Origin of the sequence: Parasphingopyxis sp. (genome assembly GCF_028279465.1) — a bacterium.
Classification (GTDB): Bacteria; Pseudomonadota; Alphaproteobacteria; order Sphingomonadales; family Sphingomonadaceae; genus Parasphingopyxis.
The window spans coordinates 1-53,751 of sequence record NZ_JANQNS010000003.1 but is presented as its reverse complement, the minus strand read 5'-3'; the positions used below and the strand labels follow the sequence as shown (position 1 = coordinate 53,751).

At 63.1% G+C, this 53,751-nt stretch carries 62 protein-coding genes and 2 tRNA genes (1 of these 64 only partly in view); 24 read left to right on the top strand and 40 right to left on the bottom strand.

The window, feature by feature from the left end; genetic code table 11:
* A protein-coding gene (locus Q0974_RS01230) for a cell division protein (protein WP_299321648.1) crosses the window boundary here: on the bottom strand, positions 1-229 show its start. Its footprint begins 665 nt before the window's first position; 229 of the gene's 894 nt are visible here — the first part of the coding sequence; its start codon is at positions 227-229; its stop codon lies off the left edge, out of view.
* The gene (gene ftsE, locus Q0974_RS01225) at positions 226-960 is read right to left on the bottom strand and encodes a cell division ATP-binding protein FtsE (protein ID WP_299321646.1); all 735 of its coding nucleotides are present in this window, start codon (positions 958-960) and stop codon (positions 226-228) included. Before ftsE ends, Q0974_RS01230 begins: the two co-directional genes overlap by 4 nt.
* Positions 961-1,088: 128 nt before the next feature.
* On the opposite strand from ftsE, the gene Q0974_RS01220 reads away from it, so the two are divergent.
* Complete coding sequence (locus tag Q0974_RS01220; protein ID WP_299321643.1) at positions 1,089-1,853, top strand: MJ0042-type zinc finger domain-containing protein; 765 nt, start codon at positions 1,089-1,091, stop codon at positions 1,851-1,853.
* A gap of 304 nt (positions 1,854-2,157) precedes the next feature.
* Positions 2,158-3,240, top strand: coding sequence for an ATP-dependent 6-phosphofructokinase (locus Q0974_RS01215; protein ID WP_299321640.1), 1,083 nt, complete (start codon positions 2,158-2,160; stop codon positions 3,238-3,240).
* Between the two features lie 8 nt (positions 3,241-3,248).
* On the opposite strand, the gene Q0974_RS01210 is transcribed toward Q0974_RS01215, so the two are convergent.
* Positions 3,249-3,479 (bottom strand): hypothetical protein, encoded by a 231-nt coding sequence (locus Q0974_RS01210; RefSeq protein ID WP_299321637.1) that lies wholly within the window; start codon positions 3,477-3,479, stop codon positions 3,249-3,251.
* A gap of 207 nt (positions 3,480-3,686) precedes the next feature.
* Here Q0974_RS01210 and Q0974_RS01205 point away from each other — a divergent pair.
* Positions 3,687-3,773 (top strand) — tRNA-Leu (locus tag Q0974_RS01205).
* A 199-nt stretch (positions 3,774-3,972) separates the two neighbouring features.
* Here Q0974_RS01205 and Q0974_RS01200 read toward each other — a convergent pair.
* The 4 genes from Q0974_RS01200 to Q0974_RS01185 all read right to left on the bottom strand — a co-directional run bounded on the left by Q0974_RS01200 (position 3,973) and on the right by Q0974_RS01185 (position 8,808).
* On the bottom strand, positions 3,973-6,651 hold the full coding sequence (locus tag Q0974_RS01200; RefSeq protein WP_299321635.1) for a carboxypeptidase regulatory-like domain-containing protein: 2,679 nt from the start codon (positions 6,649-6,651) through the stop codon (positions 3,973-3,975).
* A 24-nt stretch (positions 6,652-6,675) separates the two neighbouring features.
* Entirely contained in the window at positions 6,676-7,512 is an 837-nt protein-coding gene (locus Q0974_RS01195) for a molecular chaperone (RefSeq protein WP_299321633.1), read from the bottom strand.
* Positions 7,513-7,706: 194 nt separating this feature from the next.
* Complete coding sequence (locus Q0974_RS01190) at positions 7,707-8,201, bottom strand: DUF4402 domain-containing protein (RefSeq protein ID WP_299321631.1); 495 nt, start codon at positions 8,199-8,201, stop codon at positions 7,707-7,709.
* Between the two features lie 139 nt (positions 8,202-8,340).
* Entirely contained in the window at positions 8,341-8,808 is a 468-nt protein-coding gene (locus Q0974_RS01185; protein ID WP_299321629.1) for a DUF4402 domain-containing protein, read from the bottom strand.
* Between the two features lie 155 nt (positions 8,809-8,963).
* Between Q0974_RS01185 and Q0974_RS01180 the strand changes: the two genes are divergently transcribed.
* From Q0974_RS01180 to Q0974_RS01160, 5 genes are all read left to right on the top strand, one after another.
* On the top strand, positions 8,964-10,043 hold the full coding sequence (locus Q0974_RS01180; RefSeq protein ID WP_299321627.1) for a type III polyketide synthase: 1,080 nt from the start codon (positions 8,964-8,966) through the stop codon (positions 10,041-10,043).
* Entirely contained in the window at positions 10,043-10,735 is a 693-nt protein-coding gene (locus tag Q0974_RS01175) for a methyltransferase domain-containing protein (RefSeq protein WP_299321625.1), read from the top strand. Before Q0974_RS01180 ends, Q0974_RS01175 begins: the two co-directional genes overlap by 1 nt.
* Positions 10,714-11,811 (top strand): FAD-dependent monooxygenase, encoded by a 1,098-nt coding sequence (locus Q0974_RS01170; RefSeq protein WP_299321622.1) that lies wholly within the window; start codon positions 10,714-10,716, stop codon positions 11,809-11,811. The genes Q0974_RS01175 and Q0974_RS01170 overlap by 22 nt, the downstream gene beginning before the upstream one ends.
* Before the next feature lie 31 nt (positions 11,812-11,842).
* Complete coding sequence (gene msrB, locus Q0974_RS01165) at positions 11,843-12,244, top strand: peptide-methionine (R)-S-oxide reductase MsrB (RefSeq protein ID WP_299321620.1); 402 nt, start codon at positions 11,843-11,845, stop codon at positions 12,242-12,244.
* A gap of 111 nt (positions 12,245-12,355) precedes the next feature.
* Entirely contained in the window at positions 12,356-14,470 is a 2,115-nt protein-coding gene (locus Q0974_RS01160) for a transglycosylase domain-containing protein (protein WP_299321618.1), read from the top strand.
* Here Q0974_RS01160 and Q0974_RS01155 read toward each other — a convergent pair.
* The 3 genes from Q0974_RS01155 to Q0974_RS01145 are packed head-to-tail and all read right to left on the bottom strand — an operon-like array spanning position 14,446 to position 16,192.
* Positions 14,446-15,174, bottom strand: a complete 729-nt coding sequence (locus Q0974_RS01155; protein WP_366943562.1) for a SprT family zinc-dependent metalloprotease — start codon at positions 15,172-15,174, stop codon at positions 14,446-14,448. The two genes, Q0974_RS01160 and Q0974_RS01155, sit on opposite strands and share 25 nt — an antisense overlap.
* The gene (locus Q0974_RS01150; RefSeq protein ID WP_299322128.1) at positions 15,143-15,538 is read right to left on the bottom strand and encodes a YcgN family cysteine cluster protein; all 396 of its coding nucleotides are present in this window, start codon (positions 15,536-15,538) and stop codon (positions 15,143-15,145) included. The genes Q0974_RS01155 and Q0974_RS01150 overlap by 32 nt, the downstream gene beginning before the upstream one ends.
* 48 nt (positions 15,539-15,586) lie before the next feature.
* Positions 15,587-16,192 (bottom strand): SCO family protein, encoded by a 606-nt coding sequence (locus Q0974_RS01145; protein WP_299321616.1) that lies wholly within the window; start codon positions 16,190-16,192, stop codon positions 15,587-15,589.
* A gap of 149 nt (positions 16,193-16,341) precedes the next feature.
* On the opposite strand from Q0974_RS01145, the gene Q0974_RS01140 reads away from it, so the two are divergent.
* On the top strand, positions 16,342-16,899 hold the full coding sequence (locus tag Q0974_RS01140) for an ankyrin repeat domain-containing protein (protein WP_299321613.1): 558 nt from the start codon (positions 16,342-16,344) through the stop codon (positions 16,897-16,899).
* A 20-nt stretch (positions 16,900-16,919) separates the two neighbouring features.
* Here the strand turns inward: Q0974_RS01140 and Q0974_RS01135 are convergent, their stop codons facing one another.
* The 10 genes from Q0974_RS01135 to Q0974_RS01090 form a co-directional block, all read right to left on the bottom strand.
* A complete protein-coding gene (locus Q0974_RS01135; RefSeq protein WP_299321611.1) occupies positions 16,920-17,402 on the bottom strand; it encodes an MmcB family DNA repair protein in 483 nt (160 codons plus the stop codon).
* Positions 17,403-17,440: 38 nt separating this feature from the next.
* The gene (locus Q0974_RS01130) at positions 17,441-17,782 is read right to left on the bottom strand and encodes a DUF1491 family protein (RefSeq protein ID WP_299321608.1); all 342 of its coding nucleotides are present in this window, start codon (positions 17,780-17,782) and stop codon (positions 17,441-17,443) included.
* Positions 17,779-18,246, bottom strand: a complete 468-nt coding sequence (locus Q0974_RS01125) for a PaaI family thioesterase (protein WP_299322125.1) — start codon at positions 18,244-18,246, stop codon at positions 17,779-17,781. Before Q0974_RS01125 ends, Q0974_RS01130 begins: the two co-directional genes overlap by 4 nt.
* Positions 18,239-18,703 carry a PTS sugar transporter subunit IIA gene (locus tag Q0974_RS01120; protein ID WP_299321606.1) on the bottom strand — a complete coding sequence of 155 codons (465 nt, stop codon included), beginning with the start codon at positions 18,701-18,703 and terminating at the stop codon, positions 18,239-18,241. The genes Q0974_RS01125 and Q0974_RS01120 overlap by 8 nt, the downstream gene beginning before the upstream one ends.
* A gap of 62 nt (positions 18,704-18,765) precedes the next feature.
* The gene (gene raiA, locus Q0974_RS01115; protein ID WP_299321603.1) at positions 18,766-19,353 is read right to left on the bottom strand and encodes a ribosome-associated translation inhibitor RaiA; all 588 of its coding nucleotides are present in this window, start codon (positions 19,351-19,353) and stop codon (positions 18,766-18,768) included.
* Positions 19,354-19,406: 53 nt separating this feature from the next.
* Positions 19,407-20,117, bottom strand: a complete 711-nt coding sequence (dnaQ, locus tag Q0974_RS01110) for a DNA polymerase III subunit epsilon (RefSeq protein WP_299321601.1) — start codon at positions 20,115-20,117, stop codon at positions 19,407-19,409.
* Positions 20,105-20,719, bottom strand: a complete 615-nt coding sequence (gene coaE, locus Q0974_RS01105; RefSeq protein WP_299321599.1) for a dephospho-CoA kinase — start codon at positions 20,717-20,719, stop codon at positions 20,105-20,107. Before coaE ends, dnaQ begins: the two co-directional genes overlap by 13 nt.
* Complete coding sequence (aroE, locus tag Q0974_RS01100; RefSeq protein WP_299321598.1) at positions 20,716-21,552, bottom strand: shikimate dehydrogenase; 837 nt, start codon at positions 21,550-21,552, stop codon at positions 20,716-20,718. Before aroE ends, coaE begins: the two co-directional genes overlap by 4 nt.
* The gene (locus Q0974_RS01095; protein WP_299321595.1) at positions 21,549-22,100 is read right to left on the bottom strand and encodes a nucleoside triphosphate pyrophosphatase; all 552 of its coding nucleotides are present in this window, start codon (positions 22,098-22,100) and stop codon (positions 21,549-21,551) included. The genes aroE and Q0974_RS01095 overlap by 4 nt, the downstream gene beginning before the upstream one ends.
* A 32-nt stretch (positions 22,101-22,132) precedes the next feature.
* Complete coding sequence (locus Q0974_RS01090; RefSeq protein WP_299321593.1) at positions 22,133-22,984, bottom strand: pyruvate, water dikinase regulatory protein; 852 nt, start codon at positions 22,982-22,984, stop codon at positions 22,133-22,135.
* Between the two features lie 314 nt (positions 22,985-23,298).
* On the opposite strand from Q0974_RS01090, the gene hemE reads away from it, so the two are divergent.
* The 4 genes from hemE to Q0974_RS01070 all read left to right on the top strand — a co-directional run bounded on the left by hemE (position 23,299) and on the right by Q0974_RS01070 (position 26,958).
* Positions 23,299-24,354 carry a uroporphyrinogen decarboxylase gene (hemE, locus tag Q0974_RS01085; protein WP_299322123.1) on the top strand — a complete coding sequence of 352 codons (1,056 nt, stop codon included), beginning with the start codon at positions 23,299-23,301 and terminating at the stop codon, positions 24,352-24,354.
* A 3-nt stretch (positions 24,355-24,357) separates the two neighbouring features.
* Positions 24,358-24,801 (top strand): CopD family protein, encoded by a 444-nt coding sequence (locus Q0974_RS01080; protein WP_299321591.1) that lies wholly within the window; start codon positions 24,358-24,360, stop codon positions 24,799-24,801.
* A 162-nt stretch (positions 24,802-24,963) separates the two neighbouring features.
* Entirely contained in the window at positions 24,964-26,220 is a 1,257-nt protein-coding gene (gene rho / locus Q0974_RS01075; RefSeq protein ID WP_299321589.1) for a transcription termination factor Rho, read from the top strand.
* A gap of 15 nt (positions 26,221-26,235) precedes the next feature.
* A complete protein-coding gene (locus tag Q0974_RS01070) occupies positions 26,236-26,958 on the top strand; it encodes a TerC family protein (RefSeq protein ID WP_299321588.1) in 723 nt (240 codons plus the stop codon).
* On the opposite strand, the gene Q0974_RS01065 is transcribed toward Q0974_RS01070, so the two are convergent.
* From Q0974_RS01065 to Q0974_RS01050, 4 genes are all read right to left on the bottom strand, one after another.
* Positions 26,955-27,848 (bottom strand): aspartyl protease family protein, encoded by an 894-nt coding sequence (locus Q0974_RS01065; protein WP_299321586.1) that lies wholly within the window; start codon positions 27,846-27,848, stop codon positions 26,955-26,957. The genes Q0974_RS01070 and Q0974_RS01065 overlap by 4 nt on opposite strands.
* Before the next feature lie 64 nt (positions 27,849-27,912).
* Entirely contained in the window at positions 27,913-28,311 is a 399-nt protein-coding gene (locus Q0974_RS01060; RefSeq protein WP_299321583.1) for a nuclear transport factor 2 family protein, read from the bottom strand.
* The gene (locus Q0974_RS01055) at positions 28,308-29,015 is read right to left on the bottom strand and encodes a dienelactone hydrolase family protein (protein ID WP_299321581.1); all 708 of its coding nucleotides are present in this window, start codon (positions 29,013-29,015) and stop codon (positions 28,308-28,310) included. Before Q0974_RS01055 ends, Q0974_RS01060 begins: the two co-directional genes overlap by 4 nt.
* Entirely contained in the window at positions 29,003-29,479 is a 477-nt protein-coding gene (locus Q0974_RS01050; RefSeq protein WP_299321579.1) for a methylated-DNA--[protein]-cysteine S-methyltransferase, read from the bottom strand. Before Q0974_RS01050 ends, Q0974_RS01055 begins: the two co-directional genes overlap by 13 nt.
* A 55-nt stretch (positions 29,480-29,534) precedes the next feature.
* On the opposite strand from Q0974_RS01050, the gene Q0974_RS01045 reads away from it, so the two are divergent.
* From Q0974_RS01045 to Q0974_RS01020, 6 genes are all read left to right on the top strand, one after another.
* Positions 29,535-29,768: a DUF6489 family protein gene (locus tag Q0974_RS01045; protein WP_299321575.1), complete on the top strand. Its 234-nt coding sequence runs from the start codon at positions 29,535-29,537 to the stop codon at positions 29,766-29,768.
* Positions 29,769-29,778: 10 nt separating this feature from the next.
* Positions 29,779-31,083, top strand: coding sequence for a tRNA uridine-5-carboxymethylaminomethyl(34) synthesis GTPase MnmE (gene mnmE, locus Q0974_RS01040; protein ID WP_299321572.1), 1,305 nt, complete (start codon positions 29,779-29,781; stop codon positions 31,081-31,083).
* Positions 31,084-31,155: 72 nt separating this feature from the next.
* Positions 31,156-33,012: a tRNA uridine-5-carboxymethylaminomethyl(34) synthesis enzyme MnmG gene (gene mnmG / locus Q0974_RS01035; protein ID WP_299322121.1), complete on the top strand. Its 1,857-nt coding sequence runs from the start codon at positions 31,156-31,158 to the stop codon at positions 33,010-33,012.
* Positions 33,013-33,016: 4 nt separating this feature from the next.
* Positions 33,017-33,655 (top strand): 16S rRNA (guanine(527)-N(7))-methyltransferase RsmG, encoded by a 639-nt coding sequence (gene rsmG / locus Q0974_RS01030; RefSeq protein ID WP_299321570.1) that lies wholly within the window; start codon positions 33,017-33,019, stop codon positions 33,653-33,655.
* Positions 33,652-34,434: a ParA family protein gene (locus Q0974_RS01025; RefSeq protein ID WP_299321567.1), complete on the top strand. Its 783-nt coding sequence runs from the start codon at positions 33,652-33,654 to the stop codon at positions 34,432-34,434. Before rsmG ends, Q0974_RS01025 begins: the two co-directional genes overlap by 4 nt.
* A gap of 11 nt (positions 34,435-34,445) precedes the next feature.
* Positions 34,446-35,351 (top strand): ParB/RepB/Spo0J family partition protein, encoded by a 906-nt coding sequence (locus tag Q0974_RS01020; RefSeq protein ID WP_299321564.1) that lies wholly within the window; start codon positions 34,446-34,448, stop codon positions 35,349-35,351.
* An 11-nt stretch (positions 35,352-35,362) separates the two neighbouring features.
* Here the strand turns inward: Q0974_RS01020 and holA are convergent, their stop codons facing one another.
* Genes holA through Q0974_RS01000 form a run of 4 tightly spaced genes read right to left on the bottom strand, consistent with a single transcriptional unit; the run spans position 35,363 to position 39,917 of the window.
* The gene (holA, locus tag Q0974_RS01015; protein WP_299321563.1) at positions 35,363-36,388 is read right to left on the bottom strand and encodes a DNA polymerase III subunit delta; all 1,026 of its coding nucleotides are present in this window, start codon (positions 36,386-36,388) and stop codon (positions 35,363-35,365) included.
* Complete coding sequence (gene lptE / locus Q0974_RS01010; RefSeq protein WP_299321561.1) at positions 36,389-36,934, bottom strand: LPS assembly lipoprotein LptE; 546 nt, start codon at positions 36,932-36,934, stop codon at positions 36,389-36,391.
* Positions 36,931-39,450, bottom strand: a complete 2,520-nt coding sequence (gene leuS, locus Q0974_RS01005; protein ID WP_299321557.1) for a leucine--tRNA ligase — start codon at positions 39,448-39,450, stop codon at positions 36,931-36,933. The genes lptE and leuS overlap by 4 nt, the downstream gene beginning before the upstream one ends.
* Before the next feature lie 44 nt (positions 39,451-39,494).
* On the bottom strand, positions 39,495-39,917 hold the full coding sequence (locus Q0974_RS01000) for a DUF3576 domain-containing protein (protein WP_299322118.1): 423 nt from the start codon (positions 39,915-39,917) through the stop codon (positions 39,495-39,497).
* Positions 39,918-40,124: 207 nt separating this feature from the next.
* Between Q0974_RS01000 and Q0974_RS00995 the strand changes: the two genes are divergently transcribed.
* Positions 40,125-40,844 (top strand): porin, encoded by a 720-nt coding sequence (locus tag Q0974_RS00995; RefSeq protein ID WP_366943554.1) that lies wholly within the window; start codon positions 40,125-40,127, stop codon positions 40,842-40,844.
* Here the strand turns inward: Q0974_RS00995 and Q0974_RS00990 are convergent.
* Entirely contained in the window at positions 40,841-41,392 is a 552-nt protein-coding gene (locus Q0974_RS00990) for a thiamine phosphate synthase (RefSeq protein WP_299321551.1), read from the bottom strand. The two genes, Q0974_RS00995 and Q0974_RS00990, sit on opposite strands and share 4 nt — an antisense overlap.
* Positions 41,393-41,414: 22 nt before the next feature.
* On the opposite strand from Q0974_RS00990, the gene Q0974_RS00985 reads away from it, so the two are divergent.
* Both Q0974_RS00985 and Q0974_RS00980 read left to right on the top strand, forming a co-directional pair.
* A complete protein-coding gene (locus tag Q0974_RS00985; protein ID WP_299321549.1) occupies positions 41,415-42,095 on the top strand; it encodes a YggS family pyridoxal phosphate-dependent enzyme in 681 nt (226 codons plus the stop codon).
* 10 nt (positions 42,096-42,105) lie between these two features.
* Positions 42,106-42,774 (top strand): HAD family phosphatase, encoded by a 669-nt coding sequence (locus tag Q0974_RS00980; RefSeq protein ID WP_299321546.1) that lies wholly within the window; start codon positions 42,106-42,108, stop codon positions 42,772-42,774.
* A gap of 10 nt (positions 42,775-42,784) precedes the next feature.
* On the opposite strand, the gene ribA is transcribed toward Q0974_RS00980, so the two are convergent.
* The 6 genes from ribA to Q0974_RS00950 all read right to left on the bottom strand — a co-directional run bounded on the left by ribA (position 42,785) and on the right by Q0974_RS00950 (position 48,894).
* A complete protein-coding gene (gene ribA / locus Q0974_RS00975) occupies positions 42,785-43,783 on the bottom strand; it encodes a GTP cyclohydrolase II (protein WP_299322116.1) in 999 nt (332 codons plus the stop codon).
* A 73-nt stretch (positions 43,784-43,856) separates the two neighbouring features.
* Positions 43,857-44,651 carry an exodeoxyribonuclease III gene (locus Q0974_RS00970; protein WP_299321544.1) on the bottom strand — a complete coding sequence of 265 codons (795 nt, stop codon included), beginning with the start codon at positions 44,649-44,651 and terminating at the stop codon, positions 43,857-43,859.
* Between the two features lie 475 nt (positions 44,652-45,126).
* Positions 45,127-45,762, bottom strand: a complete 636-nt coding sequence (locus Q0974_RS00965; RefSeq protein WP_299321541.1) for an outer membrane lipoprotein carrier protein LolA — start codon at positions 45,760-45,762, stop codon at positions 45,127-45,129.
* Positions 45,763-45,839: 77 nt separating this feature from the next.
* A complete protein-coding gene (locus tag Q0974_RS00960) occupies positions 45,840-46,259 on the bottom strand; it encodes an aspartyl protease family protein (protein WP_299321539.1) in 420 nt (139 codons plus the stop codon).
* Positions 46,252-46,497 carry a hypothetical protein gene (locus Q0974_RS00955; protein WP_299321537.1) on the bottom strand — a complete coding sequence of 82 codons (246 nt, stop codon included), beginning with the start codon at positions 46,495-46,497 and terminating at the stop codon, positions 46,252-46,254. Before Q0974_RS00955 ends, Q0974_RS00960 begins: the two co-directional genes overlap by 8 nt.
* A 102-nt stretch (positions 46,498-46,599) precedes the next feature.
* Positions 46,600-48,894, bottom strand: coding sequence for a DNA translocase FtsK 4TM domain-containing protein (locus tag Q0974_RS00950; protein WP_299321534.1), 2,295 nt, complete (start codon positions 48,892-48,894; stop codon positions 46,600-46,602).
* A gap of 121 nt (positions 48,895-49,015) precedes the next feature.
* Between Q0974_RS00950 and Q0974_RS00945 the strand changes: the two genes are divergently transcribed.
* Complete coding sequence (locus Q0974_RS00945) at positions 49,016-50,248, top strand: UbiH/UbiF/VisC/COQ6 family ubiquinone biosynthesis hydroxylase (RefSeq protein ID WP_299321531.1); 1,233 nt, start codon at positions 49,016-49,018, stop codon at positions 50,246-50,248.
* Positions 50,249-50,320: 72 nt separating this feature from the next.
* Here Q0974_RS00945 and Q0974_RS00940 read toward each other — a convergent pair whose 3' ends face one another.
* The 5 genes from Q0974_RS00940 to Q0974_RS00920 all read right to left on the bottom strand — a co-directional run bounded on the left by Q0974_RS00940 (position 50,321) and on the right by Q0974_RS00920 (position 53,503).
* Complete coding sequence (locus Q0974_RS00940; protein ID WP_299321527.1) at positions 50,321-50,626, bottom strand: UrcA family protein; 306 nt, start codon at positions 50,624-50,626, stop codon at positions 50,321-50,323.
* Between the two features lie 202 nt (positions 50,627-50,828).
* A complete protein-coding gene (locus tag Q0974_RS00935) occupies positions 50,829-51,725 on the bottom strand; it encodes an aminoglycoside phosphotransferase family protein (RefSeq protein ID WP_299321525.1) in 897 nt (298 codons plus the stop codon).
* A gap of 18 nt (positions 51,726-51,743) precedes the next feature.
* Positions 51,744-51,944: a Trm112 family protein gene (locus tag Q0974_RS00930; protein ID WP_299321522.1), complete on the bottom strand. Its 201-nt coding sequence runs from the start codon at positions 51,942-51,944 to the stop codon at positions 51,744-51,746.
* A 9-nt stretch (positions 51,945-51,953) separates the two neighbouring features.
* Positions 51,954-52,589: an LON peptidase substrate-binding domain-containing protein gene (locus Q0974_RS00925; RefSeq protein WP_299321520.1), complete on the bottom strand. Its 636-nt coding sequence runs from the start codon at positions 52,587-52,589 to the stop codon at positions 51,954-51,956.
* Positions 52,589-53,503, bottom strand: a complete 915-nt coding sequence (locus tag Q0974_RS00920) for a tetratricopeptide repeat protein (protein WP_299321517.1) — start codon at positions 53,501-53,503, stop codon at positions 52,589-52,591. The genes Q0974_RS00925 and Q0974_RS00920 overlap by 1 nt, the downstream gene beginning before the upstream one ends.
* Before the next feature lie 173 nt (positions 53,504-53,676).
* Here Q0974_RS00920 and Q0974_RS00915 point away from each other — a divergent pair.
* Positions 53,677-53,751: transfer RNA gene (locus tag Q0974_RS00915), tRNA-Gly, on the top strand.

The following is a 53,751-nucleotide window of genomic DNA, read 5'->3' as shown; positions in this document are numbered from 1 at the left end:
GGGTTTGTGCTTCCCGCAGGTCTGGATTGGCTTCAACGATCTGGACCGTGATCCGTTGCGCGATGCTGCCGGTTACATTGCTGGCGGCATGATTGAGCGCGAGGCCGCCCGCCGCGGCAAGCACCGTCAGGAACATCATGATCGCGATGACCCAAGGCATCGGGCCCGACAGGCGGCCCTCGGTGAGCAGCCGGCGCTCGGCCGGACTGGCGGCAAAGGGCAGGCTCACTTGGCCGATTTCCCGGAACGCGTGCCACGCGGTTCGCGCGGCGGATTTTTGAGCGCGCCCGTCGGGTCCGAGAGGCGCCCGCCCTCGAGCCGCATCATCTGTGCCGCGGACACGCGACTGAGCAGATGAATGTCATGTGTGGCGACCACCAGAGTCGTGCCCAGCTTGTTCAGCGCATCGAACAGATGAAGCAGCCGGGCCGCCATTTCGGGATCGACATTACCGGTCGGCTCGTCGGCGATCAGGATCTCCGGCCGCCCGATCACCGCGCGCGCAATTGCGACGCGCTGTTGCTCGCCGCCCGACAGTGTCGCCGGCCGCGCGCTCGCACGGTCCGACAGGCCAACCCAGGCGAGCATCTCGTTGACCGGCGTTGCGAGCTCCGTCTCCTCGACACCCGCCACGCGCAGCGGCAGCGCGATATTGTCGAACGCCGACAGATGCGGGACGAGCCGGAAATCCTGAAACACGACGCCGATCCGCCGCCGGAAACCGGGCAGCCGGTCGCGCGGCAGGGTCACGACATCTTCGTCAAACAGCCGGATCAGCCCGCGGCTCGGCCGGAGCGCCAGATAGAGCAATTTGAGCAGCGAGGTCTTTCCCGCGCCCGACGGTCCGGTGAGAAAATAGAAGCCGCCGCCGTCTAACGAAAAACTGATATCCGAAAGCGTCTCTGCGCCCGTTCCGTAGCGCAGCCCGACATTTTCGAACTGGGCGATCGTCGTGGCCATCGGCGCAGCCATGGCACAGCGCGCTATCCGGCGTAAAGCACACAACACACATCGCGGCGACCTTGCCAGCCGGCCCCCTGCCCGCGTAGATCACGGCTTGATTTGCAACAAGTTGGCGTTCCTCGCGCATGATCCTCGTTTGTCCCGCCTGCTCGACCCGGTATCTGGTGCCCGATACGGCGATCGGCGTGGACGGGCGGCAGGTCCGCTGCGCCAATTGCAAGCATAGCTGGTTCGCCGAAGGACCGAGCACCGTGCCCGAGCCCGCGCCGGAGCCAACCGTTGAAACGCCCCCTGCTCCTGAACCGCCAGCCCCGCCTGCGCCCGTCCAGCATGAATTTTCCGAACCGCCCACGCCGGAGCCGCCGGTCGCCGAAGAGCCGGTCGAAAAGCCGCATTCGGACAAAGTGCCTCGAGAAAGCGGCGAAACCGACCCGTTCGCGCACGAACCCCCGTTCAAGCCGCGCCGCAATCCCGCAAAGATGTGGACGGCCATCGCCGCTGGGCTGTTTCTCCTGCTCGCCGCCGGGATCGGCGCGGTCGCCTGGTTCGGCCCGCCGGGCTTTATCGCCGGCATTGGCGGCAATGCGAGCGATGGCGCGCTCGATGTGCAGCTCGTTCGCAGTCCGGAACGGCGCACATTGGCCAGCGGACACGAACTGCTGTCGATTTCCGGTCGGATCGTGAACATGACCGACGAGGAACAGCGCGTGCCGGATATCCGCGCCGAACTGCGCAACGCCCAGGGCGCGGTGGTATATGACTGGACGATCCAGGCACCGCAGCGCACGCTGCCGCCGCGCGAGATGGTAGAGTTCAACTCGGCCGAAATAGATATCCCGCGCAATGCCGAAGAGCTAAATCTCAAATTCATACCCTTCGAAGGGGCGTAACTCGCCAGACCTTCGGCTTCGCCTCAGGCGTGACGGATTCTTGGTCAGAAACTTCCTGACGGAAGTTCGCGGCACCGGCCCGCGCCCCCTCCCGGCCTCCCATGAGTATACCCTGATTGGGCGGCCGGGAGGGGGCGCGGGCCGGTGCCGCGACATTGCGAGAGCATTGTTCTGATAAACAAATCCCCGTGCCGCGATTCTCCGTCAGGAAAATTCTGACCAACGACTCTCTTCCCTCGCTCGAAAACCGCCCTATGCTTCCCACTCCGCACGAAGCGAGGAGGCGATCATCCATATCGGGATATTGACGGGCGGCGGCGATGTGCCGGGTTTGAACGCCTGTATTCGCGCGATCACGCTCGGTGCACTCGAACGGGGCTGGCGGGTCACCGGTTTTCGGCGCGGCTGGAAAGGCTGCCTGCTGATCGATCCGGATGATCCTGCCACCATAGCCGCGCAAACCTGGAATCTGGATCGCGATCGGGTGCGCGGCATCGATCGGGTCGGTGGCACGATTTTGCACACCTCGCGCACCGACCCCCGTACACAAAGCGAGGGCGACCGAACCGACCATGTCCTTCACGTGCTCGACAGGCTCGGTATCGACGCGATGATCACGCTGGGCGGCGACGGCACGCTGCGCTTCTCCGCGCATCTTTCGGAGCGAGGCGTAGACGTTATTTCCGTCCCCAAGACGATGGATAATGACGTTCACGGCACCGATTATTGCATCGGATTCTCGACCGCCATCACCCGCTCGGTCGCCGCAATCAACGCCTTGCGCACGACGACCCGCAGCCACGAGCGGATCGGCATTATCGAGCTGTTCGGCAGGCGTTCGGGCGAAACCGCACTCCTCTCAGGCTTTCTGGCGCAGGTTGCGCGCACGGTAATCGCCGAAGTCCCGGCCGATCCCGCCACGCTTGTGCCGCTGCTGGTCGAGGACCGGCGGCGCAGCGGTGAAAATTACGCCATGTGTGTGATATCCGAGGGCGCACACATTCTGGGTGAAGGCGGAAATGCCGATCTGGCGAAATCCGCCTCGCAACGCGCGGACGGCGGCATCGGCCAGCGCCTTGCGCATATCGTCGAAGCCGAAGCCGGAATCGGTACTGTCGTGCAGGAGCTTGCCTATCTGATGCGCTCCGGCGAACCCGACGCGATGGACCGGATGGTCGGATTCGCCTTTGGCGGCCTGGCGATTCAGTTGCTGCGCGATGGCCGGGCCGGCCGGATGGTTGCGCTGACCGATGGCAATTACTGCCATGTCCCGATCGCGACGCTCCTCGAACAACAGAAGTCGGTGGACGTCGCGAATCTCTATGATCGCGATGCGTATCGCCCGAAATTCCCGCGCATCGAGGGTATGCCGATGTTCCTCTATTGAGGTCTGCTCTAGCGAAATTCGATCAGCCGATAGTCGCGGCGGACCATTTGGCCGGTCTCCGGGTCAATCTCGCTACGTTCGAAGCGACGGATCGGCGCCGGCCATTGCTGGGCCGATGCATCCAGCTGCGAGAAATCAATGGTTTCAGCATGAACGATGCGCGCGGTGGCGCGCGCCTGAACGACCGCGCCGGGGTCCTGCGCGCCCGCAGTTAGAAACAGAGCGGAAAGCAAAGCCATGCCCGCGCGCTACGCGCTGGAATCACGACCGAACAGGTAAACAAATGGTTAAAGCGACCGGAAAAGAGCGTTAATGCGGCACGCGGCGCGATTATTCGCGATTGCCGCCGGATTCGGTGCCTTTGGGGCATTGCGCCTATCCGCGCGCTTTGCTAGAGGCTCGCGCCTGCCAGATGCCGGGCGATGGTCCGGCCTACTTGAAAATGTGCGGTCGTGGCGGAACTGGTAGACGCGCAACGTTGAGGTCGTTGTGGGCTAACGCCCGTGGAAGTTCGAGTCTTCTCGACCGCACCATTTTCCCATATTTCAATGCTTTAGCGTGGCGAAAAGTCGCGCGGCGCGACTTTTTGTCAGACCTTCGGCTTCGCCTCTGGCGCGGCACCGGCCCTCTCCCCCTCCCGGCCTCCCACAGGGTACACTTGTGGGAGGCCGGGAGGGGGAGAGGGCCGGTGCCGCGCTCGACCGCTAGGTCGAGTCTGACAATCAAAAACCCTTATTCAGAAAGGGCAGCCGCGTTCCCGCCGACCGCGATCGTGCCTAGCCTTATGCTGTCACTCTCGTCGGTCACGAAAGCGCGGCGGCCGAGTGCCGCGGGCGCGCCGACGGCCTGGGCGGAGAGTTCGGCCATGCGGATCGAATATTCGCCATAGGGCACACCTTCAAAGACGAAGAAGCCGTCGAAATCGGTGCGGATGGTTTTCACGACCCGGCCCTCGATATCGACGAGCTCGAGATCCACGCCCTCCAGCGCCCCGCCCCCCGCGCGCACCAGCACGCCGTCGATCTCGCCGGCACTGACCAGCGGCAGTTCGACCATCGCGGCAACGCCGGGGCGGGGCGTCACGACCACGCCCGGCCCGCGCGGCTGAACGAACGGATCGGCGAGCGAGGAGGTGTCGATACCTACGAGAATCGGGCGATAGGGTGTGAGGCCAGTGACGACGGCCGTGCCATTCTCGTCGGTCGGCTCGTTCGCAGGCGCGCGGCCGGTCGTAATCTGCACGCCTTCTTCATAGGGCTCGTTCGGCTGGCGTACGCCGTCATTGTTGAGATCGCGGAAGACGCGAGCGACCGTTTGGCCGGTGCTCGCAAGCTTGTCCGCCGTCATATGGATGCCGCCGCGCGGATTGGGACCGATGCTGAACGCAAGATTGAGCCCGGCCGCCACCGAACCGTCGGTCGCGGCTTCGGCGGAGGCCGTCAGCGCGAACCGATTGAAGCGCCGGACATAGCCGACACTCGCCCGGACGCGGTTCAGCGTCGCCTGATAGCCAAGTTCGGCCCGCCAGGCGCTGTTTTCGCCGCTCGCCCAGTCCGCGGTTAGCGATGCGCTTTCGAAACGGCTGTTCGGCGAGAGCCGCCAACGCGCTTCCCCGCGCAAACGGACGCGCCCGATCCGGCCATTGGCCAGGATCCCAGCATTCGTATCGGACGGCGGGCCAATGAGATCGGCAAAATCATTGGCGACGCCTTGACGCCGGTAACCAACCTCGCCGGTTAGGGCGAAACGACGGAAATTGGCGGAAATCCGCGCCGCAACGTCGATCTGATCCGCCCCGTTCCGGCGCGTTTGATAGCTCGCCTGCACGCGCACCGGCATCACGATGCGCCCGATATTCAAGCTATGGTCGACGGCCAGCGTATGCCGGCCGGTCGTATCGATGCTGTAGCGTTCGGTCTGGAAATCCCTGGCGATAACCGATTCCGCACTGACATAGGCGCGGCCGAACCGGCCCAATAATTGCGCACGGGCGGCATAACCCCCGTTATCCGCCCAAGCTGCCGTGATTTCGACCAAGGCCGGGCCAATCGCCCGGCGAACCGATCCTTCGAGAACCGTCACCCTCTCGTCCGCGATGACGAGATTGTTGAGCTGAAACGCCAGCGATGTGCGCGGATCGAGCCCGCGTTCGAGGCCGAAACCCGCCCGCCAATGGCCGCCGCGCCGCAAATTGTCGCTATCGAGGTTGACCAGATCGCGATCGTCCTGGCTCGCGCCGGCCCAATACCAGGTTTGCCGCGGCGGAATGCTCGCCGCGCCAACATTGATGACCTCGGTTTCCCGCCGGATCTGCCCCTGCGGGCCATACAGCACGATTTCGAACCGGTTGATGCCGTAGCGCAGCTCGACATCGATAAATTCATAGCGGCCATCGCCGCGATCTAGCGAAAAGGCCAGCAATTGACCGTTGCGGTACAGCTCGGCCTCCCAGCCTTCGGGCAATTCGCCACGAAAAGTGCGCCGATCGAAGCTATCCGGCCGATCCAGCGGCCGGTTGGTGACGACGAACCCGCGGCCGGGCGTCGGCTGGGCGGCAATCGGCGAGGTCTGGCTCGACACATCGCCGATTGCGAAATGCGTCGCGCCGAGCGGACCCAAGAGATTGGGCTCGTTCGAGCTGCGAAACGCGCGCATGCGCAGCGATTGCGGGATTCCGCGATTATCCGAGGCGAGCCGGGCGTCGAAAGACGCGGTCAGTATCTCGCCGGCGGCGTAAATCTCGTAGCGCCGCTCGAAGCCGTTGTCGCCCCGCTGCCGATCACGCAATCCGCCAATGGAAACAACGACATCGACCGCCGGCGTCCGCCACATGCGATAGGGCGTATTGGCCTGGGGTAGGTCCGAAAGATCGAATTCGAGACGCGGCCGCAGCGAGGCAGCGCGGGCGCGGCGCTGCAGCGCGCGTTCGACCGGCAGAGGCTGCTCCGAACTCAACAAAAGCACGGCATTGCGCAGATCGGCCTCCATCGTGACGCCAAGCCAGGTGGCCAGCGCCTGGGTCGCGACGCACCAGCCTTCGGGCGTGTCGAACACGATCCCGGAAGGCAGGCGTTCGGAGTTCTCACCGAACCGCACACGCTGCCGTTGGCGATCGATAACAATCTGATTTTCTTCGTTAAATGCCCAGCCCTGAGCGCGGTTGGCATCTTCATCGATAGAGATGGGCGCATCGAGGGCCGCGATCGTATCGGCCAGGTCAAGGCACACGCTGCCCGGCGTCTGATAGCCGCGAACCCCGTCTCCGAGCCGATACTCGCCCAGTCTGACGTCAAACAGCAGGGAATCGTCGGGATGCGCCTCCCATTCGGCCTGCGCGGATGCGCTCGCCGCCCCGAACAGAGCGGCGAGGCCCGTCAGGAAGAGTTTTGCGTGATGCCCCCAGCGAAGCATGATGCCCCGCTCCCCGATGCCGCGTTACCGCAGCACCGCTTCGGTTTCGGCGATCAGACCGCCGCCGCTGCTATCCGGTTCGCGATACTGGATGCGCACCGGACCGGCGAGCGCGCCCTGAAACTCCTCGGAAACCGGCAGAATGACGGTCCGTCCAGTGATTTCGGGGTAGACGGCGACGCCGCGCGCCCGCGCGATCGGCACGTCGACACCCGGGCGAGTTACGGTGACTTCGCCATAGACCGAGCGTTCGCCCTGCCGGCTCATATCGAAGGCCACGGCGCGTACACCGTCTTCCTCGACGATACGGGGATTGGCAATCGCAGCGGTAGCGGTGAGGTTGCCGTGCCGCACGATGATCGGAATTGTGACGCCATAGACCGGAATCAGCCGGATCTGGAAACCTTCGCCAGCCGATTCAGCCTCTGACGCGGCCGGCCGCGGGCGCGGAATGGCGCGGAACAGCATATGGACGCGATATTCGCCATCGACCAAACCCTCGGGCGCGCGCACGCCGATGCGGATCGCCTGGGGCTGGTTAGGCGGCAGCACGACCCGGCGCGGCGCATAGCGGATCATGGCCAGCGCCGATTCTTCGATTTCGTTAGGTATTTCAACCTCTTCTAGCCCGCCATCGGGCGTCATACGGCGCAGCTCCAGGGAAATCCGATAGGTCGCTTCTTCGGTCCCGATATTGTTGAGGATGACCTCCGTACCGCGCGAGCCGTTGAGCACGACCCGGGTCGGCGCAACCAGCAGGTCATTGGCATGAACCGGCGCAGGCGCCGCGACCGTAGCGGTAGCGAGCGCTAGCGCGGCGACGCCGGTGCGGACGCGGGACGACAAATTTTCGAGGATCATAACCTTCTCCGTCTGAGCACAGACCGAGGGTGTCGCAGCGATGCGAAGTCCCCCCGGAAATCCTCAGCGAATCTTGCAAAAACTGGTTACTTTTCCGTCAAGGATTGGCGGTTTTCCAAAGAAAAACCCGGCAGCGCAGAAGCGCTGCCGGGCGAGGTTCAGATCGATGCCCGCCTGGCGCGGGCTATTCGATTTTACTGATAGTCGGCGGTCACCGTGAAGGTACCGTCATAGGTGCCGGCCGGCTGGTTCGCCGCAACCGTCAGATCGCCACCCACATAGAGAGCAACAGCCGAACCGGTCATCGCCAGCGTCGTCGACGAGGCGTTGAGCGAAATCGGCATGCTGTTCGAACCGCTGGTCAGCGACGTCAGGCCGCTCAGCGCGACATCGACATTGAGGCCGTTGGCACCGGTTACGTCGAACGCAGCCGACGACACGGAAGCGGCACCAGCACAGGTCAGACCGCCGCAGTTGCGCGTACCAGCCGAGTTAGCCGCCACCGAAACCGTCGCAGCGTTCGTATCGTCCGGAACGATCGTGCCAAAGTTGAGGTCAGCGGTTTTGCTGATCTGCACCTGCTGCAGGATTTCAGCGGTCGCATCGGCCGTAGCGGTCGCGGCGTTAGCGGCCGAACCGAACGAAGCCATCGCGGCGCCAGCCGCGAAAACGGTGATAAGCTTTTTCATTAGATAGTCCCTTTTCCACTTTCCGAAATGTCTTGAACGGAACGTGTCCCCCGCGCCATTCAGCATCCCTTTTGGCGAGACATGTTTCAGATAAGGCAAAGGCTTATGGTTAAAGGCGCTTTAACGCTTTGCGCGCCGATCACTCATATTCGGCACTGATCCGCATGCGGCCGCGGAAACGGCCGACATCCGTGCCATCGACATCGATCCGGCCGCCAAAGGAAAAGCGCAGATATCCGTCGCTGCCGATGCGCGGCTGCGCCGGCAGATCGCTGTGCATATCGCGCAACTCCACCCGGCGCCCGCCCGGTGCGCGCAAAATGACCTCTTCGGGCAAGTCGACGCGAATCGCCCGGCCCGGCTCGCCGCGGATCGTTACGGTGCCGCGCATCGCCATGCCGCCCAGATCGAGCAGGCGCGTCAGCCGCCGCTGACCTGTCTGCGGATCGATCTCGGCCTGGCCGCCCCGATAATCGATCAGCGCCATGCGATCGAAATCGAGCCCCGTATCGATATCAATGTGGAGCGGGCGCGACGGCCTGTCGCGCGCCATGATAGGGTCGGCATCGTCGCAGAGCCGGCAAACGCCTTGCGCTGCAGCGTCCATCGGCGCCGCGAAAACCCCTATTCCGCCCAAAAGCAGCGGCAAAATGAAATATGGGCGAGCCATACCCCTTTTTCGCCGTTAACCAATCAATATATCGTTAACATTCAAATCGCCCGGTCATGGCTTCCCCATCGGCGCGGCGTCGATTACGAGGGATGGACCCTGTGCCGATACCCACGCCCCATATCAACGCCATCGGCGCGGCAACGCCCGATCATGACATCCATGAAGCCTTTATCGGATGGGCCGGGGAGCAATTGTCCGATCCGCGCGAACAGGCGGTTTTCTCGCGAATGGTGGAGCGCTCGGGCATCGATCATCGCTGGTCCGTGCTGCCGCGCGGCGCGAATGGCGGCTCACCGGTCAGTCCGGAAGGGTTTTACGCCCAAGGCATGCCGCCAACATCGGCGCGAATGCAGCATTATGCGCAGGCCGCGCCTGAACTCGCCCTGAAAGCCGTTGGAAACCTGCCTGAAACGCTCGATCCGGCTTCTATCTCGCATCTCGTCGTCGCAAGCTGCACCGGTTTTACCGCCCCGGGGCTGGATCAGCTCGTCGCCCGGAAACTGGGCCTTTCCGGCGCGGTCGAACGAGTTTTGGTCGGTTTCATGGGCTGTTATGGCGCGGTCACGGCCTTGCGCACCGCCTATCATATCGTGCGCTCCGAGCCCGAAGCCCGGGTTCTCGTGATCGCCACGGAGCTCTCGACACTCCATCTCCAGCCCGAGGATTCGCTCGAGCCGCTCCTCGCAATGCTGCTCTTTGGCGATGGCGCCGCTGCGGCAATCGTCAGCGCCGATGCACAAGGCCTAGCCATAGACGGCCAATTTGCGGCGACGCTCCCCGATTCCGAAGCCCTGATTCAATGGCATGTCGGCGATACCGGTTTCGCCATGCATCTTTCCGGCGAAGTGCCGGGCCGGCTCGGCGACGCGCTGGCGCAGTCCGATCTACGATCTGCGATCTGCAATGGCGCCGGTCTCGATGGCATCGATAGCTGGGCGGTGCATGGCGGCGGGCGTTCGATCCTCGACGCGGTCGAGAAGGGGCTGGATATCGGCCCGGATGCGCTGAATCATTCACGCACCATTTTGCGCGAGAAAGGCAATATGTCGTCAGCGACGCTGATGTTCGCGCTCCAGCGGGTCATGCAGGGGCCGCCCGTCGATAATGGGATAGCCATCGCCTTCGGACCCGGGCTTGCGGCCGAGGGCTTCCGCTACAGCAGCGCGTGATGGCGAATCTGGCACAACGCGCGATTGCCGAAGAGCAAATGGATGCGCCTGGCCTGGCGCCGGACATTTACGCCGCAGTGCTCACAGACCTCGAAAAAGCGAATTACTGGACCTTGTCGGCGCGCCCGACCCTCGCCTTTCTGAAACGCGCGATACGCGGCCGCGACCGCTTCACCCTGCTCGATGTCGGCTATGGCGGCGGCGGCATGTTGCGCGCTATCGCGCGATGGGCGGCGAAGACCGGGCGCGAGGCGCGGCTCACAGGCATCGATCTCAACCCCAAGAGCAAGGCCGCGGCCGAGGCGCTGACGCCCGCGGAATTGGATATCGAGTATCGCACGGGAGACTATGCGGATTGCGAACCCGCGGATTTCGTTATTTCCAATCTCGTCGCGCATCATATGACGCATGACGAGCTGATCGCCTTTCTCTACTATATGGAAACGCATGCGCGGACCGGCTGGCTGGTAAACGATCTGCATCGTCATCCACTCTCCCATTTCGGTTATCCACTGCTCGCACGGCTGATGGGCTGGCATCCGATCGTCCGCGCCGACGGCCAGCTTTCCATCGCGCGCAGCTATCGCCCGGGCGAATGGGCACCCATCCTCGAAGAAGCCGGAATCGCGGATGGCGCTGCCAGCGTCGTACGTCGCTTTCCGTTCAGGCTATGCGTCGAACGGCTGCATTGATCGCAGGTGGCGGCCCGGCGGGACTGACCGCCGCGCTGACGCTGGCGCGCGGCGGCGGCGAGCCGATTCTCATCGAGCGCCATGCAGAGACGCCGGACCTATTGTGCGGCGGTTTTCTGAGCTGGCAGACGCTGGATACGCTCGATGCCATCGGAATCGATCGGGATCGTCTGGGCGGCCATCCGATCAACCGGGTCGGACTCTATGCCGGTGGGCAATCCCGCATCGTGCGCCTGCCGCGCTCCGGCATCGGCCTCTCCCGGTACCGGCTAGACAGCGTGTTGCTGAGCGCTGCGGAAGCGGCGGGAGCCGATATCCGGCGCGGCGTGGCGCTCAGAAGCGCCGATGCGGCTGGCACAGTCAAACTTGCCAATGGCGAAGACATGGCCTCCGACGCCCTGTTTCTTGCCACAGGCAAATATGAGCTGCGCGGATTGAAGCGTCCGGTTGCGAAGCGTGACGCCGACCCATGGATGGGTCTGCGTTATCGGATCGTTCCGTCCGAGCGCTTGTCCGCAACAATCAACGGCATCATCGAAATGCATCTGTTCCGGCACGGCTATGCCGGCCTTTTGCTGCAAGAGGATGGCAGCGCCAATTTGTGCGTGGCGGTGCGCCGCTCGCGGCTGCGCGATGCGGACGGTGATCCAATGCAGTTGCTGAAAGAAATTGGCTTGGAATCGCCGTTTTTGGGGAGGCGACTGGACGGCGAAGCTCTGCCGGATACGGCCGATGCCATCAGCCGCGTGCCCTATGGTTGGCGGATGCGCGAGGGGATGGCGGGCGTGTTCCGGATCGGCGATCAGGCCGCCGTCATCCCGTCGCTGGCCGGCGAAGGCATCGGCATTGCGCTGGCCAGCGGAAGAGCTGCGGCCGACGCCTATCTCGAAAAAGGCCCAAAGGGTGCAATTGCGTTCCAGCGGGATTTCGCACGCACCGCGAAACGGCCGATCGCGTTCGCCTCGGCTCTCAAGACGCTGGCCGACCGACCGCGCCTTGCCCGTCATGCACTCCGGCTGGGCGCGGTGCCCGGTTTTGTCGATATGCTCGGCGCGGCGACCCGTATTCGCGCTTGATCGGGCACAGTCCGCCGCCCATATCTGGCCCATGGAAAAGCTCGAACTTAGCGACGCCGAATGGCGCGACCGTCTGACGCCCGAACGCTATCATGTGTTGCGTGAGGGCGGCACGGAACCCGCCTTTGCCGGCGATCTCTACGATAATCACGAGGCCGGCGATTATCTGTGCGCGGGCTGCGGTCTCAAATTGTTCGAGAGCAAAACCAAGTATGACAGCGGATCGGGCTGGCCGAGCTTTACCCAGCCGGTGAACGACGAGGTTGTTACCGACCATCGCGATATGAGCCACGGCATGGTGCGGACCGAATGCCGCTGCGCGCGCTGCGGCGGCCATCTCGGCCATGTCTTCCCGGACGGCCCACCGCCGACCGGACTGCGTTACTGCATGAACAGCCTGGCGCTCGAGTTCCGTCCGTCCGATACGGATTGACGCTTTAGCAGCCTGAGTAGCGACCGGCTAGAATCCGGCTGATTCAGCCCACATTCAGCCGCATTGGGCGCTTGTGACGGGCTGGGTTCGCGCATAGGGCTGACAATCGACATGGCGGCATCTCGAGCAAAGACGCGCGGGCCAGTCTGGCGCATCACGATCGGGCTGATCAAGTTCGGCCTGTATGCGACATTTCTGGGCATTGTCGCGCTCGCGGTGGCGGTCGGCATCGCCATGTCCTCGCTGCCCGATTTCGAGACTTTGCAATCATCGCCCAACGGGCAAACCGTGCGTGTGCATGCCGCTGACGGCACGGTAATTTTCGCGATGGGTCCGAGCTACGGCCAATGGCTGCGTCACGACGAGATTCCGGAGATCATGCGCGATGCGATGATCTCGGTCGAGGACCGGCGCTTCGAAAGCCATATCGGCGTCGATCCGATCGGGATTGCGCGCTCCGTACGCGTGCGGATCGAGCGTGGCAGTTGGGTGCAGGGCGGCTCGACCATCACGCAGCAGCTCGCGCGTAACCTGTTCCTCACCAATACGCGCACCTTCGGCCGCAAGATACGCGAGATCATCCTCGCGCTCGCGATGGAGCGCACTTTTACGAAGGACCAGATACTCGAACTCTATCTGAACCGCGTCTATTTCGGCGGCGGCGCCTATGGCATCGACGCGGCCTCGCGGCGCTTTTTCGGCCATACGGCGCGCGACCTCGATCTGTCGGAAGCCGCCGTGATCGCGGGCCTGGTGAAAGCGCCGTCTCGCTATTCGCCGACCGCCGATGCGCAGGCGGCGATCGGCCGGGCCGGCGTCGTGCTCGATCTGATGGTCGAAACCGGCCGGATCGGGGCGAGCGAAGCCGCCGCAGCCGCACCGAACGATGTCGCCCTCGCGCCGCAGCCACGCCGCAATTCGGTACGCTATTTCACCGACTGGACGCTCAACCAGCTCGACCTGTTGATCGACGAGACGCGTGCGCCGATCGATGTCTGGACGACGCTCGATCTCGATATGCAGGCGCAGGCGGTAAACTCAGTGCGCGCCCATACGCCCGAAGGCGCGCAGGCCGCTCTTGTGTCGCTGGATCGCGACGGCGCGGTGCGCGCCATGGTCGGCGGGACGGATTACGTCACCTCCAACTATAATCGGGCCGTTACGGCCGTACGCCAGCCAGGCTCGGCCTGGAAGCTGTTCGTCTATCTGGCCGCGCTCGAAAATGGCTATACGCCGAGCGATCGGGTGGTGGACGAGCCGATCGACTGGAACGGCTGGCAGCCGCGTAACAGCTCCGGGCGCTTTTCCGGGGAAATGGATGTCCGCTCGGCCTTCGCCTATTCGGTCAATACGGTCGCGGCGCAACTCGGCGCGGAAGTCGGGCTGCATACGGTCGCGAATATGGCGCAGCGTTTCGGGATAACGACGCCGATCAACACGCACCCCTCCATGGTGCTCGGCACGTCCGACGTGCGCGTCATCGACATGGCGCGCGCCTTCGCGTCCGTGCATGCGGGCGGCACGGCAGTCGAACCCTATGGCATCGTTCGGGTAACGATGGAGGATCCCGACACGCGCGAAGAGGTGGAGCTGTACCGCGCCGAAATCGATCAATCGCGCGTGCTCGTCGCACCCTATGTCGCGGCCGAGATGACAGACCTTCTGCAAACGGCGGTTGCAACGGGCACGGGCCGCGCCGCGCAAATCGGCCGGCCGGTTGCCGGCAAGACAGGGACGACAAGCTCCAATCGCGATGGCTGGTTCGTCGGCTTTTCATCAGGCCTCACCACGGCCGTCTGGATGGGGCGCGACGATGCCCGCCGCGTCGCCGGGCTGCAGGGTGGACGCGCGCCGGCCCGCGCTTTTGCCGATTTCATGCGCTATGCGGTATCCAACCGGCCGGTCGAGGAATTCGACACCGAGGTCACGCTCCCCGAATGGCGGCTCGAAGGCGAGGATGACGCCTATTTCGGCGATCCCTATGCCGACGAGATATTTGTCGATGAGAATGGCATGCCGATCCCGGCGCCCGACATTTACGGCGAGGACCGGCGCTATGAAGACGGCAGCGGGCCCGGCAATATGGACGAGGAATGGCTCGACGAGGTGCTACGCCGCAGCGAGGGCGACCGGCGTGCGGAGCGGGAGCGCGACAACGCACCGTCGCGTGACGATCGCGAACCCGCGCCGGCCATCCGGTCTCAGGAAGAGCAGCCGACCCAATAAAGCGCCGTGCCATGATCGCGCAGCCAGGCGCGTTCGGGCGCCGGATCGCGGCCGAAAAGCTCCGCAACCAATGCATGAAACTGTGGACTGTGGTCCATATGGACGCGATGCGCGACCTCATGCGCGACCGTCGCGGAAAGCACCGCCTCGGGCGCCATGACAAGCCGCCAGCTGTAGCGGATATTGCCGGATGACGCGCAGCTGCCCCAGCGGCTGCGCGGATCGCCGATGCTGATACGCGCAACATCGACCCCGGCCCGCTTTGCATAAAGATTGGTTTCCTCGGTCAGGATGCGGCGCGCCTCATCCTTAAGCCAGTTCAGTGTGCGCCGCGTAATCGCCTCTTGCGACCCACCGAGCTGCAACCGATCCTCATCGAGCACCGGTTTACGCGGATAGTCGTGCGACCAATCGACATGGACATCGCGGCCGCGATAGGGGAGCCGTGCATTGGCTTCGATCGGGCGCGGGCGCGGCAGCTGCGCCAGCCGTTCTTCGATCCAGTCGCGCTGGCTTTCGGCCCATCGACGCGCCTTGGCCATGCTGCCGCGTTGCGGCATGCTGAGCAGCACCCGCCCGTCGCGCGGATCGACTCGCAGCCGGAAGGATCGCGCGCGCGGATAACGTTTGACGGTCAGCGCGCGGCGATGCCCACCGCCTTCAAACAGCAGCTCAGAGCGCGCGGTCGACACAATGATGCTCAAGGTCTCCGGCCTCGGTCTCCGAAACCGTCCACCCGCGGATGGATTCGCCCGCCGCGTGCACGGCCTCACGGTCGCCGCAGACCAGATAGTGCCATTCGGGCAGCGGCTCGCCGCGCGCCAGCAGGCGATAGGCGCAGGTGCTCGGTAGCCAGGGAAAGTCTTTCATCTTGCGTGCCGACAACCGCAGACAATCGGGCACATGAATCCGGCGATGTTTGTAATCGGTGCAGCGCGCGGTTTCGAGATCGAGCAATTTGCACGCGACATTGGTCGGTTGCAGCGCGCCGGTTTCCTCATCCTGCAATTTGTGGAGGCAGCATTTCCCGCACCCATCGCACAGCGCTTCCCATTCGGTCCGCGTCATCTGATCGAGCGTTTTGGTCTCCCAGAAATTGCCTGCCAACGGACCGGCCTATCGCGCCCAGGCCGCCAGGGAATCGGCGATCGCCTCGGGGCTGTCCTGAATCGGCAGGATCACCAGCGGCTCGCCTTCCGGCCCGAACAGGATCGCATTGTTGCTATGGTCGACGAGATAGTTGCCTGACCCGTCATCCTCACCGAGCTGATAATAGACGCCATAGCGCTCGACCGCGGAGTCAATCGCTTCGCGCGACCCGGACAGGCCGACCATGCGCGGATGGAAGCTGTTGGTGAATTCTTCAAGCACCTCCGGCGTATCGCGCGCGGGGTCGACGCTTATGAAGATCGGCGTGATGGTTTCCGCAAGCTCCGCATCGCGCTCTTCAAGTACGCGCATCGCCTGACCGAGTTTCTGCATATCGACCGGGCAGACGTCCGGGCAGAAGGCATAGCCGAAATAGATCACGCGATTCTGCCCGGCGAAATCGGTGTCGCGCACGGTTTCGCCATTTTCGTCGACAAGCTCGAAGGCCCCGCCGATCGCCGCGCCTTCGAGTGGCGGTGGGGCAGAACCCTCGGAACCAGCTGCACAGGCGGCCAAAAGGCCGGTCAGAAGCAATGTCGAAAAAACGGTTTTCACGGGTTTGCGATCGTTCATGGCGGGCCCATTCATGCTTTGCTAAGGGGCGAGAGACAAGTAGGTTCGAGACCCTGTTTAAAGGTAGGAACTCCATGCACCGGATCAATGCATCCCGACCATCCGCCAAAGCGATTGCGGTTCTCGTTGCCGCGCTAGGCGCGATTCTCATGCCCATCCCCGCCTCGGCCCAGTTTTCCGATACCTATAATTTCCTGCGCGGCGTGCGTGATCGCGATTTCGCAACCGTCCGCGATCTCGTCGAAGCGCCGAGCTCAACGGTCATCAACGTCCGCGACCGGTCTTCGGGCGAGGCGGCCTTGCACATCGTGACCCGCGAGCGCGATCCGCAATGGGTTCTCTATTTGCTGCAGCAGAACGCCAATCCGAATATCCGCGACCGGGAAGGCAATACGCCGCTCCATATCGCCGCGCAGATCGGTTTCCCCGACGCCGTCAACTGGCTGCGGATCGTCAATGCCGATCTCAATGCGCGGAACAACCGGGGCGAAACGCCGCTGATCCTGGCCGTCCACCAGCGTAACGGCGCGATAGTCCGGCAGCTCGTCGATGCGGGCGCGAATCCCGATATCGCGGACAGCGTCGTCGGATTGTCGGCACGCGATTATGCCGCCCGCGATCCGCGCGCTTCGGCCATATTGGAGATTCTCGATTCAGCCGAAGAGCAGCCGGAAGATAGCGCGGTTTTCGGACCCAGCCCCAACTAGGGGCCGAACCCTAAGGTCGGTCAGTCAAGGCCGTCGATATGCGGGTCTTCGACCGCCAATAGGCGCGCCGCCGCGCGCCGCGCAAAGCGCAAGGTTTCGGCGCGCCGGCGCGGCGCGGCCAATGGCGTCTCGGCCGCCTCGCGCACGATTGCCGCATCATAGGCATCGGCGACGATGAGGCCCGAGACCTCCGGCTGCAATTCCTTCCGTTCGCACAGGCTGAGATCGAATCCGGCAGGCACCGCCCAGAAAAAGCGATCACAATAGTCGAGATAGTCCGGCCATTTTCGATCGCCGAGCAGATCGGCACGGCTGATTTTGATTTCGACGATAACGATCTGCCCCTTGGTGTCGACCGCCATCATGTCGGCCCGGCGGCCATTGCCCAGCGTCACCTCCGGCACGGCGATCAGTCCATGTCGGAACAACAACCGCGCCGCGCCGCGCACGACATCGCCGGCGCTCAGCGCGGTATCGGACGGGATCGACTGCATATCGGCCATGGGTTTTGGTAGAACAAAGACCGAACGAATGAAAGCGGCTATTCCGCGCCGATAAAGTCCGCGAGCCAGGCCTCAGGCTCATCGAGATCGATCTCGACGACCCAGATATCGGGATCGAACTTGCGCCGCCGTTCGAGATAGGCGCTCAATGCCTGCGGATCGGACGCATCCTCCGGACCCGCCGCGACCCAGCGATAACTGCCATCGGGCGCCATGCCGCGCTCCCGCAGGCCGCTCACGACACCGCGATTGGCGAGCGCGAGCAGGACGGCGCCGGATATCTCGTCGCCCTTGGTCAGGACCATGGCATGGCCGCCCGCCGCCTCGACTCGCCGCCGCAATGCCGACACCAATGTCTTGCTGGTAATCCGGGCACTCATCCGGGCAGGCGATATCCGTCGAGCGAGGAAAGCGGGATGCGCGATTTCATGAAGGTGCCGGTGCCGCGCGCGGCCTCCTCGCCCTCGGCATCGATCAGCCGCGCCTCGGCCACGAACACGCGGCGCTGCCCGCTGACCCATCGCCCTTCGGCCGTCACCGTGCCGCCCGTCATCGGGCGCGTGAACAGCAGGTTGAACCCGGTGGTCAGCAGGAAGCGATCGGATACGAGGCTGTTTGCCGCGTAAAACGCCGCATCGTCGAGCATCTTGAAATAGCTGGTGCCGTGAATCGCGCCTGCCGCATGATTATAGCGCTCGTCGAGATCGAAACGGATGCGCGCCAAGCCGCTTTCGACGATCTCGAGCTTGGATTGCCAGATTTCGTTGATCGGCGCGGAATCGTATAGCGATTCCAGCGCGCGGAAATGCGCCTCCGCGCCGGCGAGCGGCGCTTCCTCAGGCAGCGTCCGCCGCCTCGAAACTGGTCATGAGCGCAAATACCGCATCGGTAGAGCGCGCACCGCGCAATTTCGCGACGAAATTACCGTCGCGCAGCCGCCGGCTGATCCGGGCCAGCGCGCGCAGATGGGCCGCGCCATCGGCTTCCGGCGAGAAGAGCGCGAACACACAATCGACAGGCAGATCGTCGACCGAATCATAGTCGACCGACTTTTCGAGACGGAAGAAAATGCCGAACGGCTTTTCGAGGCTCTCGATCCTCCCGTGCGGGATTGCGACGCCATCGCCAAAACCCGTCGATCCCAGCTTTTCGCGCGCGATGAGCTGGCGTTCGAGCGCCGGCGCGTCCGCATCGGCGATTTCGGCCGCATGCTGCGCAATCAGGCGGAATAGCGCCGATTTACTGTCCACCGCATCGACAAACACGACGAAAGCGGGGCTCGGAAACTCAAACTCTGACATGGAACACCTTGGTTGCACAGTGAAGACCGGGCGAACGCCACGGTCGGAGGGGACAATATGCTCTAGGCCGTACGCTCGGGTTCTACCCAGCCGATGGAACCATCGCGGCGTCGGTAGACCATATTATATACCCCGGTATCGCTGTTTTTGAAGAGCAATGCGTTGGTATTGCGCAGATCCAGCATCCATACGGCGTTCGAAACGCTCGCGTCAGGGATATCCACACTGGTTTCCGCGATGATCGGCGGATTGTCCGGCACGTCTTCCGATTCTTCGCCGCCATGAAACACCGTATATCCGGCATTCGCTTCGGGCATGACCGGCGGCATTTCGCCGTTGGAATGTTTGTGATGGTCTTTCAGCCGATCCATATGGCGGCGCAGCTGCTTCTCGACATGGCCGGCCGCTTCTTCAAAGGCCGCATGCGCATCGCCCGGATTGTCGGCCTCGCCTTTCAGGATCACGCCCTGCATGACATGGGCGACGATCGAGCAGCGGAAGCCGTGATCGCGCGGTCCCTTGCCGAACGTCACATTGGCCGAAATGGCGCGGGCAAAATATTTGTCCGCAATGGCCGTCATCCGCTCTTCGACATGGTCCTTCAGCGCATCGCCGGTTTCGACCTGATGACCCGATACACGAATATCCATTGCTTCATTCCTTCACCAACTTGCGGATTCCCAAACGGAAATCCGCGCTGTCTTCAAGTCCCGAACCGGTCGGCCGGCCATAACGGATCGGTCAGATCGGCGATAAAGGCCGCGTGGCGCTGTTGTTCCTCGGGCGAAGCGCTATGCGGCCGCGGCTCGCGCACCGGCCGGCGCGGCGCCCGGGCCGCTCTTTCCGTCGGCGCGCGTTCGCGGGATGCCGATTCCGTTTCCGCGCCCAGAGTCAGGCCGATCTGCCGACCGCCGGTCAGTTCGACATAAACCTGGGAAAGCAATTGCGCGTCGAGCAGGGCACCGTGCAGCACGCGCTGACTGCGGTCGATACCATAGCGCGTGCATAACGCGTCGAGACTATGTTTCGCGCCGGGATGTTTGGTCCGCGCTATGGCCAGCGTATCGATCATCCGCTCCATCGCGACAGCGGCACGGCCGGCGCGTTCCAGTTCAGCATTCAGAAAACCGAAATCGAATTGCGCATTATGGGCGACGAGCGGGCTGTCCTCGATAAAGTCGAGAAAATTCTGCGCCTCGACCGAAAAAAGCGGTTTGTTCGCGAGAAATGCATCCGACAGGCCGTGCACGGCAAAGGCGTCGCTCGGCATCTCCCGTTCCGGATTGCAATAGACATGGAAGCTGCGCCCGGTTTCGACCCGGTTGACCAATTCGAGCGCACCGATTTCCACCAGCCTGTGCCCGTCTGACGGGCTGAGTCCGGTGGTTTCTGTATCGAAAACTATTTCACGCATTGCTGACAATATCGGACGTCATGATCGCTTAGGCAAGTGACGAGCGCGTCAACCTGCGCACGGGTCTCGTCCAGCGGCCCGCCCGTGTCGATCACGAAATCGGCGCGGTCGCGCTTTTCGGCATCGGGCATCTGAAGGCCCAATATATGCTCGAATTTCTCGACCGTCATACCGGGCCGCTTCAGCACGCGCTCGCGCTGGGCTTCGGCCGGCGCGGAAACGACGATCACCGCGTCGAGCCCCGCATCGCCGGTTTTCTCATACAGCAGCGGAATATCGAACAACACCATCGGCGCATCGCGGTTCGCCTCCAGAAAAGCCGCGCGATTGCGGCCGACCACGGGGTGAATAATCGCTTCGAGCGCCTGCAGCTCTTCGGGGTTGCCAAGCACCGCCTGGGACAGCTTCGCCCGATCGACGCCGTCCGGACCCGTCGTACCCGGAAACCGTTTTTCGATTTCCGGCACCAATTCGCCGCCCGGACCTTGCAGCCGGTGCACCTCGGCATCGGCATCGAAGACGGGCACGCCCCGGTCCGCGAACATCCGCGCGACAGTCGACTTTCCCATGCCGATGGAACCGGTAAGTCCGAGCGTCTTCATGCGATGAGCAGCTCCCGCAGTTCGTCGTCATCCTCGCGCGGCGCCGGTTCGCCGAAAAACAGCTCAAACGCAATGGCCGCCTGACCGATCAGCATTTCGAGACCATCGATCGTCGCAAGGTTCCGATCGCGCGCTGCGGCGAGCAGTTCGGTTTCGAGCGGCGCATAGACAAGATCATAGACCACCGCCGCTTCGGGGAGACTCTCGAGATCAGGCACATATGCGTCCTGCCCGACCATCCCCAACGGGCTCGCATTGACGAGCAGCGAAGCCGGCGGCAGTGGCGCGTCGAGCGGCAATGCCTCGCCTTTCAGCCCAAATGCGGCCAACAGCGCGGCACCTTTCATCGGCGTGCGATTGAACAGCATGACCGAGCCAACATCGGCGCGCTTCAATGCGAACAACACCGCCCGGGCGGCCCCGCCCGCACCGATCACCGCGACTGATACGTCCTGCAAATCCATGGCCGAGATCGGCGCATAGAAGCCCGCGGCGTCGGTATTGGTTCCGATCAACACCCCGTCTTCGTCGCGCAACACGGTGTTGATTGCACCGATACTCTCGCGCAGGCCGCCGCGATCCGCGACATGGTCGAGCGCCTTTTCCTTGTGCGGGATAGTGATGTTGCAGCCGCGCCAGTCGGGATCAGCCTTCCGGCGGGTGAAATAGTCGGCGAGCGCATCCTGTTCGATATGCGTCGCCCGATAGTCGGCGTCGATGCCGAGCTTTCCGAGCCAGAAACCATGGATCAGCGGCGATTTGCTGTGCGCGATCGGATCGCCGATCACTTCGGCATAGCCTGTCCTGAGCGCAGTCGAAGGAGGAATGCTCATGCCGGCATGACTCCACGCACGCGCAGATAGTCGAGCAGCGGAAGCAGCGGCAGACCCAAGATGGTGAAATGGCTGCCATCGATACGCGCGAAGAGCTGCGCGCCGCGCCCTTCCAGCCGGTACCCGCCCGCGCAACCGCCGATGGCTGGCCATTCGGCATCGAGATAGGATTCGAGAAACGCATCCGAAAAATCGCGAATAGCCAGTTTCGCGACATCGATATGCCGCCACACGGGTTTGCCCGCTTCGCAGATTACGGCCGCACTCGTCTGGCTGTGCGTTTCGCCGCGCAGCGCCTCGAGATGCGCCCGCGCTTCGTCCCGCGAACCGGCCTTGTCGAATATCCGGGCGCCGAGCGACGCGACCTGGTCGCAACCGAGAACCAGCGCATCGGGAAAACGGCGCGAGAGTTTGACCGCCTTGAGTTCGGCCAACGCGTCAGCGAGATTGCGCGGCGAGATTCCATCCGCGCGCAGCGATTGTTTGGCCGCCTCCTCGTCGACGCCGGCCGCCATCGCCTCGAACGGTACGCCCGCGGCTCCAAGCATGGCGCGCCGCGTGCTGCTTTGCGAGGCAAGGATCAGGCTGGCGATGTCGTTTCGTCCGGCTGGATATGGCCATCCTTGTTGGACCGGTCGCTGACGATGTTGAGGATCGCCGCTGCGCTCTCCTCGATCGATCTGCGGGTGACATCGATGACCGGCCAGTCATTGTCCGCGAAGATCCGCCGCGCGAAACCGACTTCGGCCTTGACCCGATCCCGGTCGACATAATCGGTTTCGGGCGTTTGATTGAGACTGAGCAGCCGGTTGCGGCGGACCTGGACGAGCCGGTCGGGGCTGGTCGTCAGACCGACTATAACCGGATGTTTGAGTCGGTAGAGCGTATCGGGTGGCGGTGATTCCGGCACGAGCGGAACATTCGCGACCTTATAACCGCGATTGGCAAGATAGATGCTCGTTGGCGTTTTCGATGTCCGCGACACGCCGGCAAGCACGATATCAGCACGATCCCAATCGTCGGGCCCCACCCCGTCATCATGCGCGATCGTATATTGAATGGCTTCGACCCGCTGGAAATAAGCCGCATCCAGCGCATGCTGCCGCCCGGGCCGTTCCTTGGCTTCCATGCCGAGCAGCCGGGAGAGTGCGTCGATCACGGGATCGAGCGCGGAGACGGCGGGCAGGCCCATCGCCCGACAGCGCGTTTCGAGTTTGCGCCGCACATGATGATCGACCAATGTGTAGAGCACGAGGCCCGGCTGCTTACCGATATCGTCGAGCACGCGATCGACATGGCCTTCGCTGCGCACCATCGGCCAGAAATGCTTGATCGTCTCGACATCGTCGAATTGGGCGAGCCCCGCCTTGGCGATATTTTCGAGCGTCTCTCCGGTCGAGTCCGAAATCAGATGAAGATGGAGCCGGATCATGCAGCACCTGTGTAGCGCAGTCCGTATCGGACAACCATGTGGAAAAGCCTGACGATGGCGCTAGCGGAAATGCCGGGATAGAGGCAAGCGATGAAACCGTCACCGCACAGCGCGTTTTCATGCCATAGTCTATCAACAGGGAATGGAATCCGCACACAGGATGTGAGTTGCCGGGATAAGGGAATCGACTCCGGCCACTTTCGGGACTCTGTTCCGCGTCAAGCTGTTGGCATTATCGACAGTGCCGACTAAACCCCGTTGCCAAGCCTGCAACTGACTCCATCAATTTTATAATTATATAAGTATATATAGTGATAGACGAACCTTCCGAGACGCCGGACACCCAACAGACTGACCGTCCCCTACTCGCCGTTTTGCGGGGCGAGCGGCGCGACCCACCACCCGTTTGGCTCATGCGCCAGGCCGGACGCTACCTTCCCGAATATCGCGCGCTACGAGCGGAAAAGGGCGGCTTTCTCGATCTCGTGCATGACAGCGAAGCCGCAGCTGAGGTTACGCTGCAACCGATTCACCGGTTCGGTTTTGACGGGGCGATCCTCTTTTCCGATATTCTCGTGATCCCGCACGCGCTGGGTCAGGACTTGCGCTTTGTCGCCGGAGAAGGACCGCGCCTCTCGCCGCCGCTTGTCGATAGCGCGCTGGATGCACTCGAACCGGTGCCGGAGCGCCTGGACCCGGTCTACAGGACGGTTGCGTTAGTCGCAGAGGCCTTGCCGCCGGAGACGACCTTTCTCGGCTTTGCGGGTAGTCCATGGACCGTGGCGACCTATATGGTTGCCGGGCAAGGCAGCCGGGACCAGGCCGAGACGCGGCGCATGGCCTATGGCGATCCGCAAGCGTTCGGCGCGATCATCGATGCGATTGCGAACAGCACCATCGAGTATCTCGGGAAGCAGATCGAAGCGGGCGTCGATGCCGTGCAGTTGTTCGACAGCTGGTCGGGCAGCCTGTCGCCGGCGCAGTTCGAGCAATGGGTCATCGCGCCCAATGCGAAAATCGTCGCCGAACTGCGGGACCGGTATCCCGACACGCCGATCATCGGCTTTCCGAAAGGCGCGGGCGAGAAGCTGCCCGCCTATGCGCGCGAAACGATGGTGGATGCGCTCGGCATCGATGAAACGATCAATCCCGAATGGGCCGCCGATGCGTTGCCGGACACACTGCCGGTGCAGGGGAATCTCGATCCGCTGGCGCTGATCGCGGGCGGCGACCGGCTCGATCATGCGATGGACCGGATCCTCAGGGCTTTCGCCGGGCGGCCACATGTGTTCAATCTCGGCCATGGCATTCTGCCCGATACGCCGATCGCCCATGTCGAGCATCTGCTCGCGCGGCTGCGCGGAGGCTGAGCGATGATGGAAGTTCTTGCTCTCGCCTATCCCTGGCTCAAGGCCGCGCATATCATCTTCGTCATCTTCTGGATGGCCGGGCTGTTCATGCTGCCGCGCTTTTTCGTTTATCATCAGGAGGCGCCGGAAGGATCGGCCGAGGCGACGGCTTGGGTCGAGCGCGAGGATAAATTATCGACGATCATCATGAATCCGTCGATGCTGATCGTATGGGTTCTCGGCCTCGCGCTCGCCTATTATCTCAATATCTGGGCGCAGCCCTGGTTTCACGCCAAGCTGCTCTTCGTCGTCGCCTTATCGGGATATCAGGGCTGGCTGATGGCCTATCGCAAGAAACTCGCCCGGGGCGAGCGGCCCTTGTCGGGCAAGCGATTGCGTATGCTGAACGAGATACCGGGGATCGCCGCGGCCGTGATCGTCATATTGGTCATTGTCCGGCCATTTTAGCTAGGCGTCGCACATCGCGTTGCGCTTGACTTGATCCGCCGCGCCACCTAATTCGCAAGCCAAGCAACCGCCGCCTCTCCTTGTGCGGCGCGATATGTTTCCGGCGCATCTTTCTCAGGCACCGACGCTTCTCCACATTCTATTTTCCGCCAGGAATCCATTATGCATCTCAAAGACTTGAAACAGAAAAAGCCGGCCGAGCTCGTCAAGATGGCCGAAGATCTCGGCGTCGAAGGCGCGTCCACGCTGCGCAAGCAGGATCTGCTCTTCGGCATCCTCAAAGCCGAGAGCGAAAATGGCGAACAGATTATGGGCATGGGCACGATCGAAGTGCTGCCCGACGGGTTCGGCTTCCTGCGCAGTCCCGAAGCCAATTATCTCGCTGGCCCCGACGATATCTATGTCTCGCCCAATCAGGTCCGTAAGTTCGGCCTGCGCACGGGCGATACGGTCGAGGGCGAAATCCGCGGGCCGAAGGATGGCGAACGCTATTTCGCGCTGACCAAGGTCACCGAGATCAATTTCGATGATCCTGAATATCTGCGTACGCGCGTCAATTTCGACAATCTCACGCCGCTCTATCCGGACGAGAAGCTGACGCTCGACAGCGCCGATCCGACGGTGAAGGACAAATCGGCGCGGGTCATCGATGTCGTCAGTCCGCAGGGCAAGGGCCAGCGCGCCTTGATCGTTGCGCCGCCGCGCACGGGTAAGACGGTGCTGCTGCAGAATATCGCCAAGGCGATCACCGACAATCATCCCGAAGTCTATCTGCTCGTCCTGCTGATCGACGAGCGGCCGGAAGAAGTGACCGATATGCAGCGCTCGGTGAATGGCGAGGTCATCTCCTCGACCTTCGACGAACCTGCCCAGCGCCACGTGCAGGTCGCCGAGATGGTGATCGAAAAGGCCAAGCGCCTCGTCGAGCACAAGAAGGACGTCGTGATCCTGCTCGACTCGATTACGCGCCTCGGCCGCGCTTATAACACGGTCGTGCCGAGCTCGGGTAAAGTGCTGACGGGCGGTGTCGATGCCAATGCGCTGCAGCGCCCGAAGCGGTTCTTCGGCGCCGCGCGCAATATCGAGGAAGGCGGCAGCCTCTCGATCATCGCGACCGCGCTGATCGATACGGGCAGCCGCATGGACGAGGTGATCTTCGAAGAGTTCAAGGGCACGGGCAACTCGGAAATCGTGCTCGACCGCAAGGTGTCCGACAAGCGCATCTTCCCGGCGCTCGATGTCGGCAAATCGGGCACACGTAAGGAAGAGCTGCTCGTCGAAGCCGATACGCTCTCGAAAATGTATGTGCTACGCCGTATCCTCATGCAGATGGGCACCGTCGATGCGATGGAGTTCCTGCTCGACAAGATGAAGGATTCGAAGACCAACGAGGATTTCTTCGATTCGATGAATCAGTAAGACGGCGCACATTCGATGATCGACCTGCTCTCTTTGGTTTCCGCAGCCGAGCCGGGTCTCGGTTCGCTGTCGGATATCTGGCAGGCGATCGTCCATGATTTCAGCAATCTGAATTCGCCGTCGGCGATGGCGGCCTTCGGTCAGGTCGTGCTGATCGATCTCGTCTTCGCCGCCGATAACGCAATCGTCGTCGGCGCGCTGGCGGGCGGACTGCCGGCCGATCAGCGCCGCAAGGTGATCATCATCGGCATTACCGCCGCGCTGGTCATGCGTATCTTCTTCGCGCTGATCGTTAGCGTGTTGCTTGGGATCGTCGGCCTGATCCTCGCGGGCGGGCTGCTGCTTCTCTGGGTCGCGTGGAAATTCTGGCGCGAATTGCGACATGAGGGAGAATCGCCGGGGTCAGCGGAGATTGCCGGCGACGAGCATTCCGGCCTGAAACCCGCGCGCAGCTTCTGGGGCGCCGTCTGGGCCGTGACGGCGGCCGATGTCTCGATGAGCCTCGACAATGTGCTCGGCGTCGCGGGCGCGGCGCGCGATCATCCAGGCATTCTCGTCATCGGGCTGTTGCTTTCGGTCGCCCTGATGGGCCTCGCGGCGAATATCATCGCCCGCTATATCGAGCGCTACAAATGGATCGCCTATATCGGCCTGCTTGTCATTCTCTGGGTCGCGGTACGGATGATCTATGAGGGCACGATCGATCCCGAAGTCGGGTTGATGACTCTCTTCGCCTAATCCGAGGCGCGTTCGACAAGCAATCGATCGCGCGGATAATCGACGATGAAGCGGCGGTCCGAGAGCATTGCCGCGCTCAGCAGCATCGCCGGACCATCGCCGATACCGAGCGCATCGAAGATCGCGAGATCGGTCACGCCAATCCGCGTCCAGCCGAAAGCGAGATCGCCGATCGACAGGCGGCTGATATCGATCTGATGCATCTCCTGGACATGGCCGGACGCGCCGCCGATGGCCGAGCGGGACGCACTGTCCGGAAACAGCCGCAATCCGATCGCGCGGGCAGCTGCCGGGTTGACGATATTCTGCGCCGCGCCGGTATCGAACAGCGCCGGCATGCGCGCCCGCCCGATCGTCACCTCGAGAATCAGCAAGCCATCATCCCGTTCGTGAAACGGGATGATGGCCCATCGGTCCTCGCCGTGCGCAGGATCGAGTCTCGGGTCGAGCAGCCGAAATCGGCCATGGCGGTTGTCGAATTCCAGGACGTGATCGCGCAAAATGTCCGCGCCGACCAAGCCATCCACTGGCCCGATATCGGCACTGCGCGGGAATTCGAACGCCGTAAGCTGGCGATAGTCGCGCGTACCGAGGCGTAAGCTGGCAAGCCTGTGATAGTGCGTTGCGGTCCGGCCGGTCGAACCGCTGAGGCGGGCCGGCGCGCCGCGACCGGCGAGGCCGAGCCTGCGGACTGTTTCGCGGGAGAGCATCGTTTTGCTCGCCGCCGTATCGACGATGAAACGCCCCTCGACCGCGTCGTTAAGCGTGACCGGGATTTGCGGCAATCCGTGCCACGGCGCCTCAAGCGCAAGACTTGCGCCGCGTTGCGCATGGGTCGCTGTGCCAAGCGCAAGCAGCAGGATGAAGAGGAATCTGCGGAGCGATGCCATCGCCGCACCGTAGCGCAGGCGGCGCCCTTACGGTAAAATTCGTTTCAAGAAAGAGGGTTAATGCCTAGCCGGCCTGTTTTTCGAGCTGCGCACCCATCATCTTCCAGAGCATGTTGATCGCCTTCAATGGCCGCACCATGACCTTGAAATCGTCGATCTGGCCGTTCGCATTCCAATGGATAAGGTCGATGCCATTGATGTGAATACCGTCGATCTCGGCGGTGAACTCCAGCATCGCATTGTCGCCATCGACGAGCGTCCGGACATATTCGAAACTGCCATTACCGAACACGGTGTCGGCGGCCGTCAGATAGGCGAGCGTAAGATCGATGCCGCGTTGCGGCGTGTGGACGACGGGCGAGTGGAAGGTCGCATTGTCGGCAAGTAGCGGGCGGAGGCTTTCCGCGCTCCGGTCGCCCTCCATATGATCGAACCAGCGCTGCAGTCGCGGATCGCTTGTCATCCGAGATGCTCGGCAAAAAAGGCTTCGGTCCGGCTATCCGCCAGTTTGGCCGCTTCGTCATCCCGGCGATCGCCAAACTCGGTCGCAAAGCCATGATCTAGCCCGTCATAGTCATGCAGCGTAACCTTCGGGTGTTCATCCAGGCCTTCGTGCATGGCGGCCTGGGCCTCGGCGGGGACGAAGCCGTCGGCGGTCGGGATGTGCAGCAAGACGGGATGCGCAATCGCGTTTTTCTCGCCGAGCAGCCCGTCGATGCCCACACCATAATAGCCGACGCTGGCGTCGATATCCGTGCGCGCGGCGGTCATGAAAGCGAGCCGGCCGCCCAGGCAATAGCCGACGCATCCGACCTTGGCGCGGCTCTCGCCACCAATCTCTTCGCGCGCCGCATGGATCGTCGCTTCGATATCGCGGACGCCCTGATCCTGATCGAACTTACCCATGAGGTCGAGCGCTTCCTGGAATTCGGCTTCGACATCGGGGTCGAGATCCGTATCGCTGTTGATCCGCCAGAAGAGATCGGGCGCCAGCGCGAGATAGCCATGCGCGGCCCAATGGTCGCATTTCGCGCGAATGCCCGGATTTACGCCGAAAATCTCCTGAATGACGATAATCGCCGCCTTGGCGTCGCCGTTCGGCGCTGCGCGATAGACGGGAAAGCTTTCGTCTCCGCTTAGCGTCGGAATGGTAATCATGCTGCCCATTGGCCGGCCTCCTGCTTGTTCTCATGCGTCAAAAGGAATCGCTTGGTCGGTATACCGTCCCCGCCCGAATAATACCCGATTTTACCGCCTGCGGCGACGACCCGATGGCAGGGAACGATCAACGGCAGCGGATTGTGGCTGCACACGCGGCCGATGGCGCGCGGCCCCGAACCGGTGCGCCGCGCCACCTCGCCATAGCTTTGCGTTTCGCCATAGGGGATCGCCATGACGGCCTGGCGCAACTCATTGCCGCGCGCCGTCGATGCCGGTTCCAGCGGCAGATCGAACTGCCGGAGCGCGCCGGCGAAATAGGCGTCGATTTGCTTGCGTGCTTCCCGCAGCAGCGGATGATCGCTGGTATCGGGTTTTGCCGAGGCGCCGAGCATATCGACCGAAACCAGCGCATCGCCGCTGGCGGAAATCGAGATCGCCCCGATCGGGCTTGCGATAATATGACAGGTCATGGACGCGGTTTCGCGCATTGCCTATGGAAAGGCCAGCATTTTGAGGAGTCCGCGCATGAAAGTCACCGTCGATGTCGATTGTTCGCCCGAAGAAGCCCGCCGCTTTCTCGGGCTTCCCGACCTGACTCCGGTCCACGATCTCTATCTCGACAGGATGAAGGAGACGATGGAGGAGGGGATTACACCGGACACGATCGAAAAGCTCATGCGCAGCTGGGGGCCGATGAGCGAGGCCGGACTCTCGATGTGGACACGCTTCTTCGATCAGATCAGCGGGACGAAAAAGTGATCCGGCCGCCATGGCGGTAGCCGGGGACGACAGCGCGACGATCTTTGCGCTGTCGACGGCCGGGCTGCCGAGCGCGATAGCCGTTATCCGGGTTAGCGGCCCGAAGAGCGGACCGGCGCTCGAAACGCTTAGCGGGCGTTTGCCGGAGCCGCGCCGGGCGTCGCTGACACTCTTGCGCGATCCGGCGGATGGCGAACCGATCGACCGCGGTCTTGTTTTGTGGTTTCCCGGACCGGACAGCGCGACCGGCGAAGATCTGGCCGAATTTCACGTTCATGGTAGCAAGGCGGTTGCCGCTAAATTACTGAATGTTTTGGGAAATATGCCGGGTTTGCGCGTCGCCGAAGCCGGGGAATTCACGCGCAGAGCTTTTTTGAATCAGCGGATGGACCTCTCCGCGGTCGAAGGTCTGGGCGATTTGCTCGCGGCCGAGACCGAGAGCCAGCGGCGCCAGGCACTGGCGATGGCCGAGGGCGGATTGGCGCGACATATTGCCGCTTGGCGCGAGGCATTGCTGATGGCGGAGGCGCGGCTCGAGGCCGTCCTCAACTTCTCGGACGAAGGGGATGTCGAAGAGGGTGACGAGCGTTTTGCGCTGGAGCAGGCGCAGAGCGTTCACAATGAAATTTTGGAGCTACTGGAACGGCCGCCGGCCGAGCGAATACGGGATGGCGTGCGGGTTGCGCTAGCCGGCCCACCCAATGCCGGCAAGTCGACTTTGTTCAACGCGCTGATCGCGCGCGAGGCGGCGATTGTCTCGGCGACGGCGGGGACCACGCGCGACGTGATCGAGGCGCCGGTCGAGATTGACGGTATCGCGTTTCTGTTCAGCGATACGGCCGGGTTGCGGGACAGCGGGGACGCCATCGAAGACGAGGGTGTCAAACGGGCGATATCGACCTCGGAGCAGGCCGATATCATCCTGTGGCTTGGCGATGCGGGTGAGGCGCCTTCCCAGGGCAATGTGCTGAAGCTTCACCCGCGTGTAGACGAGCAGGGGCGGTCGGAAAGCAGCGATCCCGGGATAATCACGATCTCCGCGAAAACCGGCGAGGGCATGGATCAATTGCGGAGCGAGTTGTTGCAAAGGGCGCGGGCGCTATTGCCGCAGCAAGGCCAGATTGCGCTTTACCAGCGGCAACGACAGGCGCTTCGGGAGGCGGCGGGGCTTTTGGCGACCGCTGCGCCGGGCGATTGGGTTGTTCTGGTAGAGACGCTCCGCCAGGCGCGCGCTGTGCTTGATCGATTGACGGGCCGTGGCGGCGTCGAGGATATGCTCGATGCGCTGTTCGGGCGGTTCTGCATTGGCAAGTGAGTCCTGTTTCACGTGAAACATCTTGGAGTCCGTGCGACGCGCTGATACAGGCGCGCCATGGCGAAAAACGCGATTCCTGAGCGCTATGACGTGATTGTCGTGGGCGGCGGCCATGCCGGCTGTGAGGCGGCTGCCGCTGCGGCGCGGGTTGGCGCGCGCACGGCACTCGTTTCGATGCGCAAGGATATGATCGGCGCCATGTCCTGCAATCCCGCAATTGGAGGATTGGGCAAGGGCCATCTCGTACGCGAAGTCGATGCGTTTGACGGCCTGATCGGCCGCGCATCTGATGCGGCCGCCATCCATTATCGGATGCTCAACCGCAGCAAGGGCGCGGCAGTGCGCGGGCCGCGCATTCAGGCGGACCGCAAACTCTACCGGGCCGCGATCCATGAGATGCTGAATGAGACACCGCTGCTCGATATCGTCGAAGCGGAAGCCACGGCACTCGATCTGGCGGAAAACGGACGGACCGTGCGTGGGCTTGTCGTAGACGGTCATCAGACTCTCGCGGGCACATCCGTCATTCTCGCGACCGGTACCTTTTTGGGCGCGAAACTGCATTTCGGCCTCGAAAACGAAGCGGGCGGGCGCGTTGGTGAGCGGGCAGCGACGGCGCTGGCGGAACAGCTTTATGCGGCGAAACTGCCAATGGCGCGGTTGAAGACCGGGACGCCGCCGCGGCTCGACGGGCGCACGATCGATTGGGCGGCTCTCGATGTTCAACCATCGGATGAGGATGGCTGGACGATGGCGCTGCGGACCGAGGAGCGGCGGAATCCGGCGCTATTCTGTGCGATTACGCGGACCAACCGGCGAACCCATGACATCATCCGGAACGCGCTCGACAGGTCGCCGCTTTTCTCTGGCGAGATCCAGGGCGAAGGTCCGCGCTACTGCCCGTCTATCGAGGATAAAATCCATCGCTTCGGCGATCGCGACGGGCATCAGATTTTTCTCGAGCCCGAGGGCTTGGACGACCCGGCGGTCTATCCCAACGGCATCTCGACATCCTTGCCGGCCGATGTGCAGCGCGATTTTCTGCGCACGATCGCGGGTCTCGAAAAGGTCGAGATCGCGCAGCTCGGCTATGCGGTGGAATATGATCATGTCGATCCGCGCATTCTCGGGCATGATCTCGGAGTACGATCGATGCCGGGCCTGTATCTTGCCGGGCAGATCAATGGCACGACCGGCTATGAGGAAGCGGCGGCGCAGGGCTTGGTTGCGGGCATCAATGCGGCCCGGTTCGCGCGCGGTGAATCCGTCGCAACCTTCGATCGCGAGACCAGCTATATCGGGGTGATGATCGACGATCTCGTCCTGCAGGGTGTCACCGAGCCCTATCGGATGTTGACCGCGCGTGCCGAATATCGGCTGCGTCTGCGCGCGGACAACGCGGCGACGCGACTCAGCGAAAAGGCGCTGACATGGAACTGTCTCGGCGATGCCCATAAGGCCGTGATCGCGCGCCGCAATACGCAGCTCCATGACGTCAGAGTCGCGATGGAGCAATCAGTAACGGCGGCACAGGCCGAGGATGCCGGCATAGCGGTTGGGCAGCATCGCGAAACCCGGTCGCTGGCCGATTGGCTCACACTGCCGGGCGCCAATGTTGTGGGCATCAAGGCGCTGGCGCCGGGCTGCGCAGCGCATGATGACGATGTCGTGAGCGAGGTCATCGAAGATATCCGCTACGCGCCCTATCTGGAGCGGCAGGCTGCCGAAGTTGCGCGGCTCGGCACGGACGAAAATATCCGGATACCGCAGGGTCTCCGCTATCGCGATATCGCCGGCCTATCCAATGAGATGGTCGAGCGGCTGGAAATGGCGCGCCCGTCGACGCTCGCTGAAGCGGTGCGTATTCGCGGGATAACGCCGGCCGCCTTGGCCGCCATATTGGTCCATACGCGTCAACGCGCTGCGTGACCGCATGGACGAACGCGCCGTCCGCCAATGGCTCGCCGAAGAGCTCGATGTTTCACGTGAAACATTCGAAAAGCTGGACCTTTTCGTATCCCTGTTGGAAGTCGAGTCCCGCAATCAGAATCTCATCGCCAAGTCGACGATGGAGATCGTGTGGGAGCGCCATTTACGCGACTCTGCGCAACTGCTGATGCTCGCCGACCCTGCATTGCGCTCGGGCCGTTGGATCGACCTGGGTTCAGGGCCGGGATTGCCCGGCATAGTCCTCGCACTGATCGGCGATATGGCGATGACGCTGGTCGAGGTCCGCAAAAGACGCGTCGAATTTCTGCAGAGCGCGATCGAGCGTTTGCAGCTCGGCCATCGCGTGCGCGTCGAGGGTCGAAAGCTTGAGCGGGTCGAGACGCGGCCCATGGATGTGATCACGGCGCGGGCTTTTGCTGCGCTGCCTCAACTTTTCGCCTTGGCGCACCGCTTTTCGCATGCCCATACGCAATGGATCCTGCCAAAGGGGCGGCGGGCGCAAGAAGAACTGGAAGCGGCGCGCGGAACATGGCAGGGTGATTTCTCGCTTGAGCCGAGTCTGACCGATAGCGACGCATTCATCATTGTGGCGCATAAAGTGAAGCCGAGGAGACGTTCATGATCCGCATCGCGATTGCCAACCAGAAGGGCGGTGTGGGCAAGACGACGACGGCGATTAATCTCGCAACCGCGCTCGCGGCCTCGGGTTGGAAGGTGCTGCTTCTGGACCTTGATCCCCAGGGTAATGCCTCGACCGGTCTCGGAATCACGCATGAGCAGCGCGCGCTGTCGAGCTATGATCTGCTGACCGGCCAGGCCACTGTGGAAGACTCCGCGACCGCGTCCCGCGTTCCGCGCCTTGATGTCGTACCCGCAACGGTCGATCTGTCCGGCGCCGAAATCGAGCTTGTCGATTATGAAGCGCGCACCGAGCGTCTCGATAGGGCGCTGTCCGACGCACCCGCTTCGCGTTGGGATATCTGCCTTATCGACTGTCCGCCATCGCTGGGCCTGCTCACGATCAATGCGCTTGTCGCAGCCCCGTCGCTGCTCGTGCCGCTGCAATGCGAATTTTTCGCACTGGAAGGATTAAGCCAACTTTTACAGACAGTTGAGCGGGTTCGTGAGCGGTTCAATCCGGATATTTCGATCTTCGGCGTGGTTCTGACCATGTATGATCGGCGCAATAACCTGTCGGGCCAGGTGGCCGAGGATGTGCGCGCCGTGCTCGGCAAGCTTGTGTTCGACACCGTCATTCCGCGCAATGTGCGGCTGTCCGAGGCGCCGAGCCATGGCATGCCGGCCCTGATCTACGATTATCGCTGCCCCGGCTCCGAAGCCTATATGGCGCTGGCGCGCGAAACGATCGCCCGCTTGCCCAAAAAAGCGGCAGCCGCCTGAAAGACATAAGCATGAGCAACGGAAAATCTTCGAAAAAAGCGCCGGCCAAAAAGCGGCCGAGCGGGTTGGGTCGCGGCCTCTCGGCCCTGATGGGCGAGGTCGAGAAAGAGGCCCCCGTCAACGCCGCGCCGGACGAGGGCGCCGTCCAGATGCTGCCGGTTGGCAAAATCGCGCCGCATCCCGATCAGCCGCGCCGGCATTTCGACGAGGAGGCGCTGGGCGAGCTCGCGCGCTCGATCGAGGCGCGCGGCATGATCCAGCCCATTGTGGTCCGGCCGCAAGGCATGGGATTTCAGATCGTAGCGGGCGAGCGGCGCTGGCGGGCCGCGCAAAAAGCGCAGCTGCATCAGGTGCCGGTCATCGTCCGGGACTTCGACGACGCCGAAACGCTGGAGATCGCGCTGGTCGAGAATATCCAGCGCGAAGACCTGAACGCGATCGAGGAAGCCGAAGCCTATAAGCGGCTGATCGACGATTTCGGGCACAGCCAGGCCGCGCTCGCCCGGCTCGTGCACAAATCGCGCAGCCATGTCGCCAATCTCTTGCGGTTGCTGGATCTTCCCGAAGCCGTGCGGGCGATGGTCGTGTCCGGCGAACTCGATATGGGCCATGCGCGGGCGATTATTTCCGCGCCCGATGCCGAAGCGCTGGCCCGGCTGATCGCCGCGCAGGGGCTTTCCGTGCGCGAAGCGGAGGAGCTGGCGCGCCGCGCCAAGCCGGGCGGCGGCGACCGGCCCCGCAAGGCTGCAAAAGAACGCGATGCGGATATCGTCGCGCTCGAACGCCAGCTCAGCGATGCCATCGGTCTCAAGGTCGCCATCGACTATAACGGGAAAACGGGCGTCGTCGGCATCGCGTATAAATCGCTCGACCAGCTCGATCTGATATGCCAGCGGCTTTCCGGAGAAAATATCTAACAATCAGTAATTTAGCGTAGGGATCGGGCCTTTCGGGCGATCGCGAAAAGCTCTTCGTCTGCCGCGATCAGGCCGGGGCCACCCGAACTCTTCAGCGCGCGCTCGGTATCGCTTGCGCGATTGATGGCGATCGCCAACGCATCGCTGCGCCACCGCTCGAGCTGGTCCGTGACCACCGCCTTGTCTTTCCAGAAAATCGCGCGCCCGGCCTTGGCGATGACCGACTGTGCGCTATTGCCCCGCTCGACATCGGCGCGGAGCTTGGCCAGCAGCATCAGGCGGCGCAGCACGGCGCGCAGCAGCGGAATGCCGGTCAGGCCTTCGCTGGCGAGTTGCGTGAGTTCCCGGTCAAGCGCCGCCAGATCGCCCGACAGCACGAGATTGGCGAGCCGCGACAGATCGCCTTCGTCGCTATTGGCCGCAAGCGCATCCAGCGCATCATGATCGACACGGCGGGGCCGGTCGGGTGCCGCGTCTAGGTACAGCGCCAATTTGGTGAGCTCGCTGCCGAGAATGGCTCGGTCGCCATGACATCCGCGCGCGAGTCGCCCGGCGACATCGGGCGCAATCTGCAGACCGGTTTCCTGCGCCATTTCGATCACCAGCCGGTCGGCGTCGCGGCCTTCCGGCGCATAGCTGGCAAAGGCCATGGCGGCCTCGTCGGCGAACGCCAGTTTCACAAGCTTGTTCGTCGCCCGCAAGGCTCCGGCGATCGCCACGACCGGATTGCCGGCCGTTTCCGCTTCGAGCAGCGCCTCAACCGCCGCGAAAATCTCATCGCCGGCCGAATCGATCCGGATAAAACGTGCGCCGCCGAACAGGGAGATCGCCGCGGCCTCGTCGGCCAGCTTCGCCGGGTCGGACTTGAGTTCGGGGCCTGTCAGATCGACGCGTTCGGCATCCTCGCCCATCGCGTCCGCTAGGCTGGCCGCGAGCGATTCCGAACCGGATCGATCCGGGCCGTAAAGCAGGTAGAAGCGAATATCGGCCGTTGGCGCCGCGAGCGCCCGGCTGATCTGGCCGCGATTGGCCTTCATCTAGGGCAGTTCCGTATCGGCCACGGGTTCCGGTGCTGGATTACCCGCCTGCTGTTCGGCCCGCCGTGTCGCGTACAGCGCGATACGGGCCACGATCTGATCAGCGACCTGCTCCGTCAGTCGCTCCAGCGCCGAATCCTCGGCCGCGATCGTCGCGTATTCGGACGAAACAACATCGACGCCCGCGTCCGAGCCCGCCGTCGCGTCAAGTAATACCGTGCCGCGGTCGATGGTGACGAGTTGGAAGCGCGCGCGCAGCGTCCGCCGTTCGCGAGTCACGGCATTGTCGGCGCGCACACCGAACCCTTCGATGCGGTCGTCGAGCGTCACTTCGAGCCGGTAGCGCGGCGTTTCGCTCCCCACCGCGCCCAGCCGCTGGGCGAGCGCGCCGCGCATCAGATAACCGGCACGGCCCGGTATTCCGCCGATTTCGACTGCGCCCAGCGTTTGCCGCGCCGGCGATTCCGCGCCGCCATAGAGCGGTCGCAAACCACATGCCGAGAGCAGCGTCATCAAAACCAGGCCAAGGGCGGCGATCCGTATCACGCGACGATATTTACCAGACGATCGGGCACGACGATAATCTTTTTGGGCGTTCCACCATCAAGCTGTCGCGCGATCTTCTCCGATCCGAGCGCCAATGCTTCGAGATCGGCTTTCGACGTGCCTTTGGCGGCGGACAGCGTATCGCGCAGTTTTCCGTTCACCTGCACGGCGATCGTCACTTCGTCTTCGACCAGCAGCGCCGGATCGGCCTCGGGCCAGGGCGCATCGGCGACCATCCCGGTCTCGCCCAGCGCCTGCCAACTTTCTTCGGCCAGATGCGGCGCCATCGGCGCGACGAGGCGCACGATGGTGCGGATCGCGGTGTCGCGGCTTGCGCTCGGCTGGGCCTTTTCGATCGCGTTGGTGAGTTCGTAGATTTTGGCGACGGCCTTGTTGAAGGACAACGCCTCGATATCTTCGCCGATCCCGGCAATCGTCTGGTGCAGCTTGCGGTCGAGGCTTTCATCGACACCTTCACCGCGTGCATTGCCCTCGATCAGCCGCCAGAGCCGCTGCGTAAAGCGCCAGGCACCTTCGATGCCGGCTTCGGTCCAGGGCAGGTCGCGCTCGGGCGGGCTGTCCGACAGCATGAACCAGCGCACCGCGTCTGCGCCATATTGGTCGACGATGGGATCGGGATCGACGACGTTCTTCTTCGATTTCGACATCTTCTCGATACGGCCCGTCGTCACGGGCGTGCCGTCTTCGACATGCACCCAGTCTTCGCCGTCGCGCTGCACTTCGTCCGGCGATAGCCAGCTGCCATCGCCGTGCTGATAGGTTTCGTGCGTGACCATGCCCTGCGTGAAAAGGCCTGCAAACGGCTCTTTCACGTCGAGCATGCCGGTCCGGTTCAGGGCCCGCGTCCAGAAGCGTGCATAGAGCAAATGCAGGATCGCATGTTCGACGCCGCCGATATACTGGCCGACCGGCAGCCAGGCCTCGGCTTCGGCCCGGTCGAACGCTTTGTCGTCGGGCTGGCTCGCAAAGCGGATGAAATACCAGCTGCTGTTGACGAAGGTGTCGAGCGTATCGGTTTCGCGCAGCGCCGCTTCTCCGCATTGCGGGCAATCGACATGTTTCCAGGTCGGGTGCCGGTCGAGCGGGTTGCCGGGTTTTTCGAAATCGATGTCATCGGGCAGGGCGACCGGCAGTTGGTCGCGTGGCACCGGCACCGCGCCGCATTCGGGGCAGTGGATGATTGGGATCGGAGTGCCCCAATAGCGCTGGCGCGAGACGCCCCAGTCGCGCAGCCGCCATTCGGTCGTGCCCTCGCCCCATCCACCCTCTTCGGCGCGGGCGATAACGGCGCTCTTCGCCGTCTCGACGTCCATGCCGTCGAGAAAGCGTGAATTGACGAGGGGGCCGTCGCCCGAAAAGGCCTCGTCGCCGTCGAATTCGGAATCCGTTGTGTTGCCGTCTGCGACTACACGGCGGACGGGCAGGCCATATTTACGCGCGAAATCCATGTCGCGCTGGTCGTGCGCCGGTACGCCGAATATCGCCCCCGTGCCATAATCCATGAGCACGAAATTCGCGATATAGACGGGCAGTTCCCATTCCGGCTCAAAGGGATGCGCGGCGCTCAGGCCCGTATCGAAGCCCAGCTTTTCCGCGCTTTCGATATCGGCCGCCGACGTACCGCCGGACTGACATTGCGCGACAAAGGCGGCCGCATCCGGGTTCTTCGCCGCCACGGCGTCGGCGAGCGGATGATCGGCGGCGACGGCCACGAAGCTCGCGCCGAAAATCGTATCGGGCCGGGTCGTGAAAACCTGGAGCTGGCTCTGCCCGTTGACCGGCTCGCTGAGCGTAAAGCGAAAGCGCAGGCCGCGGCTCTTGCCGATCCAGTTTTCCTGCATCAGTTTCACCTTGTCCGGCCAGTCGTCGAGCTCGTCGAGACCGGCGAGCAGGTCCTCGGCAAAATCCGTAATCTTCAGGAACCATTGGCTGAGCTTGCGGCGTTCGACCGGCGCGCCCGAGCGCCAGCCCTTGCCGTCGATCACCTGCTCGTTGGCGAGCACGGTCATGTCGACCGGATCCCAGTTTACCACGCTTTCCTTGCGATAGACGAGGCCCGCCGCGAACAGATCAAGGAACAGCGCCTGTTCATGGCCATAATATTCAGGTTCGCAGGTCGAAAGCTCGCGCGTCCAGTCGAGCGCGAAGCCGAGCCGCTTGAGCTGGCCGCGCATCGCCTCGATATTGGCGCGCGTCCATGCGCCGGGATGAACCTTCTTTTCCATCGCCGCGTTCTCGGCCGGCATGCCGAATGCGTCCCAGCCCATCGGGTGCAACACTTCATACCCCGTCATCCGCCGATAGCGGGCGAGCACATCGCCCATCGTATAGTTGCGGACATGGCCCATATGGATGCGCCCCGACGGGTAGGGGAACATCTCCAGCACATAGCTTTTCGGCTTGGCGGCTGCGGAATCGGCGGCGAAAGTACCGGCCTCTTCCCAGGCTTTCTGCCATCGTTGGTCCACCGCTTGCGGATTGAAGCGAGACGGCATTGTCAAAACTTTCGTCTAGTGCGGCGCTGTGGCCATGACCGGCCTCAGCCGATCACGGTATTGCGGCGCAATTCGCGGGCCCGGGTGAGAATAATCTCCTCGAGCCGCTGGACAGTGGCGGCCTGAACCGGCGCTTCGAGCCATTGCGCACCGTTGTAGAGCTGGCGCGAGGCGGCGACGGTCAGCGCATCGGCGCGCAGGTCGCGATCGAGTATCGTCACCGTCAGTTTCATGCGCTCCGTGGGCGCGGCCGGATTCGCATACCAGTCGGTCACGATCACGCCGCCGGCCGAATCGACCTGCGCCATAGGCATGAAGGACAGGGTTTCGAGGCTTGCGCGCCAGAGATAGCTGTTAACCCCGATCGTCGAGATCTGCGCCGGAGCGAGTTCCTGACTGGGGCGATCGCCGCCGCCACAGGCCATCAGAGTCAGCGGCAGAAGGGCGGCAAAGGCGGCATTGCGCATACGGAACATGATACTTACCTGCGAGGAAATGAAAGCGAAACAAAGCCCGGTTATAGCCGCTTGGGCAACCCCCGCAAGCGCGCTCTTCCGAGTCGCGAAAAAGCGGGTTGTGGAGCTTGCGCAACACTGGGCCGGATTCGACTCCGGCCTGTGGAAAGACTCGCAAGCTTCATGCTAGGGCAATGTCGGAGGGAGAATAACAGGATTATGTACGGGCGCGTCACATTGGCAGCTTTGGCGGGATCGGCGCTGTTTGTCGCCGGTTTGACGGCTATGCCCGATGCGGCCGAATCGCAGGCCCGTTCGCTGTCTCTCAGTGCCCCAGGCGCCATGGGCACCTTTACGCCGGCCTCTGGCGATCCCGCGATGGCCCGCGCTCTGCGCCGCGCCGGCATTTCCAGCCGCGGCATGCGGTTTACGCCTTCTTCCTCGCGGCAGGGCGATCGCCCGGTCACGGTGGCTGTGCGCGCCCGCGCCACGACCACGGCGCAAGCAGAACGCAACGCGGAAATCGCGATGGCGCAGACCTCCTCGACCGGCGTTACGGCGATCACGCCATCGGCCTATAATCTCGGCGTCTCGGTCGGCTGGCGGCGATTCGCCATTTCCGGCGATGTCGCCCGGGTCGATAATGGCGTTATTCCGGGCCGGGCCCGCGAATCGGCGGATGTCGGCGTCAGCTATTCCGGCCGGCGCTGGAGCACCCGGGTTCAGGTTTCGGCCGATCGACCGGCCGCAGAATCCGGGCCAAGCCTGATCGACAATGAAGAACGTCTCGCGGTCGATGTCGGCGGGTCGTACAGCATTGCCCGCAATGTCGCGATCACCGGCGGTGTCCGCTATCAGCGCCAGCATCGGCTCGAACAGCCCGATGTCGAACGCCGCGACAGCCAGGCTGTCTATGTCGGAACGGCCTTCCGCTTCTAGTTTCGCGCCGGCGTAAGCGCGCCGATCGCCGCCCATCCATATAGTCCGAGCGTTCGCAAGCTGCGCGCGCGAGCCGCATCCATTCCGCCCAATGCGATGACCGGGATATGCGATCGCGTTGCGAGCTGACCGAAATGCACACGGCCCAGCGTTCGACCACCCGGATGCGAGTCTGTCGGAAATATGGGTGATAGAAAGACGAGATTGGCGCCGATCCGCTCGGCGAGCCGCAGCTCGATTTGGTTATGGACCGCAACCGTGCGCAGCAGGTCGCGCGGCGTGCGGTGACCTGTTCGGCGATGAAAACCGTCCGCGCGAACCGAGCGGGCCAGTTTCGCTGACCCAGCCACGATCAGAACGAGCCGCCGCGCGCGCGCAATCTTTCGGATACGCGCGATCAGCCGACGCCGTTGGCGCGGGGCGAGGCTGTAGTGTCGTGCGATCACGCCGCTGCCGCGCGGCAGGGCCTTGAGCGCCGGCCATAGCGACTCGCCCTGCCGTTCGTCAGTCATCATCCAGAGCCGGGGAAGTGGGTGGCCGCGTCGCACGCGGCTTCCTATAGCAGGCGTCATGGCCACAGGCGATAATCCCTCCGCTCCCGAAGACCGGCTATCGGCCGTCGAGGACGCCATCGCGCGCGCGGCAAAGCGTGCGGGGCGCGAACCGGCCGATATCGCCCTCATAGCGATCTCCAAGACGCACGATGCAGCGGCAATCCGCCCGGTGATCGCCGCCGGCCAACGCGTCTTCGGCGAAAATCGTGTGCAGGAAGCGCAGGACAAATGGCCGGCGCTCAAGGCCGAAACGCCCGATATCGAATTGCACCTTGTCGGCCAGCTGCAATCGAACAAGACGGAGGACGCGGTCGCGCTGTTCGATGCGATTCACAGCGTCGACCGCCCGTCGCTCGTCAAGGCGCTGGCCAAGACGTTCGCCAAGACGGACCGACGCCCGTCGCTGTTCGTGCAGGTGAATATCGGCGACGAAGATCAGAAGGGCGGCTGCGCGATTGCCAACCTGCCCGATCTGCTTGCCCGGTCGCGCGATGCGGGACTCGATATCGCCGGCCTTATGTGCATCCCACCATATGGTCTCGAGCCGGCGCCCTATTTTGCCCTGCTTGCGAAGCTGGCGGAGGAAAACGGCCTCAGCGCGCTGAGCATGGGCATGTCGTCTGATTATGAGACTGCGGTCATGTGCGGCGCCACGCATGTGCGCGTGGGTACCGCGCTGTTCGGCGCGCGCAATTGAGATTTGCCGGATGAGGTTCAAGGCCATCATCTTCGATTTCGATGGGGTGATCGCCGACAGCGAAGTCATTGCCAATGTCGCTCTCGCCGAGTTTCTGTCGCAAAATGGCAGCCCGACGACGCTTGATCAGGCGCTCGACCGCTATTGCGGCAAACGGTGGAGCGACTGCTTGCCACTGATCGAAGAGCAGTGCGGCAGGACCTTTCCGGAAGGCACGGTCGAGCGGCTTGTCGACGAGGCCGTCGAGACGCTGGCCGATCAAATCAAGACGATCGATGGCGTGGCCGGTTTCGTGGAAACCCAGGCGCATCGCAACCGCGCGATCGCCTCTTCCAGCGCCCGTGACTGGCTCGACCGGTGTTTGGAGCGGTTTCGCCTCGACCATCATTTCGGCGAGCATGTCTATAGTGCAGCGGGATTTGCGCGCGGGAAGCCGTATCCCGACATCTATCTGCACGTCGCGCAGCAATTGTCGGTTGCGCCCGAAAAGGCCCTCGTCATCGAGGATAGTCCTACGGGAGCCGCGGCGGGTTCCGCCGCCGGAATGACGGTCGTCGGTTTGCTCGCTGGCGGCCATATCCGCGATGGGCATGATGAGAAGCTGAAAGCCGCCGGCGCACATCACATCGTTTCAGATTATCGCGAACTGGGATCGCTCCTCGCCGCGATCGAGGCGTAAAGCGCCGATCTCAGAGCTGGTGGCCGGTCCGGTCGCGCTTGGTTGCGAGATAGCGCTCATTATGCGGGTTCTCGCCATAGATATGGCCGACGCGTTCACGAACGGTAATGCCGGCAGCTTCGAGCCCCGCGACTTTCTCCGGATTGTTGGTGAGCAGGCGAATCTCGAGCTGGCCGAGTAGACCCAGCATGCGTGCGGCGACGCCGAAATCGCGTTCGTCGACGGCGAAACCGAGACGGGTATTCGCGTCGACCGTGTCGAAACCCTGATCTTGCAGCGCATAGGCGCGCAGTTTGTTGACGAGCCCGATGCCGCGCCCCTCCTGTCGCAGATAGATCAATATGCCCCAGCCTTCGGTGGCCATCCCGGCCAACGCCTGCGCCAATTGCGGCCCGCAATCGCATTTGAGTGAACCCAGCGCATCGCCGGTCAGGCATTCGCTATGCAGGCGGACCAGCGGCGGCGTGCCGTTGGGTGCGCCGATGATCAGCGCAATATGTTCAGCCGAATCGGCGCGATGGCGGAATGCGACGATCTCGGCTTGCTCTGCAGCGGCCACCGGCAGCCGGGCGCGCGCCGCGATAACAAGATCGTTCGGGTCGTCATAGGCATCGATATCCGCGAGCGTTACCACATCGCCGCCATCCCCTTTCGATACAAACAGAGCCGGCAGCAAATTCGCCAGCCGCGCCAGTTTCAGAGCGGCCGTACAGGCCTCGGGATTCGCAAGTGACACCGCGTGAAACGGACCTTTGAGCGGCGTCCTCAAATCGAAGGCGGGGTCGGCGATGGCGATCGCCGCGGCAAGATCGTGCCAATTTTCGCGTCGTATGCGGACGGGCGCGCCGGGTGTGGCGGCCTCGCGCTGGTTGACGAGTTTCAGCGTTTCGGCGCGGCCTGCGCCAATCAGTATATCCGCTGGACCGTCGGCATCGAACGCATCCAGTCCTTGTGTATGGGCGGTTTCGACGGCGAGAATCCGCACGGCGCCGCTCGTATCGCCGCACATAACCGGCCATCCGCGCCGGAGTGCGTCGATGGCGCGTGCGACCTTGCGGCTGTCGCCGCCAGAAAGCGGTGCGTCAGACACGGAATTCGGTGACCAGCGGAATATGATCGGACGGCTTGTACCAACCGCGGCTCGGTTCGTGGACGGTATGCGCGACGGCCTTTTCGGCCAGATCGGGGCTCGCCCACATATGATCGAGCCGCCGGCCGCGATCCGAGGCGGCCCAATCCTTCGCGCGATAGCTCCACCAGCTGTAATAGCGTTCGGGCGGCGGTACGAAGTGTCGGCCGAGATCGACCCAGTCATTCGCTTCTTGCAGCCGGTCCAGATGCTCGACTTCGATCGGCGTGTGGCTGACGACCTTGAGTAGTTGCTTGTGGCTCCAGACGTCAGATTCAAGCGGTGCGACATTGAAATCGCCAACGAGCAGGGTCGGCCGGTTCAGCGCATTCGACCAATCGGTCATACGCTCCAGAAAATCGAGCTTCTGGCCGAATTTGGGATTTTGCTCACGATCCGGAACATCGCCCCCAGCGGGGACATAGACATTTTCGAGATGAAAGCCGCAATCGAGCCGGACGCCGACATGCCGCGCTTCGCCATTGGCCTGCCAGTCGAGCCGTTGCTCTTCGTGCAGCGGTAGCTTGCTGACGATGGCGACGCCGTGGTGCATCTTCTGGCCGTTCAGCGCCTGATGCTCATAACCGAGCGCCGCGAGCGCGTCGGCCGGGAAGGTCTCGTCGACCGTTTTCGTTTCCTGCAGGCATAATATGTCGGGCGCTTCTTCGGTGAGAAAGCGTTCGACGATGCCGATGCGGAAGCGGACCGAATTGATGTTCCAGGTCGCGATCTTGAGGGTAGACGCCATGGCAGAAGCCTCTAGCGGGGCTTGAGGCGAAGCGCCACTGGGGGGCTATTATTTGTCAGACTCGACCTATCGGTCGAGCGCCGCACCGGCCCACTCCCCCTCCCGACCTCCCAATAAGCATACCCTGTGGGAGGCCGGGAGGGGGAGTGGGTCGGTGCGGCGACGTTGCGCGAGCAACGTTCTGACAAACAAATCCCGGTGCGGCGATTTTCTACCAAGCTAAAATAGATGGCCCCCGCTCCGGGGGCATTTGGAGCAGGGGCCAAACCTAGTCGTTCGTCACGCTAGGTACGGAAACGCGGCGGATGCGGACAACAGGGGAATTCCGCATGGCCATCAGGCGCTTCCATGCATGTAGTTTTAACGGCCCTTTCCTGACGCGCGGATGAATGAAAAGCGGCAATCCATCTCCAGAAACGCACAGGCGAACGCCGGAGCGCGCTTCACGTGCGGCGGACAGAGATGCTTTGCGGGTCTAGCGGCGGCGGTTGCGTGGACGCGGATCGCGGAACCGGAACGTCCGGTCGGAAATCGCCATGCCGAACCGCTGATTGGCAAGGTTGATCGTCGTCAGATTGTTCTGCGAATCGAGCACGGTCCAGCCCTGCAGCATCAGCCCGCCGGGCGCGGATGGGTTGCGCAGGAAGGTGATCGTGATCGTGCCATATTCGGGATGCTCGGGATCGCGCGCGCGGACGCGCACTTCGCTGTTGCGGCCCGAATCGATCACCCGGGCGTAGCGCGACAGATCGCGATCCGGGTTGAGCAGCACCGAAAGCGGAGAATCGCCGATCGGCCAGCGCTGCACCTGGCGGACGTCATAATCCACGAATGTCAGCGCCCGCCCATCCGACACGACGAGCATGTTGACGCCTTCCTCGTAGGAAAAGCGGATTTTGCCGGGGCGCTTCAAAAACATCTCGCCGCGCACCGATTGGCCGGCGCGGTTCGTTTCGATGAAATCGGCGCGCATCGTATTCACGGCGCGCAGATGCCGCTGCACCTGAGCGAGTGTATCCTGCTGCGCCGCTGCGGGTTCGGGCGCGACGATTGCGGCCGTCGATAGAGCCAGGGGTGCAGCGGCGAGGGCAAGGGCGGCAAGGCGATACATAAGCTATCCGTTCTTCGGTCGGACGCGAGTAATGGATTTCGTCCGTTGAATGCAAACTGAACCTTTGCGGTTCCGAATCAGCCAAACCGCAACACACAATTCCCGTCGCGATTCATCTCGAAGTCGCATTCAGACAAAATGTCCATGCCGACAAGAGCATCCAATCGGAACGAATTTTTCAGTGCGAAGACCATCTTTTCGGGGAATATGTATGGGAAGCGTGGTTCGTTCGGGTCACCGTCCTGATCAACTAAACCGACGCGCACCAGATATCGCTCCGCTTGCTCATCGCCGCGCGCCGAGCCCAAAGGGCGCTTACCCAGGCTTTCCAAGTTGAGCTGGTCGACGATCCGAGGCGTAATACCGGTTGTCGTCGCTCCTGTATCGAGCAAAGCAGTTGTTTCTGCGCCATCTAGGCTATCGGGAGGCCAAGGCGGCAATATCGTTATTGGAATGATAACTCGTCGATTGTCGTGCCGGAAGCGGATGCTAGGCATGTGAGAAGAAACCGAGATCAATCGGTTCGTCAGTCACCTCTTGGATTGAGAAAACGCCGTCAGCGAATTTTGCCTTTGCGTTTCGATATGCTTCGCCAGGGGTCGCAAAGAACTCAATGATCTCGCATGACTTTAGAAGTGCAAACTCGCCACGATGATCGTCGATGAATTTGCTGAGGTTTCGCTGGAAAAAATCGTAATTTTGATCGACCTCTCGCTCTTGTGCGGAACTAGCCATAAAGCCCTCCTTGGCTGCGTTTCAGCATAGCCGATACCAGCATGCTCGTCCGAGCGGACTGAATTTAAACGCGACGAACCGACTCAAAAATGAGTCTAGCCGTTAGATCGGGTTGCCCTCCTGATCGATCAGCACTTCGCGGCGGCCGACATGATTGGCGGCGCTCACCTTGCCCTCGGCCTCCATCCGCTCGATCAGCCGCGCGGCGTTGTTATAGCCGACACGCAGCTGGCGCTGGATATAGCTGGTCGAGGCCTTCTGGCTTTCGGCGACGATCTGGCAGGCCTTGCGGTAGAGCTGGTCTTCGGCCGAATCCTCGCCGGTCGGCTGGCCATCGAATGTGTAACCGCCATCTTCGGGTTCTTCAGTGACGGCTTGCACATATTCGGGCTGACCCTGGTCGCGCCAGTGATCGGCGACGCGGCGGACCTCCTCGTCGGAGACGAACGGGCAATGGACGCGGGCGATCTGCTTGCCGCCAGGCATATAGAGCATGTCGCCCTTGCCGAGCAGCTGCTCGGCGCCCTGCTCGCCGAGGATTGTGCGCGAATCGATCTTGGACGTCACGCTGAACGAAATGCGCGTGGGGAGGTTGGCCTTGATAACACCCGTGATGACGTCGACCGACGGGCGCTGCGTTGCCATGATCAGATGGATGCCGGCGGCGCGTGCCTTTTGCGCCAGCCGCTGAATCAGGAACTCGACTTCCTTCCCCGCCGTCATCATCAGGTCGGCCAGCTCGTCGACCACCACGACGATCTGGGGCAGCGGCTCATATTCGAGCTCCTCTTCCTCATAGACCGGCTGGCCGGTGTCTGCGTCATAGCCCGTCTGGACGCGGCGGCCGAGCGGTTTGCCCTTGGCCTTGGCGGCGCGGACCTTGTCGTTGAACCCTTGCAGCGAGCGCACCGAGAGCGAGGCGAGCATCCGGTAGCGCTCCTCCATCTGCTCGACCGCCCATTTGAGCGCGCGGACGGCCTTGGCCGGTTCCGTCACGACGGGCGACAGGAGGTGCGGGATATCGTCGTAGATCGACAATTCCAGCATCTTCGGATCGATCAGGATCAACTTACATTCTTCGGGCGTCAGCCGGTAGAGCAGCGACAGGATCATGCAGTTGAGGCCGACCGACTTGCCCGAACCGGTTGTGCCCGCGACGAGCAGATGCGGCATCGGCGCGAGATCGGCGATGACTGGGTCGCCCGCGATATTCTTGCCGAGAATGATCGGCAGCTTGGCTGAATGGTCTTCGAACGCGGCGCTCGCAATCATTTCGGAGAGCACGACCATCTCGCGATGCTGGTTCGGCAGCTCGATACCGATCACGCTGCGGCCGGGAATGACGGCGACGCGCGCCGAGATGGCCGACATGTTGCGCGCAATATCGTCGGCAAGCTGAATGACGCGGCTTGCCTTGATCCCGCTCGCCGGTTCCAACTCATACATCGTGACGACAGGGCCGGGACGAACCTCGACAATCTCGCCCTTGACGTGAAAATCGTCGAGCACGGATTCGAGCAGCCGCGCGTTGCGCTCAAGCGCCGCCTTGTCGAGCGCCTGGCCGCCATCGTCCGACGGCGGGTTCAGCAATTCCACGGTCGGCAGCTCGTAGTTGAGGTTGAGCGTGCGCTGGCGCGGTTTCGTATTTGCGGGCGTCCGCGCCGCCTTGCGATCGGCGATCACGGGCGCGCGGCTTTCCGGCTCGGGCGGCGCGACCTTCTTGCGCGGCTGCGGCTTCTTCTTCGCCTCCTGCTTGGGATCGGATATCTTGACCGGGTGCGGGCGGTCCGCGCGGCGGAAAAGGAAGGCGCGCTCGGTCTCGTCCAGATTGAGGCCGCGATACCAGAGATAGAGGCCGCCGCCGCCCAGCAATGCTGCCACGGCCCAGCCGAGATAGCGCGCCAGATCCGGATTGCCGATCAGCCCGAGCAGGCCGCCAGAGGCCGCGCCGCCGCCATAGCCGAGCACGCCGCCCCAACCGAGCGGTAGTCCCCGGACGCCGGGACCGGCCAAGAGTGTCAGCGCCGACCCGATCAGCATGATCGCCAGCGCGATCAGCAACGCCGACCGCGGCCAGCGCCCGAGCGGCGCATCGCGCCAGAGCCGGAGCGCGACGAGTATAACGAGCGGCAGAAGCAGCCCGGCCAATGGTCCGAACAGCAGCAACAGTGCCTCGGACACATAGGCGCCGATCCCGCCCAGCCAGTTTTGCGCCGGGCCCGCAGCGGCCGTATTCATCGCCGGATCGCTCGGGCGATAGCTGACCAGGGCCAAGGCTGTCAGCGTCGTGAGGGCCAGCAGACCGAGCGAAACGAGGAGCGCGGTCGAGCGCGATGCTGCGCGCCGCATCGCTTCGCGCCAGGCCGGCATTTGCGCCGCCAATCCAGTTTGAGCCATCTGCGCCTCCCCGTTTGTGCGCCAAATGTTCCGTATTACTCCCCTAATGCGCTTGCCGCGGACTCGCCGTCAAGCATTAGCGTCTATGCGGCTCGGTCCGGCTGCGTTAAAGCGAGTCCCTATGGCGACGAACGGCGAAAATCATACAGATATCATCATTCTCGGCGGGGGTCTGGTCGGCCAGACACTGGCGCTGGCGCTCGATGCGCATGGGCTTCCGAGCGCCGTTATCGACCGGATGCCGACCGAAGCCTTGCTCGACAGCAGCTATGACGGGAGGGTTTCGGCGGTCGCGAGCGCGAGCTGGAACATGCTTGAAGCGATTGGGCTCGGTGCCGAACTGGACGGCAAAGGCTGTGCAATCGGCTCGATCCGCGCCAGCGACGGGCTGGAGCCGGGCCGCCTCGATTTCGAGCCCGGCGAGGGCGAAGGCCCGCTCGGCATCATGTTCGAAAACCGCCTCCTGCGCGCGACGCTGTTCGCGGCATCACAAAAGGCAGAGCTTATCGCGCTGCACATGGCGAAGAGCGCGACGGATGTGGCGCGCGAACCGGCCGGCGTCACGGTCACGCTGGATGACGGAACCATACTTCGGGGGTCGTTGCTGATCGGCGCGGAAGGCCGCGGATCGCCGACGCGCGAGGCTGCGGGCATCCGGATTGCGCGGTGGCGCTACAAGCATCATGCAATCGTGGCGACGATCAATCACGAAAAGCCGCATGGCGCGATCGCATACGAGATTTTCTATCCGGCGGGACCGTTCGCGTTGCTGCCGATGCTCGACGATGCGAATGGCCATCGCTCGGCGCTGGTCTGGACGGTGGACGAACAGGACGGCCCGGCGATGCTCGGCCTGTCCGAGCGCGCCTTCCTGGCCGAGGCGCGAAAGCGCATGGGCGGCTTTCTGGGCGATCTGGCGCTGGCCGGGCCGCGTGGCTCCTATCCGCTCGGCTTTCACCATGCGGCGAAGATCACGGGCGAGCGGCTGGCGCTGGTCGGCGACAGCGCACACGGCATCCATCCGATCGCTGGGCAGGGCCTCAATCTCGGTTTCCGCGATGTCGCTGCCCTCGCGCAGGTGCTGGTCGAGGGCGTGCGTCTCGGCATGGATCCCGGCGATGCCCAGCTGCTCAAACGCTATGAGACCTGGCGCAGCCTCGATACGCTGATGGTCGCGATGGCGACCGACGGGCTTACCCGGCTGTTCGGCATAAAGGGCAAGACGGCATCGAAGATTCGCCGCTTCGGCATGACGGCCGTCGACCGCATCCCGCCGCTCAAGCGCCGCTTCATCGACGAAGCGCGCGGCAGCAGCGGAAAGCTGCCGCTCCTGCTGCAGGGCATGACCGTCTAGCCGCAAAAAAACCGCCGCCCCGTTGTGTCGGAGCGGCGGCAATGGGCGGGACTGGAGAGTGTCCCGAAGGGGCTATTCGGCCGAAGCGACTACGCCGGGCATCGGGATCGTGATGCTTTCGAGCGTGCGCTCCTGGCATTCGCGGGCCGAATTGCGGCTGCGCGGATCGAAGCTGTAGCCGGTGCCGCAGACTTCGCGGACCGCCGAATTGATGCGGCGCTGCAGCGTGTTGCGGTCCGCCGCATTGGCGAGGTTCAGATCGGCATGGCTGACGGCGATCGAATTGCCAGCCGGTGCGGCATGGGCAACAGCCGGTTGCGCAACGGCGGCGCCGAAAACGAGGGCGGTCGGGATCAGAAGGGCGGTAATGTTTTTCATCGTCAGGCTCCTTGGGAGGGGTGAGGGGTTGCGTTGACGAGAATCGAACTAACATAGGTTGCGATTTGCAACTAACATCGATATTGCATATGCGTTATGCAGATTTGCATAACGCGGGTGCCGTACCGCACTGGCCGCAATATTACCGCGTCGCGACGTCAGTACGGTGAGATTGGGTTATGGTTGCTTACCAGTAGGCGTCTCAGCCGGTGATCAGCGCATCGTCCGCCAGTAACCGGCGCAGCGTTGTTTCAGATCGATCGCGCTCGGCAGCATTGGTGCCGGGGCGGCCCGCCAGAACGATCGCGGCCTTCCAGAGCGCCCAGCCCCCGCCGCGCAGCCATGTCGCATCGTCGATGTCGATCGCGGCCCGGAACGCGCGGCGCGTATCGGCCTCGAAGAACGTCCAGCCGATCGCGAGGTCGCAGGCTGGATCGCCGCCGCCGCAACAGCCGAAATCGATGACGGCGGACAATGCGCCATCTTTGACCAGCAGGTTGCTGGGCGCGAAATCGCCGTGCAGCCAGCGCGGCGCGCCAGTCCATGATGTGGCGCGCGCGGCCTCCCAGATTGCAATAGCTGCCCGGCTGTCGATCTTGCCATCGAGATCGGCAAGCGCGGTCCGCGTTTCGGCATCGTAAGCGGTCAAAGGCCCGCCCCGGTGAAAATTATGCGCGCCCGGTGGCGGTCCATCCGTGCCGTCTATCTGCTGTAGCGCGTTCAGAAACTCGGCCAGCGAAATCGCGAATCGTTCCGGGTCGGCAATCCTATCTGCCTGCGCTGTTTCGCCATCCAGCCAGCCATATATCGACCAGTGCCAGGGATAGCCTATGCCGGGTTCGCCCTTTGCGAGCGGGCTTGGGATAGCGACCGGCAATTCGCGCGCGAGCTTCGGCAGCCAATATTGCTCTTTCTCCACCTGCGGCGCGTAACGCTGAGCGCTGGGCAGCCGCACGACCATGTCGTCACCGAGTCGAAAACTGCGATTGTCCCAGCCGCCGGGCAGGATCGGCGTGACTGCGAGGTCCGCCCATTGCGGGAACTGCGCCGCGATCAGGCGGCGTACGAGCCCGGCATCGATGTTCGGCGTATCCGACACGGCGATGGTTCCAGTCGCTCAGGCGGTCTTGTCCGGATCGCCGATCGGCCGCGCTTCCTCGACCAGCATCACCGGAACGCTGTCGCGTATCGGAAAGGCGAGCCCGGCCGCTTCGGACACCAGCTCTTGCGCCTCCGCATCGTAGCGCAGTTCGGTGCGCGTCACCGGGCAGACGAGAATGTCGAGCAGTGCGAGATCGGGTTCGGCGGCGGCACCCATCGGCGCGACCTATTGCAGCGTCGCGCGATCGTCGCCGCCAGCCTGTTGGTGCATGCGGAAGAATTGCATGAACTGGATCAGCAATTCGGAGCGATCGTCGATCGTCGCCGCTTCGACCAACGCCTGTTTGGCGACAGTGTCGAAGGGCGATACTTGGCTCACCATGTTGACGAGCGTCTCATCGTCGAGCGTTTCGACAGCTTCCCAGTCCACCGCATAGCCGAGCGCGGCCGCGAATTTCTTCGATTCGTCGATCAGCCCGCCGCGCATCGCGATCGACAGAGGTTCGACGGCGTCATCGTCGCCAAATTCCGCGGTGACCGCTTCGACCTGCCGGAACGGCGTTGCCACATCGAGTTCGCGGACGAGGCGGAAACGGCTGAGCCCGTCGAGGATCAGATTGTACCGGCCGTCTTCCATTGCCTCGACTTCGGAGATTTTGCCGATGCAGCCGATATCGAACAGCTCCGGCCGATCGCCGTCGCCACGCGGCTGGATCATCGCGATCCGCCGGTCGCGCGCCATCGAATCCTGCACCAAAGCCTGATAGCGCGGCTCGAAAATGTGCAGCGGCAGCTGCGCGCGCGGTAGCAGGATCGCACCGGCCAGCGGGAAGATGGAGAGTCGGACGGGGCTTTCGCTCATCAGCCGAACAATATCGCGGAAAGCCGACGGCGCTGGGCGGCGACCCATTCGTCTTCGAGCCCGACGACTTCGAACAGCTGCAGCAGCTTCTGCCGCGCCGCGCCTTCGTTCCATTCCTTGTCGACTTCGATGATGTGGAAGAGATGCTCGGCCGCCGCGTCGCGATCGTCGTTCGCCATCAGTGCGGTCGCCAGCTCCAGTCGCGCTTCGTGATCGCCGGGATTCGCCTCGACCTTGGCGCGGAGCGGGCCGGTATCTTCCGCTTCGCTCGCTTCGCTGGCGAGATCCACGGCCGATTGCGCGCGGGCGATGGCCGGGTTCTTCGCCGCCTCTTCGGGAATCTGCGCGAGCATTTCCTTGGCTTCATCAATCTTGCCCATTGCGACGAGCGCGCGGACGAAGCCGGAAACCGCCTTGGGCTCGGTCGGCGCCATCTCCATGATCTGGCCGAAGATAGAAAGCGCGCGCTCGCCATCGCCATCGGCAAGCACCTGTTCGCCCATCTCGATCAGCGGCTCGATCTCGGCTTGCTGCTGTTTCTCATCGCTCTCGATCGGCAGCTGGGAGAGAATCTGGTCGAGCATCTGTTTGAGCGAACCCTCGGTCCGCGCCTGGCCGAGATCGGCGACCGGTTTGCCCTGGAACATCGCATAGACGGTCGGGATCGACTGGATCTGGAATTGCGAGGCGATGAACTTGTCCTCGTCGACATTCACCTTTTTGAGGACGACGCCCTTGTCGGCATAATCGGCGGCGACCTTTTCGAGGATCGGGGTCAGCTGTTTGCAGGGGCCGCACCATTCGGCCCAGAAATCGAGGATAACGAGCTTCGACATCGACGGTTCGACGACCTCGGCCCGGAATTTCTCGACCTCGGCCTTCTGATCTTCGGTCAGTCCCAATTGCGTGGCCACTTCATTCGACTCCTGTTCGGGGGTTTCGCCATATATGGGGGAAGCGCGCTGCAAACCCAAGGGGCGCGCCTTTGACGCGCGATTTTCCCTTGCCCGACACGACGGCGCATGCTAGCTGCGCCGCCTCTTCACCGGATGGCAACAGTTTGCCGCCATAACAGAAGAGCGCTTAAGCGGGCGTAGCTCAGGGGTAGAGCACAACCTTGCCAAGGTTGGGGTCGGGCGTTCGAATCGCCTCGCCCGCTCCA

What these genes read in the sequence shown, in the direction of transcription:
- Q0974_RS01140 (WP_299321613.1), top strand. Translation starts at nt 16,342, where the DNA reads ATGCCCATCCCCGCCTCGGCCCAGTTTTCCGATACCTATAATTTCCTG.
- Q0974_RS01045 (WP_299321575.1), top strand. Translation starts at nt 29,535, where the DNA reads ATGAAAGTCACCGTCGATGTCGATTGTTCGCCCGAAGAAGCCCGCCGC.
- rho (WP_299321589.1), top strand. Translation starts at nt 24,964, where the DNA reads ATGCATCTCAAAGACTTGAAACAGAAAAAGCCGGCCGAGCTCGTCAAG.
- Q0974_RS01055 (WP_299321581.1), bottom strand. Translation starts at nt 29,015, where the DNA reads ATGGGCAGCATGATTACCATTCCGACGCTAAGCGGAGACGAAAGCTTT.
- Q0974_RS01090 (WP_299321593.1), bottom strand. Translation starts at nt 22,984, where the DNA reads ATGATCCGGCTCCATCTTCATCTGATTTCGGACTCGACCGGAGAGACG.
- Q0974_RS00965 (WP_299321541.1), bottom strand. Translation starts at nt 45,762, where the DNA reads ATGTATCGCCTTGCCGCCCTTGCCCTCGCCGCTGCACCCCTGGCTCTA.
- rsmG (WP_299321570.1), top strand. Translation starts at nt 33,017, where the DNA reads ATGGACGAACGCGCCGTCCGCCAATGGCTCGCCGAAGAGCTCGATGTT.
- Q0974_RS00995 (WP_366943554.1), top strand. Translation starts at nt 40,125, where the DNA reads ATGTACGGGCGCGTCACATTGGCAGCTTTGGCGGGATCGGCGCTGTTT.
- Q0974_RS01120 (WP_299321606.1), bottom strand. Translation starts at nt 18,703, where the DNA reads ATGTCAGAGTTTGAGTTTCCGAGCCCCGCTTTCGTCGTGTTTGTCGAT.
- aroE (WP_299321598.1), bottom strand. Translation starts at nt 21,552, where the DNA reads ATGAGCATTCCTCCTTCGACTGCGCTCAGGACAGGCTATGCCGAAGTG.
- leuS (WP_299321557.1), bottom strand. Translation starts at nt 39,450, where the DNA reads ATGCCGTCTCGCTTCAATCCGCAAGCGGTGGACCAACGATGGCAGAAA.
- Q0974_RS01180 (WP_299321627.1), top strand. Translation starts at nt 8,964, where the DNA reads ATGGACCCTGTGCCGATACCCACGCCCCATATCAACGCCATCGGCGCG.
- Q0974_RS01190 (WP_299321631.1), bottom strand. Translation starts at nt 8,201, where the DNA reads ATGAAAAAGCTTATCACCGTTTTCGCGGCTGGCGCCGCGATGGCTTCG.
- Q0974_RS01025 (WP_299321567.1), top strand. Translation starts at nt 33,652, where the DNA reads ATGATCCGCATCGCGATTGCCAACCAGAAGGGCGGTGTGGGCAAGACG.
- Q0974_RS00955 (WP_299321537.1), bottom strand. Translation starts at nt 46,497, where the DNA reads ATGGCTAGTTCCGCACAAGAGCGAGAGGTCGATCAAAATTACGATTTT.
- Q0974_RS00950 (WP_299321534.1), bottom strand. Translation starts at nt 48,894, where the DNA reads ATGGCTCAAACTGGATTGGCGGCGCAAATGCCGGCCTGGCGCGAAGCG.
- Q0974_RS01195 (WP_299321633.1), bottom strand. Translation starts at nt 7,512, where the DNA reads ATGATCCTCGAAAATTTGTCGTCCCGCGTCCGCACCGGCGTCGCCGCG.
- Q0974_RS01130 (WP_299321608.1), bottom strand. Translation starts at nt 17,782, where the DNA reads ATGAGTGCCCGGATTACCAGCAAGACATTGGTGTCGGCATTGCGGCGG.
- Q0974_RS01200 (WP_299321635.1), bottom strand. Translation starts at nt 6,651, where the DNA reads ATGCTTCGCTGGGGGCATCACGCAAAACTCTTCCTGACGGGCCTCGCC.
- Q0974_RS01150 (WP_299322128.1), bottom strand. Translation starts at nt 15,538, where the DNA reads ATGACGCGGACCGAATGGGAAGCGCTGTGCGATGGGTGCGGGAAATGC.
- Q0974_RS00940 (WP_299321527.1), bottom strand. Translation starts at nt 50,626, where the DNA reads ATGAAAAACATTACCGCCCTTCTGATCCCGACCGCCCTCGTTTTCGGC.
- Q0974_RS01070 (WP_299321588.1), top strand. Translation starts at nt 26,236, where the DNA reads ATGATCGACCTGCTCTCTTTGGTTTCCGCAGCCGAGCCGGGTCTCGGT.
- Q0974_RS01185 (WP_299321629.1), bottom strand. Translation starts at nt 8,808, where the DNA reads ATGGACGCTGCAGCGCAAGGCGTTTGCCGGCTCTGCGACGATGCCGAC.
- Q0974_RS00925 (WP_299321520.1), bottom strand. Translation starts at nt 52,589, where the DNA reads ATGAGCGAAAGCCCCGTCCGACTCTCCATCTTCCCGCTGGCCGGTGCG.
- holA (WP_299321563.1), bottom strand. Translation starts at nt 36,388, where the DNA reads ATGAAGGCCAATCGCGGCCAGATCAGCCGGGCGCTCGCGGCGCCAACG.
- Q0974_RS00970 (WP_299321544.1), bottom strand. Translation starts at nt 44,651, where the DNA reads ATGGCGTCTACCCTCAAGATCGCGACCTGGAACATCAATTCGGTCCGC.
- raiA (WP_299321603.1), bottom strand. Translation starts at nt 19,353, where the DNA reads ATGGATATTCGTGTATCGGGTCATCAGGTCGAAACCGGCGATGCGCTG.
- Q0974_RS01220 (WP_299321643.1), top strand. Translation starts at nt 1,089, where the DNA reads ATGATCCTCGTTTGTCCCGCCTGCTCGACCCGGTATCTGGTGCCCGAT.
- Q0974_RS00930 (WP_299321522.1), bottom strand. Translation starts at nt 51,944, where the DNA reads ATGGGTGCCGCCGCCGAACCCGATCTCGCACTGCTCGACATTCTCGTC.
- Q0974_RS01020 (WP_299321564.1), top strand. Translation starts at nt 34,446, where the DNA reads ATGAGCAACGGAAAATCTTCGAAAAAAGCGCCGGCCAAAAAGCGGCCG.
- Q0974_RS01065 (WP_299321586.1), bottom strand. Translation starts at nt 27,848, where the DNA reads ATGGCATCGCTCCGCAGATTCCTCTTCATCCTGCTGCTTGCGCTTGGC.
- mnmE (WP_299321572.1), top strand. Translation starts at nt 29,779, where the DNA reads ATGGCGGTAGCCGGGGACGACAGCGCGACGATCTTTGCGCTGTCGACG.
- Q0974_RS01060 (WP_299321583.1), bottom strand. Translation starts at nt 28,311, where the DNA reads ATGACAAGCGATCCGCGACTGCAGCGCTGGTTCGATCATATGGAGGGC.
- Q0974_RS01170 (WP_299321622.1), top strand. Translation starts at nt 10,714, where the DNA reads ATGCGTCGAACGGCTGCATTGATCGCAGGTGGCGGCCCGGCGGGACTG.
- Q0974_RS01160 (WP_299321618.1), top strand. Translation starts at nt 12,356, where the DNA reads ATGGCGGCATCTCGAGCAAAGACGCGCGGGCCAGTCTGGCGCATCACG.
- Q0974_RS01135 (WP_299321611.1), bottom strand. Translation starts at nt 17,402, where the DNA reads ATGGCCGATATGCAGTCGATCCCGTCCGATACCGCGCTGAGCGCCGGC.
- Q0974_RS00980 (WP_299321546.1), top strand. Translation starts at nt 42,106, where the DNA reads ATGAGGTTCAAGGCCATCATCTTCGATTTCGATGGGGTGATCGCCGAC.
- Q0974_RS01175 (WP_299321625.1), top strand. Translation starts at nt 10,043, where the DNA reads ATGGCGAATCTGGCACAACGCGCGATTGCCGAAGAGCAAATGGATGCG.
- ribA (WP_299322116.1), bottom strand. Translation starts at nt 43,783, where the DNA reads ATGTGCGGCGATACGAGCGGCGCCGTGCGGATTCTCGCCGTCGAAACC.
- Q0974_RS01145 (WP_299321616.1), bottom strand. Translation starts at nt 16,192, where the DNA reads ATGAACGATCGCAAACCCGTGAAAACCGTTTTTTCGACATTGCTTCTG.
- ftsE (WP_299321646.1), bottom strand. Translation starts at nt 960, where the DNA reads ATGGCCACGACGATCGCCCAGTTCGAAAATGTCGGGCTGCGCTACGGA.
- msrB (WP_299321620.1), top strand. Translation starts at nt 11,843, where the DNA reads ATGGAAAAGCTCGAACTTAGCGACGCCGAATGGCGCGACCGTCTGACG.
- Q0974_RS01000 (WP_299322118.1), bottom strand. Translation starts at nt 39,917, where the DNA reads ATGCGCAATGCCGCCTTTGCCGCCCTTCTGCCGCTGACTCTGATGGCC.
- Q0974_RS01095 (WP_299321595.1), bottom strand. Translation starts at nt 22,100, where the DNA reads ATGCTTGGAGCCGCGGGCGTACCGTTCGAGGCGATGGCGGCCGGCGTC.
- Q0974_RS00960 (WP_299321539.1), bottom strand. Translation starts at nt 46,259, where the DNA reads ATGCCTAGCATCCGCTTCCGGCACGACAATCGACGAGTTATCATTCCA.
- dnaQ (WP_299321601.1), bottom strand. Translation starts at nt 20,117, where the DNA reads ATGCGTGAAATAGTTTTCGATACAGAAACCACCGGACTCAGCCCGTCA.
- Q0974_RS00985 (WP_299321549.1), top strand. Translation starts at nt 41,415, where the DNA reads ATGGCCACAGGCGATAATCCCTCCGCTCCCGAAGACCGGCTATCGGCC.
- Q0974_RS01080 (WP_299321591.1), top strand. Translation starts at nt 24,358, where the DNA reads ATGATGGAAGTTCTTGCTCTCGCCTATCCCTGGCTCAAGGCCGCGCAT.
- Q0974_RS01210 (WP_299321637.1), bottom strand. Translation starts at nt 3,479, where the DNA reads ATGGCTTTGCTTTCCGCTCTGTTTCTAACTGCGGGCGCGCAGGACCCC.
- Q0974_RS00945 (WP_299321531.1), top strand. Translation starts at nt 49,016, where the DNA reads ATGGCGACGAACGGCGAAAATCATACAGATATCATCATTCTCGGCGGG.
- Q0974_RS01050 (WP_299321579.1), bottom strand. Translation starts at nt 29,479, where the DNA reads ATGACCTGTCATATTATCGCAAGCCCGATCGGGGCGATCTCGATTTCC.
- coaE (WP_299321599.1), bottom strand. Translation starts at nt 20,719, where the DNA reads ATGAAGACGCTCGGACTTACCGGTTCCATCGGCATGGGAAAGTCGACT.